At 71.0% G+C, this 56108-nt stretch carries 53 protein-coding genes, 1 tRNA gene, 1 other RNA gene and 3 pseudogenes (2 of these 58 cut by a window edge); 20 read left to right on the top strand and 38 right to left on the bottom strand.

Annotation, left to right across the window (positions count from 1 at the left end; all coding sequences use genetic code 11):
* From ACTWO6_RS05520 to ACTWO6_RS05480, 9 genes are all read right to left on the bottom strand, one after another.
* On the bottom strand, positions 1 to 141 hold the 5' portion of the coding sequence (locus ACTWO6_RS05520; RefSeq protein ID WP_446218562.1) for an FUSC family protein. Its footprint begins 126 nt before the window's first position; 141 of the gene's 267 nt are visible here — the first part of the coding sequence; it begins with the start codon at positions 139 to 141; its stop codon lies off the left edge, out of view.
* 29 nt (positions 142 to 170) lie between these two features.
* The gene (locus ACTWO6_RS05515; protein ID WP_446218561.1) at positions 171 to 662 is read right to left on the bottom strand and encodes a hypothetical protein; all 492 of its coding nucleotides are present in this window, start codon (positions 660 to 662) and stop codon (positions 171 to 173) included.
* Between the two features lie 122 nt (positions 663 to 784).
* Positions 785 to 2737, bottom strand: a complete 1953-nt coding sequence (locus tag ACTWO6_RS05510; RefSeq protein WP_446218560.1) for a vWA domain-containing protein — start codon at positions 2735 to 2737, stop codon at positions 785 to 787.
* 2 nt (positions 2738 to 2739) lie between these two features.
* Positions 2740 to 4194, bottom strand: a complete 1455-nt coding sequence (locus ACTWO6_RS05505; RefSeq protein ID WP_446218559.1) for a magnesium chelatase — start codon at positions 4192 to 4194, stop codon at positions 2740 to 2742.
* Between the two features lie 47 nt (positions 4195 to 4241).
* On the bottom strand, positions 4242 to 5303 hold the full coding sequence (locus ACTWO6_RS05500) for a hypothetical protein (RefSeq protein ID WP_446218558.1): 1062 nt from the start codon (positions 5301 to 5303) through the stop codon (positions 4242 to 4244).
* A 94-nt stretch (positions 5304 to 5397) separates the two neighbouring features.
* Positions 5398 to 6048, bottom strand: coding sequence for a response regulator (locus tag ACTWO6_RS05495; RefSeq protein WP_446218557.1), 651 nt, complete (start codon positions 6046 to 6048; stop codon positions 5398 to 5400).
* Positions 6045 to 7328 (bottom strand): sensor histidine kinase, encoded by a 1284-nt coding sequence (locus ACTWO6_RS05490; protein ID WP_446218556.1) that lies wholly within the window; start codon positions 7326 to 7328, stop codon positions 6045 to 6047. The genes ACTWO6_RS05495 and ACTWO6_RS05490 overlap by 4 nt, the downstream gene beginning before the upstream one ends.
* A gap of 82 nt (positions 7329 to 7410) precedes the next feature.
* On the bottom strand, positions 7411 to 7908 hold the full coding sequence (locus tag ACTWO6_RS05485; RefSeq protein ID WP_446218555.1) for a hemerythrin domain-containing protein: 498 nt from the start codon (positions 7906 to 7908) through the stop codon (positions 7411 to 7413).
* 5 nt (positions 7909 to 7913) lie between these two features.
* Positions 7914 to 8882, bottom strand: coding sequence for an aldo/keto reductase (locus tag ACTWO6_RS05480; RefSeq protein ID WP_446218554.1), 969 nt, complete (start codon positions 8880 to 8882; stop codon positions 7914 to 7916).
* 106 nt (positions 8883 to 8988) lie between these two features.
* Here ACTWO6_RS05480 and mgrA point away from each other — a divergent pair, with 106 nt between their 5' ends.
* Entirely contained in the window at positions 8989 to 9984 is a 996-nt protein-coding gene (mgrA, locus tag ACTWO6_RS05475; protein WP_446218553.1) for an L-glyceraldehyde 3-phosphate reductase, read from the top strand.
* 134 nt (positions 9985 to 10118) lie between these two features.
* Here mgrA and ACTWO6_RS05470 read toward each other — a convergent pair whose 3' ends face one another.
* The gene (locus tag ACTWO6_RS05470; RefSeq protein WP_446218552.1) at positions 10119 to 11063 is read right to left on the bottom strand and encodes a lytic polysaccharide monooxygenase auxiliary activity family 9 protein; all 945 of its coding nucleotides are present in this window, start codon (positions 11061 to 11063) and stop codon (positions 10119 to 10121) included.
* A 141-nt stretch (positions 11064 to 11204) separates the two neighbouring features.
* Here ACTWO6_RS05470 and ACTWO6_RS05465 point away from each other — a divergent pair, with 141 nt between their 5' ends.
* Entirely contained in the window at positions 11205 to 12410 is a 1206-nt protein-coding gene (locus tag ACTWO6_RS05465; protein ID WP_446218551.1) for a hypothetical protein, read from the top strand.
* A gap of 228 nt (positions 12411 to 12638) precedes the next feature.
* Positions 12639 to 14960, top strand: coding sequence for a DUF4153 domain-containing protein (locus tag ACTWO6_RS05460; protein WP_446218550.1), 2322 nt, complete (start codon positions 12639 to 12641; stop codon positions 14958 to 14960).
* A gap of 66 nt (positions 14961 to 15026) precedes the next feature.
* On the opposite strand, the gene ACTWO6_RS05455 is transcribed toward ACTWO6_RS05460, so the two are convergent.
* Entirely contained in the window at positions 15027 to 16850 is a 1824-nt protein-coding gene (locus tag ACTWO6_RS05455) for a glycoside hydrolase family 15 protein (RefSeq protein WP_446218548.1), read from the bottom strand.
* 382 nt (positions 16851 to 17232) lie between these two features.
* On the opposite strand from ACTWO6_RS05455, the gene msrB reads away from it, so the two are divergent.
* The 4 genes from msrB (at position 17233) to ACTWO6_RS05435 (ending at position 20670) form a co-directional block, all read left to right on the top strand.
* Complete coding sequence (gene msrB / locus ACTWO6_RS05450; protein ID WP_446218546.1) at positions 17233 to 17700, top strand: peptide-methionine (R)-S-oxide reductase MsrB; 468 nt, start codon at positions 17233 to 17235, stop codon at positions 17698 to 17700.
* Complete coding sequence (gene msrA, locus ACTWO6_RS05445) at positions 17697 to 18215, top strand: peptide-methionine (S)-S-oxide reductase MsrA (protein ID WP_446218544.1); 519 nt, start codon at positions 17697 to 17699, stop codon at positions 18213 to 18215. Before msrB ends, msrA begins: the two co-directional genes overlap by 4 nt.
* A 277-nt stretch (positions 18216 to 18492) precedes the next feature.
* A complete protein-coding gene (locus ACTWO6_RS05440; protein ID WP_446218543.1) occupies positions 18493 to 19716 on the top strand; it encodes an epoxide hydrolase family protein in 1224 nt (407 codons plus the stop codon).
* Entirely contained in the window at positions 19717 to 20670 is a 954-nt protein-coding gene (locus tag ACTWO6_RS05435; protein ID WP_446218542.1) for a redoxin domain-containing protein, read from the top strand.
* A 75-nt stretch (positions 20671 to 20745) separates the two neighbouring features.
* Here ACTWO6_RS05435 and ACTWO6_RS05430 read toward each other — a convergent pair whose 3' ends face one another.
* A complete protein-coding gene (locus tag ACTWO6_RS05430; RefSeq protein ID WP_446218541.1) occupies positions 20746 to 21087 on the bottom strand; it encodes a DUF1775 domain-containing protein in 342 nt (113 codons plus the stop codon).
* A gap of 211 nt (positions 21088 to 21298) precedes the next feature.
* On the opposite strand from ACTWO6_RS05430, the gene ACTWO6_RS05425 reads away from it, so the two are divergent.
* Both ACTWO6_RS05425 and ACTWO6_RS05420 read left to right on the top strand, forming a co-directional pair.
* Positions 21299 to 21916, top strand: coding sequence for a sigma-70 family RNA polymerase sigma factor (locus ACTWO6_RS05425; RefSeq protein WP_446218540.1), 618 nt, complete (start codon positions 21299 to 21301; stop codon positions 21914 to 21916).
* 75 nt (positions 21917 to 21991) lie between these two features.
* Positions 21992 to 22756, top strand: a complete 765-nt coding sequence (locus tag ACTWO6_RS05420; RefSeq protein WP_446218539.1) for a zf-HC2 domain-containing protein — start codon at positions 21992 to 21994, stop codon at positions 22754 to 22756.
* 426 nt (positions 22757 to 23182) lie between these two features.
* On the opposite strand, the gene ACTWO6_RS05415 is transcribed toward ACTWO6_RS05420, so the two are convergent.
* The 6 genes and pseudogenes from ACTWO6_RS05415 to ACTWO6_RS05390 all read right to left on the bottom strand — a co-directional run.
* Positions 23183 to 23602: a DUF2267 domain-containing protein gene (locus tag ACTWO6_RS05415; protein WP_446218538.1), complete on the bottom strand. Its 420-nt coding sequence runs from the start codon at positions 23600 to 23602 to the stop codon at positions 23183 to 23185.
* A 325-nt stretch (positions 23603 to 23927) separates the two neighbouring features.
* Positions 23928 to 24227: a hypothetical protein gene (locus ACTWO6_RS05410; RefSeq protein ID WP_446218537.1), complete on the bottom strand. Its 300-nt coding sequence runs from the start codon at positions 24225 to 24227 to the stop codon at positions 23928 to 23930.
* 135 nt (positions 24228 to 24362) lie between these two features.
* Positions 24363 to 25205, bottom strand: a complete 843-nt coding sequence (locus tag ACTWO6_RS05405) for an enoyl-CoA hydratase/isomerase family protein (protein ID WP_446218536.1) — start codon at positions 25203 to 25205, stop codon at positions 24363 to 24365.
* Positions 25206 to 25288: 83 nt separating this feature from the next.
* The gene (locus tag ACTWO6_RS05400; protein WP_446218535.1) at positions 25289 to 25456 is read right to left on the bottom strand and encodes a hypothetical protein; all 168 of its coding nucleotides are present in this window, start codon (positions 25454 to 25456) and stop codon (positions 25289 to 25291) included.
* A 192-nt stretch (positions 25457 to 25648) separates the two neighbouring features.
* Positions 25649 to 27481, bottom strand: coding sequence for a glycoside hydrolase family 15 protein (locus tag ACTWO6_RS05395; RefSeq protein ID WP_446218534.1), 1833 nt, complete (start codon positions 27479 to 27481; stop codon positions 25649 to 25651).
* Positions 27482 to 27685: 204 nt separating this feature from the next.
* Positions 27686 to 27775: pseudogene (locus ACTWO6_RS05390) on the bottom strand (transposase); the annotation flags it as partial.
* A 182-nt stretch (positions 27776 to 27957) separates the two neighbouring features.
* Between ACTWO6_RS05390 and ACTWO6_RS05385 the strand changes: the two are divergent.
* Complete coding sequence (locus tag ACTWO6_RS05385; protein WP_446218532.1) at positions 27958 to 28566, top strand: DJ-1/PfpI family protein; 609 nt, start codon at positions 27958 to 27960, stop codon at positions 28564 to 28566.
* A 307-nt stretch (positions 28567 to 28873) separates the two neighbouring features.
* On the opposite strand, the gene ACTWO6_RS05380 is transcribed toward ACTWO6_RS05385, so the two are convergent.
* The 3 genes from ACTWO6_RS05380 to ACTWO6_RS05370 form a co-directional block, all read right to left on the bottom strand.
* On the bottom strand, positions 28874 to 29065 hold the full coding sequence (locus tag ACTWO6_RS05380) for a hypothetical protein (RefSeq protein ID WP_446218531.1): 192 nt from the start codon (positions 29063 to 29065) through the stop codon (positions 28874 to 28876).
* On the bottom strand, positions 29062 to 29304 hold the full coding sequence (locus tag ACTWO6_RS05375; protein WP_446218530.1) for a pyridoxamine 5'-phosphate oxidase family protein: 243 nt from the start codon (positions 29302 to 29304) through the stop codon (positions 29062 to 29064). The genes ACTWO6_RS05380 and ACTWO6_RS05375 overlap by 4 nt, the downstream gene beginning before the upstream one ends.
* A gap of 467 nt (positions 29305 to 29771) precedes the next feature.
* Positions 29772 to 31604 (bottom strand): glycoside hydrolase family 15 protein, encoded by a 1833-nt coding sequence (locus tag ACTWO6_RS05370; RefSeq protein WP_446218529.1) that lies wholly within the window; start codon positions 31602 to 31604, stop codon positions 29772 to 29774.
* 434 nt (positions 31605 to 32038) lie between these two features.
* Between ACTWO6_RS05370 and ACTWO6_RS05365 the strand changes: the two are divergent.
* A pseudogene (locus ACTWO6_RS05365) lies at positions 32039 to 32481 on the top strand (DUF6924 domain-containing protein).
* 9 nt (positions 32482 to 32490) lie between these two features.
* Here ACTWO6_RS05365 and ACTWO6_RS05360 read toward each other — a convergent pair.
* Positions 32491 to 32577, bottom strand: a pseudogene (locus ACTWO6_RS05360) (IS21-like element helper ATPase IstB); the annotation flags it as partial.
* Positions 32578 to 32863: 286 nt separating this feature from the next.
* On the bottom strand, positions 32864 to 34063 hold the full coding sequence (locus ACTWO6_RS05355) for a low temperature requirement protein A (RefSeq protein WP_446218528.1): 1200 nt from the start codon (positions 34061 to 34063) through the stop codon (positions 32864 to 32866).
* Between the two features lie 202 nt (positions 34064 to 34265).
* Here ACTWO6_RS05355 and ACTWO6_RS05350 point away from each other — a divergent pair, with 202 nt between their 5' ends.
* Entirely contained in the window at positions 34266 to 34517 is a 252-nt protein-coding gene (locus ACTWO6_RS05350; protein ID WP_446218527.1) for a hypothetical protein, read from the top strand.
* A gap of 41 nt (positions 34518 to 34558) precedes the next feature.
* Here ACTWO6_RS05350 and ACTWO6_RS05345 read toward each other — a convergent pair whose 3' ends face one another.
* Positions 34559 to 34834, bottom strand: a complete 276-nt coding sequence (locus ACTWO6_RS05345; RefSeq protein ID WP_446218526.1) for a hypothetical protein — start codon at positions 34832 to 34834, stop codon at positions 34559 to 34561.
* Positions 34835 to 35401: 567 nt separating this feature from the next.
* On the opposite strand from ACTWO6_RS05345, the gene ACTWO6_RS05340 reads away from it, so the two are divergent.
* Positions 35402 to 35524, top strand: coding sequence for a hypothetical protein (locus ACTWO6_RS05340; RefSeq protein ID WP_446218525.1), 123 nt, complete (start codon positions 35402 to 35404; stop codon positions 35522 to 35524).
* Between the two features lie 85 nt (positions 35525 to 35609).
* Here the strand turns inward: ACTWO6_RS05340 and ACTWO6_RS05335 are convergent.
* A tRNA-Ala gene (locus ACTWO6_RS05335) sits at positions 35610 to 35682 on the bottom strand.
* An 89-nt stretch (positions 35683 to 35771) separates the two neighbouring features.
* A complete protein-coding gene (locus ACTWO6_RS05330) occupies positions 35772 to 36368 on the bottom strand; it encodes a YqgE/AlgH family protein (protein WP_446218524.1) in 597 nt (198 codons plus the stop codon).
* A 142-nt stretch (positions 36369 to 36510) separates the two neighbouring features.
* Here ACTWO6_RS05330 and ACTWO6_RS05325 point away from each other — a divergent pair, with 142 nt between their 5' ends.
* Both ACTWO6_RS05325 and mdlC read left to right on the top strand, forming a co-directional pair.
* Entirely contained in the window at positions 36511 to 37314 is an 804-nt protein-coding gene (locus ACTWO6_RS05325; RefSeq protein ID WP_446220564.1) for an S-methyl-5'-thioadenosine phosphorylase, read from the top strand.
* 127 nt (positions 37315 to 37441) lie between these two features.
* Positions 37442 to 39037, top strand: coding sequence for a benzoylformate decarboxylase (mdlC, locus tag ACTWO6_RS05320; RefSeq protein WP_446218523.1), 1596 nt, complete (start codon positions 37442 to 37444; stop codon positions 39035 to 39037).
* Positions 39038 to 39059: 22 nt separating this feature from the next.
* Here the strand turns inward: mdlC and ACTWO6_RS05315 are convergent, their stop codons facing one another.
* The 10 genes from ACTWO6_RS05315 to pruA form a co-directional block, all read right to left on the bottom strand.
* Positions 39060 to 40028 carry a hypothetical protein gene (locus tag ACTWO6_RS05315; protein ID WP_446218522.1) on the bottom strand — a complete coding sequence of 323 codons (969 nt, stop codon included), beginning with the start codon at positions 40026 to 40028 and terminating at the stop codon, positions 39060 to 39062.
* A gap of 116 nt (positions 40029 to 40144) precedes the next feature.
* On the bottom strand, positions 40145 to 40615 hold the full coding sequence (locus ACTWO6_RS05310) for a hypothetical protein (protein WP_446218521.1): 471 nt from the start codon (positions 40613 to 40615) through the stop codon (positions 40145 to 40147).
* 118 nt (positions 40616 to 40733) lie between these two features.
* Positions 40734 to 41393 carry a hypothetical protein gene (locus tag ACTWO6_RS05305; protein ID WP_446218520.1) on the bottom strand — a complete coding sequence of 220 codons (660 nt, stop codon included), beginning with the start codon at positions 41391 to 41393 and terminating at the stop codon, positions 40734 to 40736.
* 105 nt (positions 41394 to 41498) lie between these two features.
* Positions 41499 to 41874: a transfer-messenger RNA gene (gene ssrA / locus ACTWO6_RS05300) on the bottom strand.
* 104 nt (positions 41875 to 41978) lie between these two features.
* A complete protein-coding gene (smpB, locus tag ACTWO6_RS05295; protein ID WP_088964850.1) occupies positions 41979 to 42458 on the bottom strand; it encodes an SsrA-binding protein SmpB in 480 nt (159 codons plus the stop codon).
* Positions 42459 to 42592: 134 nt separating this feature from the next.
* A complete protein-coding gene (ftsX, locus tag ACTWO6_RS05290) occupies positions 42593 to 43468 on the bottom strand; it encodes a permease-like cell division protein FtsX (protein WP_446218519.1) in 876 nt (291 codons plus the stop codon).
* A gap of 71 nt (positions 43469 to 43539) precedes the next feature.
* Positions 43540 to 44220 (bottom strand): cell division ATP-binding protein FtsE, encoded by a 681-nt coding sequence (ftsE, locus tag ACTWO6_RS05285; RefSeq protein ID WP_109802316.1) that lies wholly within the window; start codon positions 44218 to 44220, stop codon positions 43540 to 43542.
* A gap of 118 nt (positions 44221 to 44338) precedes the next feature.
* Positions 44339 to 45460 carry a peptide chain release factor 2 gene (gene prfB / locus ACTWO6_RS05280; protein WP_446218518.1) on the bottom strand — a complete coding sequence of 374 codons (1122 nt, stop codon included), beginning with the start codon at positions 45458 to 45460 and terminating at the stop codon, positions 44339 to 44341.
* A 65-nt stretch (positions 45461 to 45525) separates the two neighbouring features.
* Entirely contained in the window at positions 45526 to 46041 is a 516-nt protein-coding gene (locus ACTWO6_RS05275; protein ID WP_130331976.1) for a PadR family transcriptional regulator, read from the bottom strand.
* A 191-nt stretch (positions 46042 to 46232) separates the two neighbouring features.
* Complete coding sequence (gene pruA, locus ACTWO6_RS05270) at positions 46233 to 47861, bottom strand: L-glutamate gamma-semialdehyde dehydrogenase (RefSeq protein ID WP_446218517.1); 1629 nt, start codon at positions 47859 to 47861, stop codon at positions 46233 to 46235.
* 491 nt (positions 47862 to 48352) lie between these two features.
* On the opposite strand from pruA, the gene ACTWO6_RS05265 reads away from it, so the two are divergent.
* Positions 48353 to 49378 carry a hypothetical protein gene (locus tag ACTWO6_RS05265; RefSeq protein WP_446218516.1) on the top strand — a complete coding sequence of 342 codons (1026 nt, stop codon included), beginning with the start codon at positions 48353 to 48355 and terminating at the stop codon, positions 49376 to 49378.
* Positions 49379 to 49413: 35 nt separating this feature from the next.
* Here ACTWO6_RS05265 and ACTWO6_RS05260 read toward each other — a convergent pair whose 3' ends face one another.
* Positions 49414 to 49923: a DUF6912 family protein gene (locus ACTWO6_RS05260; protein ID WP_130331970.1), complete on the bottom strand. Its 510-nt coding sequence runs from the start codon at positions 49921 to 49923 to the stop codon at positions 49414 to 49416.
* A gap of 215 nt (positions 49924 to 50138) precedes the next feature.
* On the opposite strand from ACTWO6_RS05260, the gene ACTWO6_RS05255 reads away from it, so the two are divergent.
* Together ACTWO6_RS05255 and ACTWO6_RS05250 are read left to right on the top strand one after the other, a co-directional pair.
* Positions 50139 to 50366: a helix-turn-helix transcriptional regulator gene (locus ACTWO6_RS05255; RefSeq protein ID WP_446218515.1), complete on the top strand. Its 228-nt coding sequence runs from the start codon at positions 50139 to 50141 to the stop codon at positions 50364 to 50366.
* Positions 50367 to 50453: 87 nt separating this feature from the next.
* Positions 50454 to 51050, top strand: a complete 597-nt coding sequence (locus ACTWO6_RS05250; protein ID WP_446218514.1) for an Rv3235 family protein — start codon at positions 50454 to 50456, stop codon at positions 51048 to 51050.
* Between the two features lie 133 nt (positions 51051 to 51183).
* On the opposite strand, the gene secA is transcribed toward ACTWO6_RS05250, so the two are convergent.
* Positions 51184 to 54105, bottom strand: a complete 2922-nt coding sequence (gene secA, locus ACTWO6_RS05245) for a preprotein translocase subunit SecA (protein ID WP_446218513.1) — start codon at positions 54103 to 54105, stop codon at positions 51184 to 51186.
* A 161-nt stretch (positions 54106 to 54266) separates the two neighbouring features.
* Here secA and ACTWO6_RS05240 point away from each other — a divergent pair, with 161 nt between their 5' ends.
* Both ACTWO6_RS05240 and ACTWO6_RS05235 read left to right on the top strand, forming a co-directional pair.
* A complete protein-coding gene (locus tag ACTWO6_RS05240) occupies positions 54267 to 55433 on the top strand; it encodes a GNAT family N-acetyltransferase (protein WP_446218512.1) in 1167 nt (388 codons plus the stop codon).
* A protein-coding gene (locus ACTWO6_RS05235) for a GNAT family N-acetyltransferase (protein WP_446218511.1) crosses the window boundary here: on the top strand, positions 55430 to 56108 show its 5' portion. The gene runs 437 nt beyond the window's last position; the window shows 679 of its 1116 coding nt (coding positions 1-679); it begins with the start codon at positions 55430 to 55432; its stop codon lies beyond the right edge, outside the window. The genes ACTWO6_RS05240 and ACTWO6_RS05235 overlap by 4 nt, the downstream gene beginning before the upstream one ends.

Here is a 56108-nt window from a genome sequence, read left to right as displayed (position 1 = left end):
GTGGCCGAAGAGCGACTGGGAGATCCACCACGCGACGCCGGCCATCAGCGCGCCTTGGACGATCAGCGGCGCGGCCACCCGGATCCGGTGCCGCAGCCGGCCGGGTCCGGTGGTGTCGAACGCCGACCGGCGGACCGACATCCAACGGGAGGCTTCACCAGGCCGGGCGGCTACGACCCGGCCACGGGTGCGCGGGCCGCGCCGTCCCGCAGCACCCGGAGCTGGGCCAGATGCATCGGCAGGTGGACGCGGGTGTGCAGGTCGAGGGTGCGTCCCCAGGGCAGGTGTTGGTCGACCCTCAGGTCGAAGCCCTCGCGCAGGTGGGTCTCGACCGGGGTCTCGGCGGCCGGGCCTAGCCGCTCGATCAGCACGCAGAGCTTCTGGCTGGTGGCCCGGAGCAGGCTGGCCACCCCGTCCAGCCCACCGCACTCGGAGACCAGCGCGTCGAGCTGCGGGCGGTGGATCGTCTCCAGGTCGTAGTAGGCGAACGGCGACCCGGCGAGCACCGCCTCGGTCGCCTCGCTCAGCAGCTCGTCGTTGGCGGCCAGGTGCGCCACGATCTGCTCCGCGCTCAGCTCCCCCTCGGCCGGCGCCCCGAACCCGCCCGCGTCCACCTCCGCGAGCACCTCGTCGTAGACCCGCCGCAACCCCCCGCTCTCCATCCCCGCAGTCAACCCCGCCCCCACCCATCGATCAGGGAGTTATGGGGCCCGTTTCACCCGGATGAGGGGATTCGCCCACGACCACAACTCCATGATCGACGGGGCGAGGGGGCGGGAAGGGGTCAGCGGCGGCCGTGGCGGGCGCGGAGGTAGTCGCTGACGACGTACTCGCCCAGGTCGTCCAGGTCCGGGGTGAACATGCGGCCCTTGGAGCGGCGGGCCACGGCGTCGACGAAGCGGCGCAGGCCCGGGTCGTCGCCGAGCATGAAGAGGTTGATTGTGGCGCCGTAGCGGGTGAGCTTGTCCACCTCGCGGACCGTGGCCTCGATCGTCTCCGGCAGCGGCGGCCAGTGGAAGTAGGCCTCGCCGTCCTCCGGGTCGAGGTGGGCGGTGGGTTCGCCGTCGGTGACCACGAGCACCACCGGTTCCGCGCCCGGGTGGCGGCGCAGGTGCCGGCCGGCCAGCCGCAACGCGTGCTGCAGGTTGGTGCCCTGCTCCATGTCCGGTTCCACCGCCGCCAGCTCCTGCTGGGTCAGCGGCAGCGCCTCCCGGCCGAAGCCGATGATCTGCAGCGCGTCCTGCGGGAACCGGGTCGCCACCAGGTGCGACAGCGCGAGGGCGGTCTGCTTCATCGGCCCCCACCGCCCCTGCGAGATCATCGAGTACGACAGGTCCACGCAGAGCGCCACCGCCGCCGACGCCCGCCGCTCGGTCTCCACCACCTCGAAGTCGGAGACGTCGAGCTGCACCGGGACCGTGGGCCCGGCCCGGCGTACCGCGCGGGTGAGGGTGCGCACCACGTCGAGGGGCTGCTCGTCGCCGTACTCCCACTGCCGGGACGCCCCGCTGACCTCGCCGGCGGCGCCCGCCGAGCGGAGGTCGTGCTGACCGCGCGGCCCGGCGGTCAGGTCGGCGAAGACCCGGCGCAGCGCGGTGCCGGCGAGCCGGCGCAGCGCCTTCGGGCTCAGGGTCAGGCCGTCCGCGTCCCGGCTCACCCAGCCCTGCCGGCGCAGCTCCCGCTCCAGCTCCCGCAGCCGGCGTACGTCGTCGGCGGCGTCCCGGCCCAGCGTCCGGGCCACCGCGTCGACGTCGACGTCGTCCAGGGTGGCGCCCGCGTGCTCCTGGTCGAGGGAGTCCAGCAGCTCGTCCAGCTCGGCGATCTCGCCGAGCGCCCCGGTCGCCTCGCCGTAGCCGAGCGGCTGGTCACCGCGGACCCGCTCACCGCGCTGCCAGTTCAGGTCGGGGCGCAGCGCCCGGAGGTGGGCGTCGAGCGCGGACAGCTCGCCGGCCAACTGCTCGCCGAGCGACTGGCGCATCAGCCCGGCAAGCTCCTCCCGCTGCCGGTCGGACAGCGACCGCATCAGCCGCTCCCCGGCCGCCGCCCGGCGGGCCAGCACGTCGACCAGCTCGTCGACGTCCTTCGGCTGCTCCGGGAAGAACTCGCCGTGCCGGCGCATGAACTCGGCGAACGCGTCGGTGGTGTCCTCGGCGCGGGCGTGCCGCCCCAGCAGGTCGTTGAGGTCCCGCATCATCTCGCCGAGCTGTCGCTGGGCGGCCGGGTCGGCGGCCGCCCGGGCGGCGTCCCGCAGCCCGGCGAAGCGCTGTTCCAGCACCTCGCCGCGGAGCCCGTCGAGGATCCGCTGGTACGTCTGCCGGGCCTCGTCGCTGGCCCACTGGTAGCCGGAGAGCTCCTCCACCGCGCGGGCGGTGGAGCGCGGCAGGTTGTCCAGCACCGCCTCGGCGAAGCGGGCGTCGTCGCCGTCGCGGCCGCGCAGCTCGTCCCGCTCGGCGGCGAGGGCCTGGTCGAGCAGGGCCCGGGCGCGGGTGACCGCCCCGTCCAGGTCGCCCCGGCGCAGCGCGTCGCGGCGCAGCCGCCGGGCCCGGGCGGCCAGGTCGTCCAGGCCGCCCCGCCCCTGCGGGCCGCGGCGCAGCAGGTCGCGCAGCGCCTCCCGGAGGCTGCCGCCGTTCAGCACCTCCGCGCCGACCGCGTCCACGGCGGCGCGCACGTCGTACGGCGGGGCGAGCGGGTCGGGCCCGCCCCGCCACTGGCCGTACCGGAACCGGTTGCCGGCCATGGTCAGCCCCGGCCGCCGTAGACGGTCCGACCCGACTCGGTGACGTCCTTGCCGAGCCGGCGGGTCAGGTGCAGCCCTTCCAGGACGAACTCGACCCCGGCGGCGGCCTGCTCCGGAGTCGGCGCGTCGCCCAGCCCCAGTCGGTCCAGCGCCTTGGCCAGCCCCGGCACGGTGCCGACCTGGCGCAGCAGCTCGGCCGAGGAGACCAGCTCCCCGGTCTCGATCACCTCGTCCTCGGCGACCAGCGCGGTGAACCCGGACAGGTCCAGCCCGGCCAGCCGGGCCCGGAACGTCTCGGCGGTGGCGGTACGGAGCAGGTGGGCCAGCACCTCGATCTCCCGCCCCTCCTCGCCGCTCTCGAACTCGACCTTGCCGCGCAGCGTGGAGGTGACGGAGACCGCGTCGCCGACCCGGGCGACCGGTGCCTCGGGGCGTACCCCCTCGGGAGCGGGACCGGCGGCGAGCAGGCCGGCGCGGCGCAGCGCGGCGGCGGCGACCGTCTCGGCGGCGGCGATCGCGAAGCGGGCGGAAACGCCGGAGCGCGGGTCCACCGACGGCGACTCGCGGACCGCGCGGGCGAACCGGGCCAGCACCTCCAGCACGTGCTCCGGCACGTCGGCGACCAGGTCGGCCTCCTGCCGGATCAGGGCCAGCTCCAGCTCCAGGTCGACCGGGTAGTGGGTGCGGATCTCCGCGCCAAAGCGGTCCTTCAGCGGGGTGATGATCCGGCCCCGGTTGGTGTAGTCCTCCGGGTTGGCGCTGGCCACCAGGAGCAGGTCCAGCGGCAGCCGCAGCTGGTAGCCGCGGACCTGGATGTCCCGCTCCTCCAGCACGTTGAGCAGCGCCACCTGGATGCGTTCGGCCAGGTCGGGCAGCTCGTTGACCGCGAAGATGCCCCGGTTGGTCCGGGGCACCAGCCCGAAGTGGATCGTCTCGGGGTCGCCGAGGGTGCGCCCCTGGGCGATCCGGATCGGGTCGACGTCGCCGATCAGGTCGCCGACGCTGGTGTCCGGGGTGGCCAGCTTCTCGCCGTACCGCATCGAGCGGTGCAGCCAACCGACCGGCAGGTCGTCGCCGGCCTCGGCGACCAGCGTGCGGGAGGCCGGGGTGAGCGGGTGCAGGGGGTGCTCGTTGAGCACCGAGCCGGGGATGACGGGGGTCCACTCGTCGAGCAGCGCGCCGAGCGAGCGGATCAGCCGGGTCTTGCCCTGGCCGCGCTCGCCGAGCAGCACCATGTCGTGGCCGGCGAGCAGGGCCCGCTCGACCTCGGGCAGGACGGTGTCCTCGTACCCGACGATGCCGGGGAAGCGGTCCTCGCCGGAGCGCATCCGGGCGAGGAGGTTGTCGCGGATCTCCTGCTTGACCGTGCGGTAGTAGTGGCCGGACGCCCGCAGTTCACCGAGCGTGCCGGGCAGGTCGGCGGGCGGGACCGGGGAAACCTGGTTTGGCGCAGTCACCCGAGCAACGCTATCTCAGGATTTCGCCCGTTCCCGCCGATCACCGTTCAGCCCCGACCGCAGCGCCGGCAGGCGCCCCGGCGGCGCAGGTGATAGGCGTAGGTGGCGGCGGCGAGCGCCGGCCCCCAGAACGGCCAGAGCAGCATAGGGGCGCTGGCCATGCTGAAGCCGCCGGTCAGCCGCCAGAAGCCCGGGAGGGTCAGCAGCCCCAGGGTGGCCGCGGTCACCGCCAGCGAGACCAGCGCGGCCGGGACCACGGCGAGCGGCACCGGCACCGGACGGCCGGCCAGCCCGACCAGCCAGCGCGGGAACCGCTCACCCCACTGCCGCACCAGCCCGAGGGTGAGGACCGCGCCGACCACGGCGAACGCGCCGAGACCGGCGCCGGCCCAGACCTGTCCGCTCTCCTGCATCTCGTCGAGGAAGCTGCGGGAGATGCCGAGCGGGATGCCGGCCGCCCAGGCGAACCGGGTGAGCGCGTACAGGGTGGGGATGGCCGCGGCGACGTACGCCGCCCACCGACCCCACCGGGCCGCGGCGGCGGGGGTGGTCCAGCCGTGGTCGGCGCCGTCCCGGCCGCAGCCGGGGCAGGCCCCGGCGGTACGCCGCTGCCAGCCCAGCACCGCCAGGGCCAGCAGCACCCCGCCGGCCATGGCGGCGGCCCTGGCGAACAGCGCCCAGGTGAAGACGTCGGCGTAGTCGACCGGCGGCCAGCCGAACGGCGCCCCGAGGAGGAGCATCGGCGCGTAGCCGAGGATGATCAGCACCCGCGCGTCCGGCACGACCACGGCCAGGACGAAGGCGACCGTCCAGCCGTAGCCGAGCAGCAGGGCCCGCAGCGGCCGGGACGGGTGCGCCGCCGGCTCGTTCATGGCGAGCGCGGCGACCGCCGCGGTCAGCAGCAGCGCCGCGAAGAGCGGCGGCCCGACCGGAACGGGGATCAGCCGCAGCAGGTTGGCGTCGCCGTCCGGGGCGTCGACGCCGAACGGGTAGCCGGTGCCGGTGACCGTGGCGACCAGGGCGAGGACTCCCCAGAGCCCGAGCCAGCCGGCGGCGAGCGGCGCGGCCCGCCCGGCGCGGTGGGTGGGAGCGATGGTTGTCGTCGTCATGGCTCCAGCCTCGGCGGGCCCGCGCCGCGAACCCTCCCGTGCGACGGTGAACCTGCTCCCCCGGCCGGGGGACGGCTCAACCCGCCCGGGCCGCTCAGCCGGAGGGGACGACGAAACCGGACTCGTACGCGGCGATGACCGCCTGGGTGCGGTCCCGGACGCCGAGCTTGGCCAGCACGTTACCGACGTGCGTCTTCACCGTCTCGGCCCCGACCACCAGGTGCGCGGCGATCTCGGTGTTGGACAGGCCGGTGGCCATCAGCCGGAGCACCTCCGCCTCCCGCTCGGTGAGCCGGGCGGAGCGCAGCCCGTCGCCGCCCCGCCCGCCGTACGCGCCGACTAGCTGCCGGATCGCCGCCGGGAAGAGCAGCGACTCACCGGCCGCCACCACCCGGATCGCCTCCACCACCTCGGTCGGGCGGGCCCGCTTGAGCAGGAAGCCACTGGCCCCGGCGCGCAGCGCGTCGTAGACGTACTCGTCGTTGGCGAAGGTGGTGATCACCAGGACCCGGGGCGGGTCGGCCGAGGTGGCGAGCAGCTGCCGGGTGGCCTGGATGCCGTCGATGGCCGGCATCCGGACGTCCATCAGCACCACCCGCGGGCGCAGCTTCGCCACCAGCGGCGGCACCTCGGCGCCGTCGGCGCCCTCCCCGACCACCCGCAGGTCGGGCTGGGCGTCGATGATCGCTCGCAGCCCGACCCGGATCAGCTCGTCGTCGTCGACGATCAGGACGTCCGTGGTCATCGCGGTTCGCCCCTCGGTGTCGGCAGCTGGACCCGGACCAGCCACCGTCCGTCCGCCGGCCCGGCGGTGATCCGGCCGCCGAGCAGCAGCACCCGTTCCCGCATGCCGTCCAGGCCGCGCCCGCCGCCGTGGGACGCGGCGAGGCCACGTCCGTCGCGTGGCGGCCCGGTCGCGCCGGCGAGGCTATTGACCAGCTCGATCTCCAGACCGTCCGGGGGTACGTCGACCCGCAGCGTCACCGGGCCACGGCCGTACCGGGCGGCGTTGGTCAGCCCCTCCTGGACGATCCGGTACCCCTCCCGGGACACCGCCGCCGGCAGGTCGGCGAGCGCCCCGCTGACCCGCGCGTGGACCGCCAGCCCGGTGGCCCGCGTGTCGGCGACCAGCCGGTCCAGCTCGGTCAGGGTGCGCTGCGGCGCGGTGCCGGCCGGTACCCGCGCCCCTGCCTCGGTCTCCCGGAGCAGCCCGAGCACGTGGTCCAGGTCGTCCATCGCGTGCCGGCTGGTCTCCTCGATCGCGGTGAGCGCCCGGCGGGCGAACTCCGGGTCGACGTCGAGCAGCTCCCGGGCGGCGCCGGCCTGGAGCGTCGCCACTGTCAGGGCGTGCCCGACGGAGTCGTGCAGTTCCCGGGCGAGCCGGTTCCGCTCGGCCAGTCGGGTGGCCCTGGCCTCCAGGGCGGCGAGCCGCTCCCCCTGGGACGGGCCGAGCAGCACCGGCGCCATCGACGCGGCGAGCGCGCCCAGCCCGGCGACGGCGTACCCGAGCCCGACCAGCAGCACCACCCCGGTCAGGGTCATCCAGCGCGGGTCCTGACCGGCCAGCGGACCGAGCCCGTCGACGTCCGCCGCCCCGACGTCGAGGCCGAACTGCTGGGCGATGAAGACCAGCGCCATGGGGAACGCGCTGATCGCCGCGAAGAGCACCAGGCCTCCGGTGACCAGGTGCAGGGCGATCCAGAGCGCGGAACGCAGCCGGGTCTCCCGGTCGATCCGCCAGCCCGCCGCCGGCTCCGGCAGGTCGACCGCGAGCAGCGCCCGGGCGGCGGCGATCTCCAGCGCCCGGCTGCCGGCCAGGAAGACCGGCACGGCCGCGAGCACCGCGCCCACCAGCAGCAACCCCGCACCCGCCGGGCGGGGTACGTCGTCGTTGGCCAGCAACTGGGCGAAGGCCGCAGCGAGCAGCGCGTACGGCAGCACGAGCACCCCGCCGAGCAGCAGGAACACGGCCCGTCGCCACGTGCTGCCGCGAACCAGCGGCCCCAGCACCTCCCGGGGAGTCACCGGGCCATTCTCCCGCCGACGGGCGCCCGCCGGCTCCCCCACATCGGGGAGATCGCCGCCCACCGGGGCGTCCGGGGAGCGCTCAGTGGTGCTCGTCGACGTACTTCTCCGGGTCCTTGTCCTGGAAGCGCAGGTTGCGGCCGTTCTTGTGCTCGCCGTAGAACTTCAGCCAGCGCGACCCCAGCTCCGCCCGCAGCTCGGCGCTGGCGTGCCGGCGGAAGTCGGGCAGCGCCTCGTCCTCCTCCTCGGACAGGTGCTCGCTGTTCTCCCGGCGGGCCGTCCACACCGCCGCCCACCACTCGTCCGAGCCGACCGGGTGCAGCTTCGACTCGGCGATCGCGTCCCGGATCTTGTTGTGGTCGCCGATCGCGTCGGAGGTCTCGTCCTCGCCGTCGTCGCCGTGCTTGACCAGGTGCGGGTAGAGGATCATCTCCTCCGCCTCGGCGTGGATGTCCAGGTGCAGCGCGAGCGCGTCCCAGACCGCGAGCAGCTCGGCGTCGTCCCGGGCGTCGTCGAGCCGGGCGAAGCCGCGCCGGAAGGCGGCGTGGTCGTCGAGGATGAGGGCGGTGATGTCGTCCATCGTGGTCACCTTCCGGTACGGGCGCGGACCAGCTTCGGCACCGCGGCCAGCCCGGTGATCGGGCGGAACTGTCGGGCCTCGGTGGCCAGGGCGGCGTACTCGTCGTCGGTCAGGTCGATCTCGGCGGCGGCCGCGTTGCGTTCCATCTGCTCCACGCCGGACGCGCCGGGGATGGCCACCACGTTGGGGTGACGCAGCAGGTAGGCCAGGGCGATCTGGCTGGGGGTGGCGTCGTGGGCGTCGGCGACCTCGCGCAGCGTGGCGATCAGCGCGGCACCGCGCTCCAGGTTCTCCGGCAGGAAGTACGCGTTGGCCCGGCGTATCGCCCCGCTCGGCGGATTCTTCGCGTCGTACCGGCCGGAGAGGAAGCCCTGCCCCAGCGGGCTGTACGCGATGACGATCCGGCCGGCCTGCTCCGCGTACGGGATCAGGTCCTCCTCGGGGCCGCGGTCGACCATGCTGTAGCGGACCTGGTTGCTCAGCACCCGGCGGCCCAGCGCGGCCTCGGCGAACCGCCAGCGGCGCAGGTTGTAGTTGCTGACCCCGACCTCGCCGACCAGCCCGACGTCCTGCAGGGCGCGCATGCCGCGCATGGTGGTGGTGTCGGCGACCACCGGGTTGGGCTGGTGCACCTGGTAGAGGTCGATGCTGCCGACCCCGAGCCGGGCGGCGGAGGCGACCGCGCGCTGCTGGACCACCGCGGCGATCGGCAGCACCGGGAAGATCTTGCTGGCCACCACGACCTTGGCCCGGTCGTCGCCGAGCGCCGCGCCGAGGATCCGCTCGCTGCGGCCGAACCCGTACAGCTCGGCGGTGTCGAAGAGGGTGACGCCCAGCTCCAGCGCCCGCCGGACGATCTCCGCCGCCCGGCGCTCGAAGTCGGGGCCGTAGCCCCACTCCTTCGACCCGAACTGCCAGGTGCCGAGGCCGATCTTCGAGATCGGCTTGGGCGTGTCGAGCTGGACGAAGCGCATGGCCTCGAAGCTACCCCGCAGGGCGGGTCGGCACGCCCGTTCCGCGACCGGTCCCCGCCTCCGCCACGACCTCTGAGCGCCGCACCGTGCGGGCGGGACTAGGGTCGTGATCGTGACCTACCTTGCCGCCGATGAGCGCTACGACACGATGACCTACCGGCGGAGCGGGCGCAGCGGGCTCCGGCTGCCCGCCATCTCGCTCGGGCTGTGGCACAACTTCGGGCCGGACCGGCCGTTCGAGCGGCAGCGGGACATCGTCCGGCGCGCCTTCGACCTCGGCATCACCCACTTCGACCTGGCCAACAACTACGGCCCGCCGCCCGGCTCGGCGGAGGAGAACTTCGGCCGGCTGCTCGCCACCGACCTCAAGCCGTACCGGGACGAGCTGGTCGTCTCCAGCAAGGCCGGATATCTGATGTGGCCCGGCCCGTACGGCGAGTGGGGCTCCCGCAAGTACCTGATCTCCTCGCTGGACCAGTCGCTGCGCCGGATGGGCCTCGACTACGTCGACGTCTTCTACTCCCACCGGTTCGACCCGGACACTCCGCTGGAGGAGACGATGGGCGCGCTCGACGCCATCGTCCGCTCCGGCAAGGCGCTCTACGTCGGTATCTCCAACTACAACTCCGAGCAGACCGCCCGGGCCGCGGCGGTCCTGCGCGACCTGGGTACGCCCCTGCTGATCAACCAGCCGTCGTACTCGATGCTCAACCGCTGGACGGAGGACGACGGCCTGCTCGACACGCTGGAGAAGGTCGGCGCCGGCTGCATCGCGTACAGCCCGCTCGCGCAGGGCCTGCTCACCGACCGCTACCTGGGCGGCATCCCCGAGGACTCCCGGGTCCGCACCAGCGTCTTCCTCAACGAGAGCGACCTCAGCGCGGAGAAGATGGCCACCATCCGGTCGCTCGCCGCGATCGCCGAGCGGCGCGGCCAGTCGCTGGCCCAGCTGGCGCTGGCCTGGGCGCTGCGCGACCCGCGGATGACCAGCCTGATCATCGGCGCGAGCAGCGTGGCCCAGTTGGAGGGGAACGTGGCCGCGCTGGACAACCTCGACTTCACCGCCGAGGAGCTGGCCGAGATCGACCACCACCTGGGCTGACCCGCGCTCACCTGCCCTTCCTCGACCGGGATCTGGTGCGCCAACGGTGGACGGGTCTTTGCGCGGTGCTGCACGACGCCGAGGGCGACCCGGCCGAGCTGCACTTCTGGGGCTTCTCCGGGGACTGACCGGGCTCACCAGATCCGGCGGCGGCCGGCGCGGTGGTTGCGTACCCCGCAGGGACGGCCGACCGGCACGCTGCCGGCCCGGCGCAGCCGGATCCCGACGGTGGCGGCCAGCAGCGCGGTGACCGCGGCGGCGGCCCCGACCACCAGCGGCCAGCGGACACCGCCGAGGTCGGTCACCGAGGCCACCGGCACCCCGGCCTCCGCTGCCGGGACGCCGGCCGCGCCGCTTGGCGTGGCGGCCGGCGGGACGGTACGCGGGGCGGCCCGCTTCGTGGCGGCGGCGGCCGGGCTGGCCGACGGGCCGCCACGGGCACCGGACGCGGCGCCGGAGGACGACCGGAACACCACGTCGGAGCAGGAGTAGTAGGTGTCCTGGGTGTCGGAGTTCTGCCAGATGATGTAGATCAGGTGCCGGCCGCTGCGGTCCGCGGGCAGCCGCCCCGGCATCTGGTACGCGCCGGCCCGCAGCGGCGGGTCGGTGACCGTCAGGAACGGCCGCGGGTCGAGGTCGGCCCAGGTCAGCCGTCGGCTCGGGTCGTAGGAGGCGGTGGTGGCGTAGAGCCGGAACGTGCCCCGGTGCGGGATCGTGGTCCGGTACCGGAACGTGTACCGGCCACCGGAGGTCAGCGTCGTCGCCGGCCAGTCGGTGCGTGGCAGGTCCAGCCCCCGGTACGCGGAGAGCCCGCCGCTGCACAGCTCGCCGTCGGGGATCCGCTCCCGGTCCCGGCCGTCGATCCGGGCGACCCGGATGTTGTCCCACTCCCGCACCGCGGCACCGGCCGCGATCGCCGCGCGGCAGGCCGGCGTCGCCGCGTGACCGCCCTCCGGGCCGCAGGCCGCCGCCCGGCTGAGCGGATTGGTCGGTGCGCCGTGCGCGGCGGCGGGCGCGGCGGTGAGCAGCAGCGTCGCGGCGGCGGCCGCGACGGCGGCGAGGATTCGGCATACGGCCATGTGATCGACCTCCGCCCACTGGTACGGGCACGCGAGGTCAACAGTTCGACGGGGCGACGAGCGGTCCGGGCAGCGGTACATTTCCCTGACTGGATACGTTCGGAAGTCCTCGTCGTCGAGGGCTGGGCAGAGGAGATGCCGATGTCCCGCTTCGCCCGCACCCGACTCCTGCCCGCTCTTCTGCTCGGCCTCGTCTCTTTCGTCGTCCCCGCCGCCCCGGCCCACGCGGCGGAGCGGGTGGACCTGTTCGTCTCGGACGTCAGCGACAGTCCCGATCCGGTGCTCGCCGGCTCGAACGTCTCCTACACGGTCGCCGTGGGAAACCGTGGCCCCGGTACGGCGACCGGCACGCGGCTGACCGCCCCGCTGCCCGCCGGGGTGTCCTTCCGGCCGCTGGACTGGGACGACCGGTGCGGCGCGACGACGACCCTGGTGACCTGCGACCTGGCGACGTTGGGTGCGAGCGGGATGGTGTCCCCGTTGATCATCCAGGTCACGCCGACCGTGGCCGGCACGCTCTCGATGACCTTCACGGTGTCCGCCGCGGAACCCGACAGGGACCCGTCCGACAACGCCCGGACGGCGACCACGACGGTGACGGCGCCGACCGAGGCCGACGTCGCGCTCCAGCTGAACGGGCCGTACGGTCCCGTCCACGCGGGGACGTTGTTCTTCATCTCCGCGACGATGTCCAACGCGGGTCCGGCCACCGCGACCGGCGTGACCGCACGGCTGCGGATTCCGGCCGGCCTCTCGATCCACTCCAGCGCGTCCTGCGTCCCGGACGGGGCCGACCCCGTCTGCACCCTCGGACCGACGGAGCTGCCCCCGTCGACGGGGGCCGTCGCGCCGATCGGGGTGACCGCGTCCGCGCCGGGGACCTGGACGATCTCCGGCTTGATCAGCGCGGACCAGCCGGACCCGCAACCGACGAACAACGCCGCGGCCGTCACGGTCACCGTCCTGCCCGCCGCGGACCTGGCCGTGACGATCGGCGAATCCGCCGACCCGACCCCGCCCGGCCGGCCGCTCACCTACACGCTGACCGTCACCAACCACGGCCCGTCGCCGTCCGCCGCCCACCTCGTCCACGAGTGGTCGACGACAGTGCCCGGTGGGCTCACGCTGCTCTCCGTCGACGCCTCGCAGGGCGGCTGCGGCTCGCCCGGCGCCGGCCAGGTGGAATGCGACCTCGGCACGCTCGCCGGCGGAGCGAGCGCGACCGTGGCGGTCGACCTGCGGCCCCATGGCCCGGGCACGGTGACCAACCAGGCCCGGGTGACCGGCAGCGAATACGACCCGGACCGGACGAACGACGTGGCCGGCGAGACCACCGTCGTGGGCTGAGCGATCCGACCGAGTGCTCGGAGCAGCTCGGCATGCCCGGCCCCGACCCGCAACATCGCCGCCACCACGATCGCCGACCTCAACGCCGTCGAGCGCCACGGCGCGGACGGCGTCACCGCCCCGGATCTGCTGACCGGTCGGACCACGCAGGACGGTCCGCTCACGGGGCGGCGGGCGGGGCGGGCTTGCACCTACAGTGACGGCACCCTGTGATCCAAGGAGCGTGCCGTGCCCGAGCCGTCATCGGCGCCAGATTCTCCCCGGACCGCCGCGGCGGCCGGGCCTTCGGAGGGCGGCGTCCCCGCCGACGCCACGCCCTACCTGCTCGTCATGCCCACCACCGACGGGGCGCCGCCGGGGCTGGTGTGGCCCGGCCAGGAGGGCCAGCCGGCCTGGGCGATCCCGGTCACCGTCCCGGCCGGCACCAACGGATACGCCGTTTTTCTGCCGCTGGTGCCGGCCCCCGCGGCCGAGGGGCCGGCCGCCCCGGTCCCCGTCGCCCAGCAGGCCGCGGCGGGCGCTCCGGCCCGGGTGATCCCCGCGCAGATCGTGACGCCCGGTGCGACCCAGGTCGCCGCGCCGGCGCCGGTCGGGCCGGAGGCGTCCGTGCCTGCGGGCGTCGCCGAAGCCGACCGCCCGACCCCTGGTGCCCCGGCAGCGGGCGCGGACGGCTCGGCCGAGCAGACCGGCACGAACGGCCCGGAAACGGCCACGGCCGAGGGCTCCTCGCCCGCCACCGGCGCGTCTGCGCAGCCCACCGCCGTCAGCGCGGCGGCGGGCTCGGGCGACGCGGACCCCTCCGCGCCCGCACCGACATCTCCCGGTTCGACGCAGCCCGCGACGCCGACGGCCGCCGGCGCGACGCCGTCCGGGCCCGCGCCGACCGTGCCGCAGCAGCGTCCCGTCCCGGGCGGGGCCGCGCCGCAGCCGCACGCCGTCCCCGGGGCCCCGATGCCGCCGTACGGCGCGCAGCCGGCGCCGCCCTGGGCGACCTTCCCGCCGCAGCCGGGCGCGGCCTGGACGCCCCGCCCGTCGACGCCCCGGACCTCGTTCCTCGGCGCCCGGTGGCCGGGGCCGAAGCCGGCCACCGGCCGGGCCACCCCGCTCGCGGTGGTCGCCGGCGCGCTCGGGATCGCGTTCTTCGTTCCGCTGAGCCGGACGGGCATCGGCTGGTTCCTCGGCTGGCTCGTGCTGACCGTCGGCGTGGTCGCCGCGGTCCGGCGGGGCACCGCCGAGCTGCCCCGCACCGAACGTCTGATCCGTGGCGGCTGGGCGGTGGCGGCCCTGGCGCTGCTCTCCGTCCTCGCCTTCCGCAACGCCTGGTGGCTGGTGACGTTCTGCGTCCTCGGCGCGCTCGCCTGCGCGACGCTGGCCATCGTGGGCGGCCGGCTGGTCCGCTCGATCCTGTTCAGCCTGGTGGCCGCGCCGTTCGCGGCGCTCCGCGGCCTGCCCTGGGTACGCCGGCACATCACGGCCTCCCCGGACACGGGCATGGTCCGCCGGGTCGCCGGTTCGGTCGTCGCGACCGCGGTGGTGCTGCTGGTCTTCGGCACCCTGCTCTCCTCGGCCGACGCGGCCTTCTCCGAGGTCCTCGGCGCGATCGTCCCGGAGATCAACATCGGTACGGTGTTCCGCTGGATCTTCCTGGCCGGGCTGGGCGCGCTGATCGCGGTCGCCGCCGTCTACACGCTGGCCGCCCCGCCGGACCTCTCCACCGTGGACAAGCCGAGCAGCCGCAACCTCGGCCTGCTGGAGTGGGGCCCGGCCATCGGCGCGTTGACGCTGCTCTTCGCCGGCTTCGTCGTCGTGCAGTTCACCGTGCTCTTCGGCGGCCAACGGCACGTCCAGAAGGTCGCCGGCCTCAGCTACTCCGAGTACGCCCGAAGCGGCTTCTGGCAGCTGCTCTTCGTCACCCTGCTGACCCTGGCGGTGCTCGGTGCGGTGAGCCGCTGGGCCAGCCGGGAGCGCAAGGCCGAGCGCACCGCGCTGCGCGTCCTGCTCGGCCTGCTCAGCGCGCTCAGCGTGGTGATCGTGGTGTCGGCGCTGTCGCGCATGTACACATACCAGAAGGTCTACAGCTTCACCGGCGAGCGGATCTTCGTGATGGCGTTCGAGCTGCTGCTCGGGGCGGTCTTCCTGATGATCCTGGCCGCCGGGATCCGCTGGCGAGGCCGGTGGATCCCCGGCGCGACCGTGGGGCTGGCCGTGGTGATGCTGCTCAGCCTGGCCGTGCTCAACCCGGAGGACTACGCCGCCCAGCGCAACATCGCCCGGTACAAGCAGACCGGCAAGATCGACGCCTGGTACCTGCGGGCGCTCTCCGCCGACGCCACGCCGGCCCTGACGAAGCTCCCCGACCCGGTACGTCGGTGCACGCTGAGCTGGGTCGACGACGACCTGGCCGAGCCCGACCCCTGGTACGCCTGGAACCTGGGCCGGTACCGGGCCCGTCAGGCCCTCGACCGGATCGGGAAGGACGCCGTCGGCGGGCCGCGGGACTGCCGGGCGGCGGATCAGTTCGACCTGCCCAAGAGCCGCCGTACGCGCTGACGCCCGTCGGGCGGGGACGAGGAACGCCCTGGACCGGGATCAGCTCCCGATCCAGGGCGTTTCGCGTCAGGGGCGGTCGTCGAGGAGTCGGTCGAGGTTGACGGCGGTGCTGATCAGCGAGAGGTGGCTGAACGCCTGCGGAAAGTTGCCGACCTGCTCGCCGGTGGGCGCGATCTCCTCCGAGTAGAGGCCGAGGTCGCTGCTGTACGTGAGCATCTTCTCGAAGATCAGTCGGGCTTCGTCGAGCCGACCGGAGTGCGCGAGCGCCCGGACGTACCAGAACGTGCACATGCTGAAGGTGCCCTCGCTGCCGCGCAGGCCGTCGGGTGAGGCGGCCGGCTCGTACCGGTAGACGAGGCTGTCGGAGACGAGCTCGGCGTCCATGGCCCGCAGGGTCGACTGCCACATCGGGTCGGCCGGCGACACGAATCCGACGCCGGGCATGGTGAGCAGCGCCGCGTCCAGGACGTCGGTCGCGTAGTGCTGCACGAAGGCACCGCGTCCGGGGTGGAAGCCGCGCGCCATGATCTGTTCGAAGATGTCGTTGCGGGCGTTCGCCCAGCGGGTGGTGTCGGCCGGCCGGCCATGGCGGTGGGCGAGACGGATGACGCGGTCGAGTGCCACCCAGGACATCAGTCGCCCATAGGTGAAGTCCTGCCGGCCGGCGCGGGTCTCCCAGATCCCGTCCTCGGGTTGGTCCCAGTGGTCGCAGAGCCAGTCAGTCTGTCGCCGCACGTTCAGCCACCCCTGGTATGAGCCCTGAAACCCGTGGCAGTCCGCGAGGTACAGCGCGGTCATCGCCTCACCGTAGATGTCGAGTTGCAGTTGGTCGGCCGCGCCGTTGCCCACGCGCACCGGGCTGGATCCGCGGTATCCCTCGAAGTGGTCGAGCACCTCCTCGGTGAGATCGGGTGAGCCGTCGACCCGGTACATGACCTGGAGCGGCACGCCGGCAGCCGCCGAGTCGCGGATGCGGTCGTTGAGCCACGCCAGATAGCGGCCGGCCTCGTCCGTAAAGCCCAGTCCGAGCAGCGCGTGCACGGAGAAGGACGCGTCCCGGATCCAGGTGTAGCGGTAGTCCCAGTTGCGCTCGCCGCCGATCTGCTCGGGCAGTCCGGCGGTGGGGGCGGCGATCAGCGCGCCGGTCGGGGCGTACGTCATCAGCTTGAGCGTCATCGCGGACCGCTCGACCATCTCCCGCCACCGACCGGCGTAGTGGGAGCGGTCGAGCCAACGCCGCCAGAAGTCGCTGGTCTGCTCGAGCATCTCGCACACCTCACCCGAACTGAGCACGCGTGGCGGGTCAGGCGACGCTGTTTCCAGCACGACGCCACCGATTTCGCCCTCTCGGAACGTGCCGATCGCAGACACGCCCTCGCTGGTACGCCGGATGTAGTCGACCCCGATCTCGACGTCGCGGACGTGGTTCAGGGTGAGGGTGAGGCTGGGAGTGCGGTAGACGACGCCGTCCGGATACTCCTCGAGTTCGTGCGGATCGCGCCCGTAGTTGAACCGCGGTTGGCACTCGACGCGGAACCGCATCGTGCCGCGGACGATCCGGATCACGCGGACCAAGCGGTGCCGGTCTGTGGCGCAATCTCCCGCAACGGGCATGAAATCCACGAGTTCACCCACGCCGTCCGCGCTGAGAAAGCGGGTAATCAGGATAGGCGTTCCAGGCACATACAGCTGTTTGCTCCGGTAGTCGACCCCGACGGGCGAAACCTGGAAGTACCCACCCTTGTGCCGATCGAGCAGGCCACCGAAGATGCTCGGCGAGTCGAAGCGGGGAGCGCAGAACCAGTCCAACGTCCCGTCGCTGCTCACCAGCGCCGCGGTCTGCAGGTCGCCGATCAAGCCGTGGCCCTCCACGGCAGGGTACGAATCCACCAGACCTCCCCGCCTTCGCCGCACCGACTGCGGCGACTACCCGCAGGCAGGCGGGGCACACCATCTGCTGCAGGCCTGCCTCGAAAGCAGCGTCCCAGTGTGTTGCTCGCCGCTCTCCCGCATCCGGGCATCCATGCAGACGACGCTGCGGCTTTCCGGCTTCAACTTCGGCGGCTGCACTACCGCTTCGCGACCTGCTGGCGATACTGGCCGCCCGCGACGCGCCTCCCCGGTCACTCAAGCCGGCCGGTGCCGGTGCGACGAGCAGCCTTCATCGGGATCGTGGTTAGTCAAACCGCAGGTGGGGTACGCATTCGGGACGCGTGTGAAGGCCCGTTGAGCACAGCCTTTCTTGCCGACGACCTACCCGAGAGGAACAACGGTGTCACACGAGTATCACAAAAAACCCGAGGCAATTTCTCGGCTGTCGCCGGAGCAGTACCGAGTCACTCAGGAAGCTGGGACAGAGCCATCCTTCGACAATGCCTATTGGGACAACAAGGAGCCGGGCATCTACGTCGACATCGTGTCCGGCGAACCGCTGTTCGCTTCCGTCAACAAGTATGACAGCGGTACCGGCTGGCCGACTTTTACCATGCCGATCGAACCGAAGAACGTGGTCGAAGTCCGAGACTCGAGCCTCGGCGTGATCCGCACCGAGGTCCGGTCGGCGCACGGGGACAGTCACCTCGGCCATGTGTTTGACGATGGTCCCGCGGAAACTGGCGGGTTGCGCTACTGCATGAACTCGGCCGCATTTCGGTTCATTCGGCGCGACGACCTCGAGCATGAAGGCTATGGCGAGTATCGCAAGTTGTTTGAGCACCCAGACGGGGGAGCGAAGCGATGACCGACACGACTGAGAAGGCGATCCTGGCTGGCGGCTGCTTTTGGGGAATGCAAGACCTCATCCGGAAACGCGCCGGCGTGCTCACCACCAGGGTCGGATACACCGGCGGGGACGTGCCGAACGCGACTTACCAAAACCATGGTTCCCACGCCGAGGCGATCGAGATCGTTTTCGACCCCGAGAAACTGTCCTACCGAGACCTTCTCGAGTTCTTCTTCCAAGTCCACGACCCGACAACGAAGAATCGTCAAGGCAACGATGTAGGGACCAGCTACCGGTCAGCCATCTTCTACAGCAACGACCAGCAGCGGCACGTCGCAGAAGAGACGATCGCCGACGTCGACGCCTCTGGCCTGTGGCCCGGCAAGGTGGTCACCGAGGTCAGCCCTGCTGGACCCTTCTGGGAGGCCGAGCCTGAACACCAGGACTATCTGGAGCGGTATCCCGCGGGTTACACGTGCCACTACGTCCGGCCGGACTGGAAGCTTCCCCGTCGCGGGGAGAACGCCAGTTAGTGCTCCAGCCCGGGAGGGTGCCTGTCTCACCAACTCAGTGACCCACGGGCACGCCAGGTGTGGGCGCCGGGCCAGGTGGTGTTCGGGCCCATGACTCGCGCGGGCCCGGCCCGTCGTGGAAGGCCGTGCGGGATTGCTCGTTTGGCCCGCGACCCGGGGAACGGCCTCCTACGCTCGGACAGATGGGGTGGCGTGCCTCTGCCGACCTGGCTCAAGTCCGGGCAGCACCCTGACCCCGCTCGATCTCCCATGAGCTCGAACCCGAACGGAGACCCACGTGGCTGTCAAGACGGAAGCGCCACCGCGCGCCACAGAGATCCGACCGTTCACGGTAGAGATCCCCGAGGCGGACCTCAAGGCGCTCCGTGCGCGCATCGCGGCCACGCGCTGGCCGGAAAAGGAGACCGTTGCAGATCAGTCGCAGGGCGTGCCGCTCGAGACGATCCAGGCACTCGCGCGCTACTGGGAGAAGGAATACGACTGGCGCAAGGTCGAGGCGCGGCTGAACGCCCTACCGAATTTCGTCACCGAGATCGACGGGCTCGACATCCACTTCATCCACGTCCGATCGAAGCATGACGACGCGCTGCCGCTCATCGTCACGCACGGGTGGCCGGGCTCGGTCATCGAGCAGCTGAAGATCGTCGGTCCGCTCACCGACCCGACGGCGCATGGCGCGGACGCGTCGGACGCCTTCCATCTGGTGATTCCGTCGATGCCCGGCTACGGTTTTTCGGGCAAGCCGACCCAGCCCGGCTGGGGCCCCGAGCGCATCGCACGCGCCTGGATCGAGCTGATGAAGCGCCTCGGCTACACGCGATTCGTCGCCCAGGGCGGCGACTGGGGCGCACTGATCACCGACGTCATGGGTTTGCAGGCGCCTCCGGAACTGATCGGCATTCACACCAACATGCCGGGCATCTTTCCGCCCGAGATCGACGCGCTGTTCCAGTCCGACATCACCGGGATAAACAAGGCACTAGGCAAGCTGCCCTCCAATCTCTCAGAAGAAGAAAAGCGCGCCTGCGAGCAGTTGGACTTCTTCTGGAAGCATGCCGCCTACGCCCTCATGATGGGGCGCCCCGAGACGCTGACCGGACTCGCGGACTCGCCCATCGCTCTGGCGAGCTACATGCTCGACCATGACGCCGCCAGCCTGGAGCTGATCTGCCGGACCTTCGCCGGACAACCCGTCGGCCTTACGCGTGACGATGTCCTCGACAACGTCACGCTCTTCTGGCTGACGAACACGGGGGTTTCTGCATCGCGTCTCTACGCGGAAAACAAGCTCTCCTTCTTCGCCGCCAAGGGCGTCTCCATCCCGGTTGCCGTGAGCGTCTTTCCTGACGAGCTCTATCAGGCACCGAAGAGTTGGGCAGAGCAGGCGTATCCCAATCTCATCCACTACAACAGGCTCGACAAGGGCGGGCACTTCGCGGCCTGGGAACAGCCGCAACTCCTGTCCGAAGAGGTTCGTGCCGGCTTCCGGTCGCTTCGCTAGATGACCGTCCTCGAACGTCTACACATGCCCTCGCTCGGCGGGGCGACCGAGTGGCTCAACTCCGAGCCACTCGGCCCCGCCGAGTTGCGCCGTCACGTCGTCCTCGTGAACTTCTGGACGCTGACGTGTATCAACTGGCTGCGCCAGGAGCCGTACGTCCGTGCGTGGTCGCAGGCCTACCGCAACGACGGGTTGGTCGTCATCGGAGTCCACACGCCGGAGTTCTCGTTCGAGCACGAGATCGACCGGGTGCGACCGGCGATCACGGCGCGAGGGATCGACTACCCGGTCGCGGTCGACAACGACTACGAAATCTGGAGCGCCTTCGACAACCACTACTGGCCGGCGCTCTACTTCGTCGACGCGGACGGAATCATTCGCGACCACCACTTCGGCGAAGGACGCTACGAGCAATCGGAGCGCGTCATCCAGCGGCTGCTCGGCATCGAGCGCGAGCTCGTCCCCGTCGAAGGGCTCGGTGTGGAGGCCGAGGCCGACTGGGACCACCTGCGTACGCCCGAGACGTATCTCGGCTACGGGCGCAGCGAGCACTTCGCGTCACCGGACGACGCCGCGTTCGACGAACGCCGCGCCTACGAGCTCCCCGAGAGCCTGCGCTTCAACCACTGGGCGCTCGCCGGCGAGTGGACGATTGGGTCGGAGAGTGTCGTGCTCGACCAGGCCGGCGGGAGCATCGCCTACCGGTTCCACGCGCGCGACGCGCATCTCGTGCTGTCTCCCGGAGCGCGGGAGCCCATCCCTTTCCGCGTGCTCCTCGACGGCGAAGCTCCGGGCCCGTCACACGGCGTCGACGTCGACGAAAATGGGAACGGCCTGCTCCGGGACGGCCGCCTGTACCAGCTCGTGCGCGAGCAAGACGCGGTCCGCGAACGGACCCTGGAGATTACGTTCCTCGAGCCCGGCGCCGAGGCGTACGTATTTACGTTCGGGTAGCCAGAGCTGGCGACATCCCTGCGGTCCGTCAGGATGCACCGCCGTGGCTACTCGACTCGGCCTTACCCGATCTGGTTAGCGAGCCTGTGCGGCGCGGCGGTAAGCGAGCAGACCGGCGACGAGGCCGGCGAGGCCGAGCAGGATGCCGGCGATGCCGTAGGCAGTGCCGTTGTTGCTGTCCTTGACGCTGTCGTTGCTCGTGGCGGCTAGGGCCACGGGGGCGGCGGCGGGCGTGGCGGCGTCCTTCTTCGCCAGCTTCAGCACGGGCGCGGGGTGCTCGGGCTCAGCGCCGCTGGTCGGCTCCTCGATCCACCGCACCACATCGCCGTCGGAGTAGGTCTGCAGGGCCTCCCCGAGGGTGATGGCGGCGACAGTAGCGGCGATGGTGGCCGCTCGCGTGAGCAGGGGCCGGTTCATGCCAGGGCGTCCTCATTTTCTCGATCTAGGCGCCGGGCGCCTCCGGCACCTTCTGTTAGTCGTCCGTCACTCGCGGGTAGTTCCCGACGTCCTTCAACCGGGTCTCATACTCCCCGCAGACGAATCGATCAAGGGAGCACACAGGCCCCCTTCGCGCGCACTACTGTGACAAAAGTCAACATCGTTCTACTACGCCTTGTCGTAATGGAGAATGGTGGCCGGCGGCGGACAGCATCGGGTATCGCCCGGGCAGGCGACCGGACCGGAGGTTGTGGTGGCGACAGGCGAGGACGAGCAGGTCACGGCGTGGGCACTGGCTGCGGGCCGCGGGGACCAGCAGGCATTGGCGGCCTTCGTGCGGACGACCCAGCACCAGACCTGGCGGTTCCTGCACCACCTGCTCGGTTCGTCAGACACCGATGATCTGGTGCAGGAGACCTACCTGCGCGCGCTGCGCAGTCTGCCGCGGTTCGAGGGTCGGTCATCGGCGCGGACGTGGTTGTTCGGCATCGCCCGGCGGGTGGCCGCTGACCACCTGCGCGCGACCGCGACGCGTCCCCGAACGACCCCGCTCGACGAATGGGAGCCGCCAGCCGGTGGTGGGCGGTTCGAGGACGAGGTGGTGCTGGGCCGGTTGCTGCTGGGTCTGTCGCCGGAGCGGCGGGAGGCGTTCATCGCCACGCAGGTTCTGGGGCTGTCGTACGCGGAGGCAGCGCAGGTGTGCGGGTGCCCGGTCGGGACGATTCGTTCCCGGGTCGCCCGGGCCCGCGACGACCTGGTCGTCGCGGTTGAGGGCCAGTTCGACCGGCGGGCAGGCCGTGCCGGCTGAGGGCCGCAGGTAGGAGAGTTCGACCCATCTGGCGGCGCCGGGAACCGACTAGGGGCGGCAAACGACTATCGGTATATGCGGTGTGAGCAGTGGCGGGAGATCCTGTCGGCCCAACTCGACGGCGAGGAGACGCCGGCGGAGCGGGCCGGGGCCGAAGAGCACCTGGACTCGTGTGAGAACTGCCAAAGGTGGTTCGATGCGGCGGCCGCGGTGACCCGGCGGACCCGTACGCAGGTCGTGACGTCGCTGCCCGATCTGACCAATGCGATCCTCGCCGCCGCACCGCCGCCGGCCCGCCGGTCGCGATGGCGGCCCACCGCGGCGTGGCGCGGTCGGCTGGTGGCCGGGCTCCGTGGTGTGCTGGCCCTGCTCGGCGCGGTGCAACTGGTGCTTGGCCTCGCTCAGGTCGGCACGGGAGCGATCACGGGTCACCTGCACGCCGGACAGCACCTGTGGCACGAGTCCGCGGCGTGGAACGTGGCGGTCGGTGCAGGCTTCCTGCTCGTGGCGCTGCGGCGGACCCCGCCGGCCGGTCTGCTGCCAATGCTCAGCGTCTTCGTTGCGACCCTGGTGCTGCTGTCGGTGAACGACCTGATCACGGCGCAGGTCGCGATGACCCGGCTGGTCAGTCACGGGTTCCTGCTGGGTGGCTACCTGATCACCGTGTTGCTGTCCCGCCCCGGCCTGCGGCCCGGCGGCCCACCACCGCAACAGGGTCAGCCGCAGCCGTCCCGGTGGCGGGCCCAACTCGAGGACACCGAGCAGCCATCGGTCCCGCTGCGGCTGCTGCCGCAGCAGCAGCCATACTCAGCGCAAGCTGTACACCGTCGCGCCGCGTGACACCCACGGCCCCGCTCCTTCATGGATGACAGGTCAGTCCCAGGACCTGCGTGACACTCCGCGCCTGTAGAACCGGCCCGACCTCTACCGTCGGCAGGGCGGGTGAACAGGAACGACAAGGGGCGTCCGTCATGTCTGACGGACGCCCTGGTCATTAAGGGTGGAGCCGAGGGGACTCGAACCCCTGACCTCCACACTGCCAGGGGGATCTCCCGAACCCCCTGACCTGGCGTGGCGCTGACCTGCGGCCAGCCATCCACTCTCTCCGTCAGTCCCCGTCAATCCCCCCACATGACCTGTCGACCTGGCACAGATCTGGCACGTCCTACGGGTCGCGCGGGGCACCAGCGACCTCTTCGGTATGAAGGAACGATCATGCGGCTGTGGCCTGCCACAACACTTGTTCGGAGCTGGGGCAAGCCGCCGCTATGCGCCGCGCGGCCTGACCTCGACCCCCGCGCCGGCCTGAATGATCTCCCAGAACTCCTTCGGGAGCTGCGAAACCAGGTCCTCCAACTCGTCCTTGCTCACGGCCTCACCGATGGTGCTGAGCACGGCCCGCATACCTGCGTCGGCCATCGCCACATCGACCCCGGCGCGTCTCGCCACCCGCTCGACAAACTGGTCCAGCTCGAACGGCTCGGCGTTCTGCGACCCGATAGCGGTGGTGGTCTTGTGCAGATGCTGCCGTAGCTCTCTCGGAAGCTGCCCGGCGATGTTGCTCGCTTGACCGGCGGTGACCCGGTCGGTCAACGTTTCCAATGTCGCGCGGCTGACTGCTTCGGCCTTCTCCGACGGCACCCCGGCACGCCTTGCCACAACCTCAACGAATTCGCCGTAGTTCACCTCGAAGCCTCCTCTCCGACGAGACCGTCTACCCGCGCCCCTCACGGTGAAACGGCCTCCTCGCCCGGACGGACGACTCCTCGACGAAACGACCCTTCGCCTTGCGGGGCGTGCGGCCAGACGCCGCTTCGCGCATAGCCCCGCCCAGAACTTGGCGCCCTCGGTGGCCTGCACGGCATCATCCCCCTTTCCCACGCGGGCACGCCGGGCGGGCGTCTGGCCTGGTGGAGGTGTGAACCCCGGGAGACGTGCGGCTGCGTCGGTCACCTCGGATCATCGGCCGTGAGCGGGTCGCGTTGTCTGCCCTCATCTCGGCACGTTGCTGTCACCGTTGCTGTCGATTACCGCTGCTTCGCCACCGCCTCCACAACCGGTACCCCACGATCACATTGCCGACGCCGAGCAGCGCTAGGACGCCAACCGTCAGCCAGAACCCGACGGCCGGTACGGCGGACATGGCCTCGTCGTAGGGCGGCGGATCAAAGCGACGCAGTACGCCCCGCAGGCCGAGCGCAAGCGCCCCCGCCGCGGCGAACGCCGCTACCGCCGACACCACCAGGCGGGACCTGACACTGGCCAGGATCCTGGCAAGCACGCCGGCCACGACACCCAGCGCGGCGACCATGAAGAGCGGTTGCCCGGAGTCACGTAAACACGTGTCCGTTTACCGCATCCCGCCGAGCCACTAGTACCACATCCGCTGGCCTCCGGTCACTGGACGGTAGCGCCCAAACCGCTGCGCGCCATCCAAAGGCAGCGCTCACCCGGCGGCCGGCAGATCGGCGATCCGTGTGCCGAGATCAAGCTCCAGCGGGCCCCGGGTCTGAAAGCCCCGGCCGAACAACTCCTTCGACCGGTCCTGCACCTCCGGGGCGGCGACCAACTCCTGGAACCGGCGGCCGTCGGCGCGTACGGCCTCGGCCGGCGGCAGCGTCAGCTCGTTGATCGCCCGCTTCGTGGTCTGAATCGCCGCCGAAGGAAAGGACGCGATCCGTCGGGCCAGCGTGGCCACGAACTCATCGAGCTCGGCGTCCGGCAGCGCCCGGTTGATCCACCCATACCGCTCCGCGAGATCGGCGTCCGCGTCCTGCGCGCCGAGGATCATCTCCATGGCCCGTCCTCGGCCGAGCAGGCGCGCCAGGTGCTGTACGCCACCAGCCCCGGGTGCCACACCGAAACCGCACTCGGGCTGGCCGAGCAACGCGTTCTCCCGCGCTGCGAAGCGCATGTCGCAGGCGAGCGCGAACTCGCTGCCCGCTCCCCGAGCCCGTCCGCGCAGCTTCGCGATCGTGACGACCGGCACCTCGCTCAGCTTGCGTAGCACCATCCCGAGAAAGGCGTCCTGCGGACCCCCGCCCGCCTTGGCCGCCTCGGCCGAGTACTCGGCGACCTTGGTTAGATCCACGTGAGAGATGAAAAAGTCCGGGTCGGCGCTGTCGAAGACGACTACCCGTACCTCGGTGGTCCTGGTCAGTCGGTCAAGCAGGGTGACCAGGTCCCGTACCAACTCCGGGCCGATCATGTTGATCGGCGGCGCGTCCAGCGTCACCGTCAGGACGCCGCCGGTCAGCTCCGTACGCAGGGTCTCGAACGAGGCGTTCACCTGCCTGCTCCTCTCCGTCGCGCGACCGGGGCCGCGGGCAGCGGCGGTGGGATCCGCGGGGCGACCAGCGCCGGGGCCCCGCGTCACCCGACGGATCGGCGCCCGATGGTCGCTGTCGATCGTACGGACTGGCTCCGTCCGGTCGTGGCGCTTCGCGCGACGAACAGCGATCCCGCCTCCCCGAATGCCTCGGGGATCGAGGCGTTCATGAACAGCCCGAACAGCATCGAGATCAGCAGCATCCCCCGCACGGGTGCTCGTCTGGCGTCGGTCAGGGTGACGGCCCACCGTGGTGAAGGCCCAAGCCTGGAAGACCGCGAGGTAAAGGACCACGGTCTCGGCGAGGCCTGTCCCGGTGAGGTGCTCCAGCAGGTAGTGCGACCTCGTACTGTCGCGAGTCCGGGCCAGCGAACCGCTCCCACTCAGCACCATCGCGCGACTTCTCAGGGGCGGGCGTCGAGCAGTCGGTCGAGGTCCACGGCCGTGCCGATCAGGGAGAGGTGGCTGAACGCCTGCGGGAAGTTGCCGGCCTGCTCACCGGTGGGTGCGATCTCCTCTGAGTAGAGGCCGAGTGGACTGCTGTAGGTGAGCATCTTCTCCAAGGTCAGCGTGGCGTCGTCGAGCCGTCCGGACTCGGCGAGGGCCCGGACGTACCAAAAGGTGCACATGGTGAAGGTGCTCTCCTGGCCGGGAAGGCCGTCGGGCGAGGCGGCCGGGTCGTACCGGTAGACCAGGCTGTCGGACACGAGCTCCGCGTCCATCGCCCGCAGCGTCGACTGCCACATCGGATCCATTGACGAGACTAATCCGACGCCGGGCATGGCGAGCAGCGACGCGTCCAGGACGTCGGTCGCGTAGTGCTGGACGAAGGCACCGCGTCCGGGGTGGAAGCCACGGGCCATGATCTGTTCGTAGATCTGGTTTCGGGTACGCACCCACCGGTCGGTGTCGGCCGGTCGTCCGCGTCGGTGCGCGAGGCGGACAGCCCGGTCGAGAGCCACCCACGACATCAGACGCCCGTAGGTGAAGTCCTGGCGGCCGCCACGGGTTTCCCAGATCCCGTCTTCGGGCTGGTCCCAGTGCTCGCAGACCCAGTCCACCAGTCGCACGGTGTTCAGCCACAACTCGTGAGAGGCCTGCAGACCATGGCTGTCGGCCTCGTGGAGGCCGTTGAGTACCTCGCCGTAGATGTCGAGTTGCAGCTGGTTCGCGGCACCATTGCCGACCCGCACGGGCGCTGATCCGCGGTAACCCTCGAAGTGGTCGAGCATCTCCTCGGAGAGATCGGGTGAGCCGTCGACGCGGTACATGATCTGCAGCGGCACCTCCCGGTCCCTGGCCTCCCGGACCCGGTCGTCGACCCAGTGCATGTGCCGCCACGTTTCGTCGGTGAAGCCCAGCTTGAGCAGGGTGTGTACGGCGATTGACGCGTCGCGGATCCAGGTGTAGCGGTAGTCCCAGTTGCGCTGGCCACCGATCTGCTCGGGCAGCCCGGCGGTGGGGGCGGCGATGAGCGCGCCGGTCGGCGCGTACGTCATGAGCTTGAGCGTCATCGCCGACCGCTCGACCATCTCCCGCCAGCGGCCGGTGTAGCGGGAGCGGTCGAGCCAGCGCCGCCAGAAGTCGCGGGTCTGCTCCAGCAGCTCCTGCACCTCGCCCGGGGTGTAGAAGCGCGGCCGGTCAGGCGACACTCCTGTCTCCAGAACGACACCCCCGGACTCGCCCTCGCGCAGCGTGGCGAGTCTCCATATGCCGCCCTCGTTACGCCGGACTCCCTGCTCGCCCGGCCGGGTTTCGGGAAATCGAATGAGGCTCGTGGCAAGGGAGAGCGCAGGGCTGCGGAACACCTGCCCCTCGGGGTACACGTCGAGCTCGTGCGGATCCCGTCCATAGTTGAAGCGGGGTTCGCAGTCGATCCGGAACCGCATCGTGCCTCGGACCATCCGCAGCATCCGCACCAGGCGGTGACGGTCGGTAGGCTGATCCCCCGCGACGGGCATGAAATCCACCAGCTCACCCACGCCGTCCGCGCTGAGAAAGCGGGTGATCAGGATCGGCGTGCCGGGCAGGTACAACTGCTTACTCACATAGTCGACGCCCTCGGGTGAGACCTTGAAGTGCCCACCCTTGTGCCGATCGAGCAGACCGCCGAACAGGCTCGGCGAGTCGAACCGAGGGGCGCAGAACCAGTCCACCGTCCCGTCCATCGCCACCAGCGCCGCGGTCTGCAGATCACCGATCAAGCCGTGGGCCTCCACCGCAGGGTACGAGTCCACCCAGCCCTCCCCACCTCATCTCACCATTACCAGACTACCCTTTACCGGGGCGAAACGCCTATAACTGCTTGTAACCCACAAAAGCTCACCCCTCACCTTGTTCCTCGACGTCGCCTGGCGATGCCAAAGGGCTGCTCCCGATGCCGCACATGGACACAGTTCTTCGGCCGGTCATCGCCGGCGAAGAGGCTCATTACCGCGAGGTAGACATTTGAGCGCGGCGGCCTCATTCGGGAAGTGGCCGCGGGACCGGACGGCGCGGCGGATGCTTGCGTTGACGCTTTCGATGGCGTTGGCGACCTTCTCGTCCCGGATCTTCGCGCCCACCGCTGTGCCTGATGATGAGTACGGCACCCAGGCTCGGAGCTCGAAACGCAGAGCGCCGGTAGGCATGCCGCCAGCCGCTGATTGGCTCTCGCCCCGAAACGGCGCGCCAGGGAGACTGCGGATGTGATGCCGTACTTGGGGGAGTTGTGATGCAGGTAGCCGTGGTCACCTTCGACGGGTTCAACGAGCTCGACAGCTTCATCGCTTCCGCGCTGATCAACCGGTGCCGTAAGGACGGCTTGGAGGCCTTCATTACGACGCCGACGCCGGTGGTCACGTCGATGAACGGCGTCGAGGTGACCGGGCAGCGCCCGATGGAGTTCGTGACCGAAGCCGACGTCGTGCTGATCGGTAGCGGGGTGAAGGCGCGAGACGTGGTCGCCGACGACCGGCTGATCTCCAGGCTGCTGCTCGACCCGTCGCGACAGCTGATCGGTGCGCAGTGCTCCGGCGCGCTGGTGCTCGCCCGGCTCGGGTTGCTGGATGGCATGCCGGCTTGCACGGACATGAAGAGCCGGCCCTTTGTCGAAGCCTGCGACGTCACCGTGCTGGACGCGCCGTTCCACGCCGAGGGGAACATCGCTACGGCGGGCGGTTGCCTGGCGTCCCAGTATCTCGCCACGTGGGTGATCACCCGAATACTCGGGGAGGACGCCGCGCGCGACGTCATCGACTACGTGGCTCCGGTCGGCGAAAATCAGGAGACCGTCGAGCGCGCCGTGCGTGCCGTCCACGCGGGCGAGGTTGCACTGCGCTGACGCCCCGCGATCGGCCTTTCGAGGCCGCCTGCAGTCATGGCGACGACTCCTGAGCGCATTGAGGGCGTGGCATTGTCTGAGGTACGCGCGAGCATGTTGCGGTGCTCTCGCCTGGCTGGGCCCGCGCGGCTCTCTCGCAGCCTGTCTTCACGGGCATCTCCCGTCGACACCTGAGACGGCTTGAGAGCCTGGTCCGGGGATGGAGGGGCGCCCCGCCTGTTGCGAGGCCACGCCGCCTGCTGTCGTGACGTGTCGACCACAGACGGCACGTTCGATGCTTCCTCGCTGCTTCCGCGCTGGCGGTCGATCAGTCGGAGATGCCGGTGTGCCCGACGACCTTCTCCACGGTCAGGCGCACCAGCAGCTCGCCCGGCACAGCGTTGCGCGCCCCGTATGCCTCTGCCAGGTCCGGCCCCATGTAGCGCTCGGCGATCCGGATCGCCCACCGCCGCATCTCGGCCAGGTCCTCGGTGATCGTCGCGCGCCCACGCAGCGTCACGAACGCGTACGGCGGGTTTTCTCGTCGTCGACGCACAACACGGCCCTGCCGTCGCGGGCGAGGTTGCGGCCCTTCACCGAGGTCTTGCCGGTGTTGAACAGCACGTCGCCGCCGTCGAGTACGAACCACACTGGGACGACGTGCGGCGAGCCGTCGGCCCGTGTCGTCGCGAGCTTGCCGGTACGGGTGCCGTACGAGACGAACTGCTGCCACTGCCCATCGATCATCGACTTGGCCATGCGGACCATTATGGTGCCGTCCGGCGTCGCAACCATCGCGGACTGCTGCGGCCTGACGCCTCGCTTACAAGGCGCTTTCGGCAAAGGTCGTAGCGTCCGCTGACGTCCACGGGGGTTCGGCTCCGAGGCGACACCCGTCCGCACTCGTCCGGCCTCGGCCGCCACCGTTGATGTCAACGACTGATGTCAGGTCGCCGCTGCTGCCGGCTCCCTGCCCGCCGAGGAGTGACCCCCGTCGGGGGGAGCCCTGTCCTGGTCGTCGAACACTGTCGATGGGTGTCATCCTGTCTGCCTGCGCGCCGGCTGCCTTGCCGCTTCTTATGGCCTTCACCCGTCGCGTTGTAACGCGTTCGCTGACGTTCTGCTGACCGCGTACAGCTTTGATGAGGCTCGGCCTGTGGGTGGTCGCCGCGGTGCGCGAACCGTCCTTCCAGTTCGACCCCCGGCGGGTTATCGCTTTCGTTCGCTCAGGGGCGGGCGTCGAGTAGTTGATCAAGGATGGTCGCGGTGGTGATCAGTGAGAGGTGGCTGAACGCTTGCGGGAAGTTGCCGATCTGCTCGCCGCTGGGTGCGATCTCTTCGGAGTAGAGGCCGAGGGGGCTGCTGTAGGTGAGCATCTTCTCGAAGGTCAGCCTCGCGTCGTCGAGCCGTCCGGACTGCGCGAGGGCCCGTACGTACCAGAACGTGCACATGCTGAAGGTGCCCTCGTTGCCAGGCAGGCCGTCGGGTGAGGCGGCCGGGTCGTACCGGTAGACCAGGCTGCCGGAGACGAGTTTTGCGTCCATGGCCCGCAGCGTCGACTGCCACATCGGGTCCGTTGGCGACACGAATCCGAGGTAGGGCATGACGAGCAGTGACGCGTCGAGGACGTCGGACGTGTAGTGCTGCACGAAGGCACCGCGTTCGGTGTGGAAGCCACGCGCCATGATCTGGTCGTAGATCTGGTTTCGGGTACTCACCCACCGGTTGGTGTCGCCGGGTCGTCCGTGTCGGTGAGCGAGGCGGACAGCTCGGTCGAGGGCTACCCAGGACATCAGGCGCCCGTAGGTGAAGTCCTGCCGGCCGCCGCGGGTTTCCCAGATCCCGTCTTCGGGCTGGTCCCAGTTGTCGCACAGCCAGTCCATCATTCCTGCCGTGTTCCTCCACCCCTGGTGGGTGGTCTGCAGACCGTGACTGTCGGCGACGTGGAGGGCGTCGAGTGCCGCGCCGTAGATGTCGAGTTGCAGTTGGTTGGCGGCGCCGTTGCCGATGCGCACGGGTGCTGATCCGCGGTAGCCCTCGAGGTGGTCGAGTGTCTCCTCGGTGATATCTGGTGAGCCGTCGACGCGGTACATGATCTGCAGCGGCACCTCCCGCTCCTTGGCCTCCCGGATCCGGTAGTCGACCCAGTGCATGTACTGCCACGCTTCGTCGGTGAAGCCCAGGGCGAGCAGCGCGCGCACCGAAATTGCCGCGTCGCGGATCCAGGTGTAGCGGTAGTCCCAGTTGCGTTCCCCGCCGATCTGCTCGGGCAGTCCGGCGGTGGGGGCAGCGACCAGCGCGCCGGTCGGTGCGTACGTCATGAGTTTGAGCGTGATCGCGGAGCGCTCGACCATTTCCCGCCAGCGGCCGGTGTAGCGGGAGCGGTCGAGCCAGCGCCGCCAGAAGTCGCGGGTCTGCTCCAGCAGCTCCTGCACCTCGCCCGGGGTGTAGAAGCGCGGCCGGTCAGGCGACACTCCTGTCTCCAGAACGACACCCCCGGACTCGCCCTCGCGCAGCGTGGCGAGTCTCCATATGCCGCCCTCCTTAGGCCGGACTCCCTGCTCGCCCGGCCGGGTTTCGGGATATCGAATGAGGCTCGTGGCAAGGGAGAGCGCAGGGCTGCGGAATACGTGCCCCTCGGGGTAGGTGTCGATCTCGTGCGGATCCCGCCCGTAGTTGAAGCGGGGTTGGCAGTCGATCCGGAATCGCATCGTGCCTCGGACCATCCGCAGCATCCGCACCAGGAGGTGGCGGTCGGTAGGCTGATCCCCCGCGACGGGCATGAAATCCACCAGCTCACCCACGCCGTCCGCGCTGAGAAAGCGGGTGATCAGGATCGGCGTGCCGGGCAGGTACAACTGCTTACTCACATAGTCGACTCCCTCGGGTGAGACCTTGAAGTGCCCACCCTTGTGCCGATCGAGCAGGCCACCGAACACGCTCGGCGAGTCGAACCGAGGGGCGCAGAACCAGTCCACCGTCCCGTCCATCGCCACCAGCGCCGCCGTCTGCAGGTCACCGATCAAGCCATGTGACTCCACAGCAGGGTACGAATCCACCAGCCCTCCCGCCCTCAATCACACCGAATGCGGGCGGATACCCCTGAACGGGCGGGACACACCCCGTGGCTCGTAACTTCACGCACGTAACGGCCTGACCGGTTACCGGCGGGAAAGCGCAGATGACCCCCCGTCGGGGGGATGCGGACCGGAGTTGTCGGCTGCTGCGGACCCGTATCGGATCATGCCCGGAGAGCAGTTGAGCGTCGTCGTCGTTCGGCGTTCGGCACCGACCCGGATCAGACGTCGCGCTGCCTTCTCGCTGCCCCGCTGCTGCCCCGTGCCTCGCTTACAAGCTCTGCGCGCCCCGTCCGGGGGCGTCCGTCTGGCTCCCTGACGTCGGGCGATCGTCCGCCGGGCGCTGGTCCTGGCCGTCCTCGTCGCTGCGCGTTGCTGTCACGGTTGCTGTCGACGACACAGTGCAAGGTGTAGACATGAGCTCTCTGCCCCAACCCGACGACCTGACGACGCTGGTCATGCGCACCGATTTCAACGACGACGCGGCCTGGAACGCGCTGAAGACGGCCGTTGACAGCGAAGACACCTACCCCAGTGCCACCTACGTCAGTGACCCGCCTACGCCGGTGTGACTATCCAGGCGCTGGCTGACGTCGATGCTGCCGCGAACGACGACGACAGGCTGACCTACCTGTTCCTCGCCGACACGACCACCATGGTTGACGACGAACACCCACTGCTCGCCGTCGACCTGTAGAACGAGCCTGGTCGTACGTTCCGGCTACCACCCCGGTCGTACGCCGACGTCTCTGCCAATCTGACCATCGCGAACATCGACTTCGCCGACTTCGCCGATGCCACCGACGGATCTGGCACATTCCGCGGCTTCGGTAGGGAATCATCGGATGCCGGCACGTAGGTAGCCCGTGGTCACACCGAAGGTGAGCCGGTCGACGATCGCAGCGCAGAGGCGTGGGTCGGTGAAGGTCTTGGTCCATCCGGATAGTGATTCGTTCCCGCGGCCCTAGGGCGCAGCACTATCCAGTCGCGATATCGGTCAAGTCTTCCCGGCACGGCGGCACCACATGCGCCAACCAGCCCGCTTGGTCTCGACACACCCGCTTGGTCTCGACACACCTGAAGGGAACCAATGGAAGATCAGTACCAGGTGGTGCTCGACGGCCTGGAGACGGCCCGAGCGGCCCGGACACGGCCCAGACGGTCCCCTACGACGACCAAGAAGTGCCATCGCCGGCATGTCGGCCGGCCATCAAGTTTCAGAAGGTGCTCGGCGGTCCTGGTCAGGTGTTGCTGGGGCGGTGGGGACCTGGTGGGGAGATCGGCCAGGGGTGTCGTCGTACACCAATGGTGTCGACGATGGCGATGCCGGTGAGGACCGTGCCGGTAGCGATGGCGTTGACGAGCGGTGGCAAGTGCAGCATCGGCGGCAGGAGGCAGGCGAGCGCGACCAGCCCGATGAAAAAGTTTCCGTAGAGGCGGCCGTACACCAGATACCGCAGGAGGGTCCGACCGGCGAGGAACAGCGCGGTACCGCCGAGGACGGTGACGGTCACGGCCGCGCGGGGATGGCCGAGCGGGTCGTCGATGACCAGTTCGTTGCCGACCGAGGTGACGACGAGGCCGGCGATCATGACCAGGTGGGTGTAGGACACCAGGGTGCCGAGACGGTCGGGGTTGGCCGAGGCCTGGATGGCTGGCCCGAAGTCTTCGCCGGCGCGGAAAAGGTAGACCCGCCAGATCAATGCCGTGATGACGAATGTCACCACGAACGCCACGGTCTGCTCGGTAGCAAAGCCGCGACCGGTGAGGCTCGATCCGATGGCCAGAACGACTTCGCCGAGGCCGATGATGAACAGTGACCGGTGACGGTCGGCCAGGTACTCGCCGCCGGCCGGCACCTGCGCACCGGCCAGGCGCCTGAGTCCTGGCAGGGGGTAGTTGAACCACCGTGCGACGTAGCTGACGGCAACCGCGAGCGTCCACAGCGCCGTTCGTGCTGTGCCTGAGGCGACCGCCCCGGCCAGCCAGGGCACCGCGGTGGCGGCGTGCCAGATCACCGCCCGTGCGGCAACATGTTGCAGCTCCTGGCCCCGCAACAGGAGCGCGAGGAACAGACTGCGGCCGATCTGGATGGCAAGGTAGGTGACTGCGAAGATCAGGCCGGTCTTGCCGAACGCTTCGGGGACCGCCGCGGAGAGCACCAGGGCACCCAGCATGGTGGCGAGGACCAGCACTTGGATCGGTGGCCGCCGCGGGTTCAACTGTCCGGTCGCCCGCGCGGTGAGGGACCACACCTCTCCGATGGCCAGCAGCAGCACCAGTGCCTGGAACGCGCCGGACCAGGTCAGGTTGTTGAGCAGCTGCTGGGCGAGCGCGCGGAGCGCGAAGACGAACACGACATCGAAGAACAGCTCCAGTAATGACGCTCGCGCGACGTCCTCGAGCTTGCGAAACACTCCGCTTGTGCCACTCGTCGTCACCGGCCTGTCCGTTCCTTCCGGTCTTAGGGCGGTATTAGAGTATCCCTCACCTTTCGCCCATACGCCCAAGTTCTGCGCTCTTCTCAAGATCGTCTAGCCGGTACTGTCACGGATCATGTGACGTCGATCCGTCACCGATCAACTGAAGCCCGGCATGCTGGCAGCCAGTCGGTCGAACGTGTGTTCGACTAAGCTGCACCGGGTGGAGGTACATGGTCGCTGGTGGAACCAGTCGTGGGGTCGCATGGCCCGGCGCGACAGCTGGCTGCTGACGGACGGTCGGCTCTGGCGGGTCCGTGGCCGCCTCGGCGGTGACGGAGGGCAGGAGATGTCCTACGACTTCACCGACGAAGCCTCCGCTCGAACGATGATCGACCGAATGATGAAGACCTCCGCCGGTACCTGGCGGGATCTCACAGAGGCGGTCCGGCATGAGTCCAACCGTCGGCAGTAAGTAGTGCAGATTGACCATCTGCGGTTGGCTCCAGCAGGTGGTCAATCGGAACCGTAACCGGGATGCCAGGATTCTGCGCGGATGGCGTCCAGGTGCCCGTCGGCCACTCGGCGAAGCAGCGTGAAGGTGTCGTGTCGGGAAACGTCAGTGCGGTGGAACGCTTCTCCTCCCGGTTCGGTGTTCTCCAGAACTACCAGCCCACGGGCACCGGCAAACACGCCGATTGCCCAACCCGACGACCTCTCGGACAGCCAGATGTCACCGTGCTCGGCGTCGTCCTCATCATGGTCCGGCTCCAGGAGCGCTTCGATGATCATCTCGTCCGATCCCTCGTCCGTGTTCTCAGAGTTGCCATAGCGATGCAGTAGCGAGTACCTCACAGCGCGGTCCACTCTTCATTCGTTCCTACGGAACCCGTCTGGGTTGTCCACCCGCCATTCGGTGCTGTACCGGCCTTGGTCAACGGCAGGTGTCTGCCCGGACATGCGTACCGCACCACGGCGGTAGGTCGGCTGCCCACACCCGCCAGCCGCCGGCGTCTCGCCGCGTCTCGAACCGCCACGGGTGGTCTGTTCCGCTGAGGCTGGTCGGTCCGTTCCACCAGATCGCGCGGACGTGCGCGGTTACCGTCGCGCGGCTGTCGCCCTGGTCCTCGACGTCGATCGGTCCGACCGTCTCTAGCTTCGACGGCACGTTGGCGCGCTCCATCTCGGTACCGGCGCCACTGCCGCAGCAGTTCCTCATGCCGCTCGTTGACCAGAACCCGCGACAGCCCCAGCTCCTCGCCGCTGCTCATCCGGAGCACATACACGTTGACCGCAGCGTCCGGCGTCGCCTCACCTCGCTCTGCCTCGGCTTGCCAGGGCGTGCCCGCCCGGGTTCTCATGGAACTCCTCGGTCACTCCCAGATCGGCCTCACCATGAACATCTACAGTCACGTCATGCCCACTCAGCTCGTCCAGGCTGCCGACGCGATGGAGAACGTGCTGTGGGGCGAGGGGAAGTAACTGTGGCTACTCGCTTGGCTACTTCCGCCGTCAGGAACGACAAAGGGCGTCCGTCATGTCTGACGAACGCCCTGGTCGTGAAGGGTGGAGCCGAGGGGACTCGAACCCCTGACCCCCACACTGCCAGTGTGGTGCGCTACCAGCTGCGCCACGGCCCCTTGTTGTCGTCCCGGTCGCCCGGGCACGCAGAGAACTATACACACGCCGGTCGGCATGGTCATCTCGCGGGGGTCCCCCGGCGTGGGGCTCAGTTGAGGGCCACGTCCGGCGGGAAGTGGGCCACCGCCGCCATCATGCCGCCCTGCCGGCGCAGCACCATTGGCCAGAGGTCGTCCGGCCGGTCGACGAAGGCGTCGCCGGGCAGCGCGTCGAGCACGAACCAGGACCCGTCCTCGATCTCCCGCTCCAGCTGGCCCGCGCCCCAGCCCGAGTAGCCGGCGAAGACCCGGACGCCGCCGACGGCGTCCCGCAGCCGCTCCGGGTCCACCGAGAGGTCGATGGTGCCCACCGCGCCGGAGACCCGGTGGAAGCCCTTCACCGGCTTGATCGGGTGCCGCATCCGGGCCAGGCAGATGGCCGAGTCCGGCTGCACCGGGCCGCCCTCGAAGAGCACCGCGGGGTGGCGGGCCAGGTCGCTCCAATCCCCGAGGACATCGGCGACCGGCACCTCGGTGGCGCGGTTGAGCACCACGCCGAGGGCGCCGCCGGGCTCGTGGGCGACCAGCAGCACGACCGTACGGTCGAAGTTCGGGTCCTTCAGCGCCGGAGTCGCGACCAGCAGCCGTCCGGTCATCGACTCCATGGCCCGACCACCGATCGCCTGCCCCTCCTGCATGTCGGACATTCGTCACCCGCACGCCGGGACAGGGGACCCGGCGCCGTGGACCATCCGCGCTGTCAACGCCATGCCTGGCACCATAGCCTGCGCCCCGCACGCTGGCTAAGGTCTGACGGGCGGGTGATCGAACATGATTGAGGGAGTTTCGATGGGGCCGACGGCCGAGCTGGCGGTGATCGGCGGGTCGGGGCTCTACGCCTTGCTCGACGCCGCCACCGAACACGTGCTGGAGACGCCGTACGGGGCTCCGTCGGACGCGATCACCATCGCCGAGGTGGGCGGTCGCCGGGTGGCGTTCCTGCCCCGGCACGGACGCGACCACCGCTACCCACCGCACCTGATCCCCTACCGGGCCAACCTCTGGGCGCTGCGTTCCCTCGGGGTACGCCAGGTGCTCGCCCCCTGCGCGGTCGGCGGCCTGCGGCCGGAGCTCGGCCCGGGCACCTTCGTGGTACCGGACCAGCTCATCGACCGGACCAGCGGGCGCGCCCAGACCTACTACGACCGGGGTGCGGTGCACGTCTCGTTCGCCGACCCGTACTGCCCCACCGGACGTCGCACCCTGCTGGTCGCGGCGGCGGGCCGGGACGTGCCGGCGGTCGACGGGGGGACGGTGGTGGTGGTCGAGGGGCCGCGCTTCTCCACCCGGGCCGAGTCCCGCTGGTTCGCCGCGATCGGCGGGTCGGTGGTCAACATGACCGGCCATCCGGAGGCGGTGCTCGCCCGCGAGCTGGCCCTCTGCTACACCTCGATCGCGCTCGTCACCGACTTGGACGCGGGTGTGGAGAGCGGAGAGTCGGTCACCCAGGAGGAGGTGTTCCGGGTCTTCGCGGAGAACACCGACCGGCTGCGCGGGGTGCTGCTGGACGCGGTGGCCGCGCTGCCCGCCGAGCGGGACTGCCCCTGCGGCCACGCGCTGGACGGGATCAAGCTGCCGTTCCCGCTGCCCTGACGGCCGGTGCCCCCGCGAGACCTAGGAAGTGCCCGAAAAGCCCGGCCCGCCCCGATAGATTCGGCTGGTCGGGGGACTGATCACGAGCCGTCTCCGGCGCCGCAACAACAGACGGAGGCAGCCGGCGATGGCAACGGTTCGCGACACCACGTACGGCCTGCTGCGCGAGCTGGACCTGACCATCATCTTCGGCAACCCCGGCTCCACCGAGGAGCCCTTCCTGCAGGGCTTCCCGGCCGACTTCCGCTACGTGCACGCCCTGCACGAGGCGTCGGCGATGGCCATGGCCGACGGGTACGCGCAGGCCACCGGGAGGCCCGCCCACGTCAACCTGCACACCGCCCCGGGCACCGGCAACGGCATGGGCAACCTGGTCACCGCCTGGCACAACAAAACCCCGCTCATCGTCACGGCCGGCCAGCAGAACCGGGAGATGCTGCTGATCGAACCCCGGCTGGCCAGCCGCCGGGCGGCGGAGCTCACCCAGCCGTACGTGAAGTGGAGCTACGAGCCGGTCCGGGCGCAGGACATCCCGGCGGCGTTCATGCGGGCGTACGCGACGGCGGTGCAGCCCCCGGCCGGGCCGGTCTTCCTCTCGCTGCCGCTGGACGACTGGGACCGGCCGGCGGACCCGTCGCCGCAGGTGCGGGAGGTGGCCACCCGGTACGCGCCGGACCCGGTGCGGCTGCGCGACTTCGCCGCCGTGCTGGCGGCCAGCCGCTCCCCGGTGCTCGTGCTCGGCGCGGCGGTGGACCGGGCCGGTGCCTGGCCGGCGGCGGTCGCCCTGGCCGAGCGGCTGGCCGCGCCGGTCTGGTCCGCCCCGGCGCCGGAGCGGGCCGTCTTCCCCGAGGACCATCCGCACTTCCGGGGCGTGCTTCCGTACGCGATCGGGCCGCTGGCGGAGGCGCTGCGCGGCCACGACACGGTGCTGGTGCTCGGCGCGCCGGTGTTCCGCTACTACCCGCACGTGCCGGGCGACTACCTGCCGGCCGGCGCGCGGCTGCTGCACGTCACCGACGACCCGGACGAGTCGGCCCGGGCCCCGGTCGGCGAGAGCGCGCTCGGCGACGCCGGGCTGACCCTCGCGGGCCTGCTGGACCTGCTGCCGGCGACGGACCGCCCCGCCCCGGCCGCCCGCCCCGAGCCGGAACCGCCCGCGGAGTCGAGCCCGCCGAGCGCGGACGCCCTCTTCGCCGCGCTGGCCCGGCACTGGCCGGCCGACGGGGTGCTGGTGCAGGAGTCCCCGTCCAACCTCGCCGCGCTGCGCCGCCGGCTGCGGATCACCCGACCCGGGTCGTACTTCACGATGGCCAGCGGTGGGCTGGGGTTCGGGCTGCCGGCGGCGGTGGGGATCGCGCTGGCGGAGCGGGACACCGGGCGCGGCCGGCCGGTGGTGGCGGTGATCGGCGACGGTTCGTTCCACTACTCGGTGCAGGCGCTCTGGACCGCCGCCCAGCTGCGACTGCCGCTGCCCGTCGTGGTCCCGGTCAACCACCAGTACGCGATCCTCAAAGCGTTCGCCGAGCTGAAGCACACGCCCGGGGTGCCCGCGCTCGACCTGCCCGGGCTGGACGTCGCCGCCGTCGCGCGCGGCTACGGCTGCGCGGCGGAGGTGGTGGACCGGCTCGACCAGCTCGGCGACGCCCTGGGCGCGGCCCTCGCCGCCGACCGGCCGACGGTGCTGCCGGTGCCGATCAGCCTCGACGTCCCGCGCATCCTGTAGCCGTCGCCCGCCCTGAGGCGGGTCAGCGCGGGCCGACCACCAGCGGCGCACCGGTGAGCACGTCGAGCACCGGTCGTACGCCCAGCGGGGCCCGCAGCGTGACGGTGACCGGATGGATGAGCAGCTGGTCGGTGCAGCCGCCGGTCGAGCGGGTGACGCCCCCGCCGACCACCACCACGTCGTCGCGCTCCAGCACCAGCGGGGTGATGCCGGTGTCGCAGGCGCCGACCCCGAGCCGGTAGGTCAGCCGGGCGCCCTCGGCGGGCGCCGCCAGGTCCTGCGCACCGACCACGCCGTCGGGCGCCGGCCGGGTCGGCGCCACCCCCTCCGGTACGGCGGCGACTGCGCTCGCTGCGACGGCGAGCCGGGCCACCGGGACCTTCAGCTCCGTCACGGTGAAGAGCCAGGCGGGCACGTCGGCGACGCCCCGGCTGGTCCGGACGGGTGCGGTGCCCAGCCGTAGGGCGGTCACGGTCAGCGGGATGCAGGCGCGCGGATCGGCGGGGCTGCTGACCGGGCCGTCCGGCCCGGGTTCGATCGTCGGGCCGTCCTTGGGCCGCCCGGGTTCCTTCGGCCGACCGTCGCAGGCCGGCGGATCGCCCTGGTCCAGCCGGGCGTACGCCTCGGCGGCGCTGACCAGCGGCACCCGCAGGGTCCCGTCCGGGAACCGGACGGTGCCGTCGTCCGGCTTCGCGCTGGGCAGCGCGATCTGGTCGCGGTACCAGCCCGCCCGGAACGCCGCCTCGGTGTCGGGGCCGAAGCCGGGGTCGCCGGTCAGCACCGTGGCGTCCTGCAGCGGTACATAGCCGGTACGCCACGCCGGGCCGGGGCGCCAGGCCTCAGCCACCTCGACGGCCCGCTGGTCGAACGCCTCCCAGCGGTGGTCGGGGCTGCCGGCGGAGGGCCCGCCGGCCGCCGGGCCGGAGCCGGCCGGGGCGCAGCCGGCGGCGACCAGGAGGGGCAGCCCCAGCAGGGCGATCGCGCGACGCATGCCTCTTGGACGCCGCGCCCGCCCCACCGGTTCCCGCCCACGTCCCCGGGCATCGGCGGCCGGGCCGCCGGCCCGGACATGCCCGGCCCGGACCAGGCGCAGCGAGGGACCCGCGCTCAGGTCTCCCCGCCCAGGTCGGCCTCGTACGCCTCCCAGAGCAGGTCGGCGCCGCGCTGCCGGTGCCGGTGCAGCGCCCGCAGGAGCTGCCCCGCCCGCCCGCACAGCTCCTCGTCCGGCACGCCGGGCAGCTCGGCGACGTGCTGGAGGGCGGTGATCGCCGTGGCGATGGCGGCGTGCTCCCGGGTGAGCAGGCGGACTCCCCGGTCCAGGCGCGGGGCGTGGTGCAGCAGCTCCGCGTAGAAGCCGGTGGGTCCCTCGGTGACCCGGACGTGCTCGGCGAAGCCCTGCCGGACCGGGTCGAGGCGGGTGATCAGCCGCTGCCGCCAGCGGGGTTCTCCGGCCGGCGCGGCGAGCGCCCGGGCGAGGGCGTGGATGTCGCCGAGGTGGGTGGGCCGGTGCTGGCGCGCGGCGGGCGGACGGGCCGCCGCGACGACGGTGGACGGCTGCTGGATCGGACCGGTGACCATGGGCACCTCCCGCACTGCTGCGCTACCGCGTACAGCGATGGTGGACCCGGCCGACGGCCCTGTCCAGGGCCCTCGAACGCCTCATCTGCCCCATTCGCCCCACCGGCCCCAGAAGTGCTCACAGGCCCAGCGGGTTGCCCGCCATGGTGCGGAGCTGGCCGGCGAGGACGTGCGCGTCGGCGTCCCGGCCGCCGGTCGGACGCCCCGCGGTGATCGCGTCGGCGAGCGCCCGCAGCTCGTGCGGTGAGAGCGTGGCCAATCCCATGCCCTGCAGCGGGATGGTGACCCGGCGGCCGGTCCCCCGGTCCCGGGCGACCACGGTGGGCACGCGGACCACCGACTCGTCCCGGATTCGTTGGGCGACGGCCCCGGCGGTGACCTCGGCGGTGGCCAGGTCGACGGTGCGGGTGCCCAGGGCGCCGCGGACCGAGGCCCGGGTCCCCTCCAGCCAGGCGGCGGTGCGCAGCACCCGCAGCACGAGGTAGAGCCCGAGCAGCACGAACGGGACGCCGCAGAGGCCGATGAGCCGGCCGGGTCCCGTCGTTTCGGTGCCGCCGGAGAGGTCCGGCGGGAGCATGCCGGGCGGCAGGTCCCGCGCCTCGTCGTACGACGGGAGCGGGTCGCCGAAGCCGGTGAGCCGGCCGAGCAGCCGGTCGGCGAGCACGGGCAGCAGCACGAAGACCGTGCCGAAGCCGGCGAAGAGGACGCCCACCACCGCCGCGAACACGCGTTGCCCAGGCGCGGCGCCCACCGACAGGCGGAGCTTCTCGTTCGTCACAGGCGGCAGCCTAGGCCGGCCGGGCAACGGGGGTGGACCGCCGGGGGTGGGGTCCGGAGACGACTGTGCGCCCCGGTCCAGGTGGACCGGGGCGCACAGTTCAGGTGGTGGAGGTGCCGGGAATCGAACCCGGGTCCTTCGCCGGTTTGTCAGGGCTTCTCCGAGCGCAGCTCGCTGTGCCTCTACTCGGCCCCACCGCTCACGCGAGCAAGTTGGTGTGACGGGCCCAGTCGCTGATTAATCTCGCCGCACGGACCCCGCGACCGGGTCCGGTTGGCCAGCCTTCTAGCTGATGCCGGCTAACTGGGTCGAAGGCGCTCCCAGGCCGACAGACTCACTACTCGCCTCAGGCGGCGAGAGCGAAGTCAGCGCGATTGTTCTTGGCGCTTATTGGTTTCCGACGAACGATTCTCGAGACGACGTCGGCTTCCTCGGCTCGCTTCCCCTGCCGCAACGTACGAAGTCGAAACCAGTCACCCCCTCGTGAGGCCACCTTCGTGGTGGCACTGACAAGCGTAACGCCTGCCGCAACGGGTTTCATCCCGAGCCCCGGGCCGGCGTGCCGACCGGGACAGAGCGGACAAATCAGTCATCCATTCCCTTGCCGCGCCGACCGGCCACCCGGGCGATCTCCCGGTCCGCGTCCCGCTTGGCGAGGTCCTGCCGCTTGTCGTACGACTTCTTACCCTTGGCCAGGGCGATCTCCACCTTGGCCCAGCCGTCCGAGAAGTAGACCTGCAACGGCACCATGGTCAGGCCGCCCTCGCGGGTCTTGCCGATCAGCCGGTCGATCTCCAGCCGGTTGAGCAGCAGCTTGCGGGTACGCCGGGGCTCGTGGTTGGTCCAGGTGCCCTGGGTGTACTCCGGGATGTGCATGCCGTGCAGGTAGAGCTCGCCGTTGCGCTCCTGGGCGAACGCGTCGACCAGCGACGCCCGCCCGGCCCGCAGCGACTTGACCTCGGTGCCGGTCAACGCCATGCCCGCCTCGTACGTGTCGAGGATGGCGTAGTCGTGCCGCGCCTTCTTGTTGGAGGCGACCACCTTGCGACCCTTTTCCCGTGGCATCGGCGCCACCCCCTTCCGAATGACCCACGACCGGTGGCCGGCCGCGGGGCGGAGATCATGCTACCCGAATGACAAGGACCCTCCCGCGCCGTTTATTCCAGGCGCGGGAGGGTCCTCGGAGAGCCGGTGTGCGACTAGACGCGCAGGTAGAACCGGAGCGTGACCCAGGCGGTGATGGCGCTGACCAGACCACCGACGCCCGCCATCAGCGGGAACATCAGGAGGATGTCCCCCCAGGAGACCGGCGTGATCAGGCCCTCGAGGGCCTGCATCGACCCGCCGCTGGCGAAGACCTTCAGGGCGGCCAGCGCGACCAGGCCGAGGATCGAACCGATCAGGCCGGCGACCACGGCCTCCAGTACGAACGGCGCCTGGATGAACCAGTTGGAGGCGCCGACCAGCTTCATGACCGCGACCTCACGCCGCTTGCTGTAGGCGGCCACCTGGATGGTGTTGGCCACCAGGAGCAGCGCGGCGATCGCCATCACGATCGCGATGGCCAGCGCGAAGTTCTGGATCCCGGTGAGGACGCCGAAGACCTTGTCGAGCAGCTTGCTCTGGTCGACGATCTCGTCGACCCCCTCGGCGCCCTTGTACTGGTCGTAGATGTTCTTGTACTGCTCGGGGTTGACCAGCTTGAGCCGGAACGACTCGGGCAACTGGTCCGCCTTGACCGCGTTCACCAGGTCCGGAGCGTCGGCGTACATCTGCTGGAAGCGCTTGTACGCCTCGTCCTTGTTGACGTACGTGACCTCCTTCACCAGGGGGTCGCTCTTCAGCTTGGCGTCGAGATCGTTGCGCTGCTGCTCGTTGACGTCGGTCTTCAGGAAGATCGAGACCTCGATGTTCTCGTAGTAGAGGTCCTTCATGTCGCCGACCTTCTGGAACAGCAGACCGCTGCCGCCCAGCATGAACAGTGACACCGCCAGCGTGATGATCATGGCGATGGTCATTGTGACGTTGCGCCACAGTCCGACCAGTACCTCGGACAGGACGTATTTCACGCGCATCGGGAATTCCTCCGGCTCTCCGGCATGAGGTGTTCGTCGTCAGGGTCTACGGCTCGCGGCCGAGCGTCGGCTCAGCCGTAGACGCCGCGGGCCTGGTCGCGCACGATGCGGCCGCTCTCGATCTCGACGACGCGGCGGCGCATCTGGTTCACGATGTTGGAGTCGTGCGTGACCATCACGACGGTGGTGCCGGTGCGGTTGATCCGGTCCAGCAGGCGCATGATCTCGATCGAGGTGTCCGGGTCCAGGTTTCCGGTCGGCTCGTCCGCCAGCAGGATCAGCGGACGGTTCACGAACGCCCGGGCGACGGCGACCCGCTGCTGCTCACCACCGGAGAGCTCGTGCGGGTAACGGTGCTCCTTGCCACCGAGCCCGACCAGCTCCAGCACCTCCGGCACGACCCGGCGGGCGACCGCCTTGGTCTTGCCGATCACCTCGAGGGCGAACGCCACGTTCTCGTAGGCGGTGCGGTTGGGCAGCAGCCGGAAGTCCTGGAAGACGCAGCCGATGGAACGCCGGAAGTGGGGTCGCTTCCAGGATCGCATCGAGGTGACGTCCTTGCCGTTCACGACGACGCGACCCTTGTTGGGGCTGACCTCGTGCAGCAGCATCTTGATGATCGTGGACTTGCCGGAGCCCGATGGACCGATGAAGAAGACGAACTCGCCCTTCTCGATCGAGACGGACACGTTGTCGAGCGAAGGCCGGGACGCCTTCGGGTACGTCTTCGTCACTTGCTCAAGCTGAATCACGGGTGGTGAGTCTACGCGGTGTAATCGGAGAGCCAAGCCCCACGCCCCCCAGGAGCGGGGCGCGTCATCTATTTACTGCACAACGTGGAGATCGATGACGCGCTCCGCCCTCGGCTGATCACACAGCGTCGCCGGCCATCTGCTGCTGCTTGCGCCAGCGAATGCCCGCCTCGATGAAGCTGTCCAGCTCGCCGTCGAAGACCGCGGTCGGATTGCCCGTCTCCTGCTCAGTACGCAGATCCTTCACCATCTGATAAGGGTGCAGGACGTACGAGCGCATCTGGTCGCCCCAGGAGCTGGTGCTCCCGGTCTTCAGGCCGGCCAGCTTCTCCTCCTCCTCCTGCCGCTTGCGCTCCAGCAGCCGGGACTGGAGCACCCGCAGCGCGGAGGCCTTGTTCTGCAGCTGGGACTTCTCGTTCTGGCAGGTCACCACGATGCCGGTGGGGATGTGGGTGAGCCGCACCGCGGAGTCGGTGGTGTTGACGCTCTGCCCGCCCGGGCCGGAGGAGCGGTAGACGTCCACCCGCACCTCGTTCTCCGGAATGTCGATGTGGTCGGTCTGCTCGGTGACCGGGAGCACCTCCACCCCGGCGAAGCTGGTCTGCCGGCGACCCTGGTTGTCGAAGGGGCTGATCCGGACCAGCCGGTGGGTGCCCGACTCGACGCTGAGCGTGCCGTAGGCGTAGGGCACCTTCACCGTGAAGGTGGCGGACTTGAGCCCGGCCTCCTCGGCGTACGAGGTCTCGTAGACCTCGGTCGGGTAGCCGTGCCGCTCGGCCCAGCGCAGGTACATCCGGAGCAGCATCTCGGCGAAGTCCGCCGCGTCCACGCCACCGGCGCCGGCCCGGATGGCGACCAGCGCCTCCCGCGAGTCGTACTCGCCGGAGAGCAGGGTGCGGACCTCCATCTCCTGGATGGCCTTGGTCAGCCCGGTGATCTCGCTCTCGACCTCGGAGAGCACCCCCGGGTCGGACTCCGCCTCGGCCAGCTCCAGCAGCACGCCGGCGTCGTCGAGCCGGGAGCGGAGGCTGCCCAGCTTGCTGATCTCGCCGTTGACGTACGACAGCTGCGAGGTCACGTGCTGGGCCTTGGCCTGGTCGTCCCAGAGGTCCGGCGCGGACGCCTGCTCCTCGAGCCGGGCCTTCTGCTCGTGCAGCCGGTCCAGGTTGAGGACGGCCTCGATGTTGCGGAGGGTGGCGTCGAGTTCCTTGAGCTGTTCGGCGTAATCGGCAGCGGTCACGACAGACAAGCGTACTTGGCTCCCGGCGGTCCGTTCACCTCAGCCGCCCGACCCGCCGGGGCAGGTCAGCCGACCGGGGCGCTCTTGAGCCAGGACAGTGCGGCCTTGTGGTAGGCGACGGCGAACTCCAGCGCGCTGGCATCGTAGGTGTCGCCCTCCTTCTTGGCGTTCTTCACCTGTTCCCGGACCGCCGCGAGGGCCTCGGTGTGATACTCGTTCGCCGACGCGTACAGGTTCTTCAGCTGGCTCGCCGAGTGCAGGTTGCCGAAGGCGATCCGCAGCGCGATCGGGTTGCGGATGGTGTCCCGTCCCGGGTTCTCCGCGAGCCAGCGGGAAAATGTCCGTTTCCCGGCCGCGGTGATCGCGTACGGCTGACTCATCCGCGGCCCGGGCTTGCCGAGCCGCACGAAACCCCGCTCGGCCAGCACCGGCAACTCGCGGTAGACCTGACTGCGGGTCATCGACCAGTACGGCGCCAACCGCCGTTCAGCGGCGGCCATCAGCTGGCCGCCTGTCATCGGGCCCTCGTGCAGCAGGCCGAGCAGGGCTGCCGCCGTGGGGTTGACTCCGGATTCCGCCATGCCCTCTAAGCTGCCACTTTGCCGACCCGGCGTCCAGGATTTGCCGTTTTCGCCACCCGATGGGACTTCCAATGTGCACTGTCGGCGGACGACAGTCCGCCGAGGACCATCGATACCCTCCACCGGACGTCGTCCCGGGGCCGGCCGAGCCGCCGGTGACGCTCCGCGCGCCACCGGCGGCCGTCGCCGGTTCAGCCCATGTGCGGGTACGTGTGGTCGGTCGGCGGGACGAACGTCTCCTTGATCGTCCGCGGCGACGTCCAGCGCACCAGGTTGTGCCAGGAGCCGGCCTTGTCGTTGGTGCCGCTGGCCCGGGCGCCGCCGAAGGGCTGCTGCCCGACCACCGCGCCGGTCGGCTTGTCGTTGATGTAGAAGTTGCCGGCCGCGTACCGCATCTTCTCGGCCACGGCGTCGACCACCCGGCGGTCGGTCGCGAAGATCGACCCGGTCAGGGCGTACGGCGCGATCGACTCGGCCTGGGCGACCGCGTCGTCGAAGCGGGCGTCGTCGAAGACGTGCACGCCGAGGATCGGCCCGAAGTACTCCGTGGTGAAGGTCTCGTGCGCGGCGTCGGAGCACTCGAAGAGCGTCGGCCGGACGAAGTACCCGACCGAGTCGTCGGCGGTGCCGCCGGCCAGGATCCGGCAGCTGGGGTCGTCGGAGATCAGCTCCAGCGCGGCGGTGTGCCGGCTGAACGCCTTGTCGTCGATGACCGCGCCGCCGAAGTTGCGGAAGTCGGTGACGTCGCCGTAGGTCAGCGAGTCGGCGGTGGCGGCCAGCCGGTCGCGCAGCCCACCTTCCCAGAGCGACCGCGGGATGTACGCCCGCGAGGCGGCCGAGCACTTCTGGCCCTGGTACTCGTAGGCACCGCGGATCAGCGCGGTGTGCAGGGCGTCCACGTCGGCGCTGGTGTGCGCGACCACGAAGTCCTTGCCGCCGGTCTCGCCGACCAGGCGCGGGTAGCCCCGGTAGCCGGCGATGTTCTCGCCGACGGTCTTCCAGAGGTGCTGGAAGACCTTGGTGGAGCCGGTGAAGTGGATGCCGGCCAGGTCCGGGTCGGCCAGCACGACATCGGAGACCTCCTCGCCGCGCCCGGTGACCATGTTGATCACGCCCGGGGGCAGGCCGGCCGCCTCGAAGAGCCGCATGGTGAAGTGCGCCGCGAACTGCTGGGTCGGGCCCGGCTTCCAGACCACGGTGTTGCCGAGCAGGGCCGGCGCCGAGGGCAGGTTGCCGGCGATCGCGGTGAAGTTGAACGGGGTGACCGCGTAGACGAAGCCCTCCAGCGGGCGGTGGTCGAAGCGGTTCCACACCCCCGGCGAGGACATCGGCTGCTCCTCCAGCAGCTTCCGGGCGAAGTGCACGTTGAACCGGAGGAAGTCGATGAACTCACAGGCCGCGTCGATCTCGGCCTGGACGGCGGTCTTGGACTGGCCGAGCATGGTGGCCGCGTTCAGGGTGTCCCGCCAGGGGCCGGCGAGCAGCTCGGCGGCGCGCAGGAAGATCGCAGCCCGCTCCTCGAACGGCAGCGCGCGCCACATCGGGGCGGCGTCCTTGGCGGCCTTGACCGCGGCGCGGGCGTCGTCGTGGGTGGCGTGGCCGGTGACGCCGAGCACGTGCGCGTGCTTGTGCGGCTGGACCACCTTGATCGACTCGCCGCCGGCCATCCGCTGCTCGCCGGCGATGGTCATCGGCAGGTCGATCCGCTCGGCGGCCAGCTCGGTGAGCTGCCGCTGAAGCCGCTCCCGGTCGGCGCTGCCCGGCTCGTAGGTGCGTACCGGCTCGTTGCGCGGCTCGGGTACGGAGAACACGGCGTCCATCACAGGCTCCTGTGCGATCTCGACGGCGGTGGCGAAACCGGACCCGCGGGCACCGACCGGACGGCCGGACGCCGGGCACCGCGCGGTGGACCGGTCGCGGCGGCGGGACCTGCGCCGATTCTTCCATGCGACCCCCCTCGGGCCACCCCACCCCGGCTTCCGTCGCCCGCGTCGGCCATTCCTCCCGCCGATCATCAGGACGGACCACCGCACACCGGACCGTAGGCAGGAACGGACGCAGAGCCCGCGAACCGTCGGCGAGCAGCACAACTCTCCTGCGATCCTTCGGCACCCGCCGGGGGGCACCGGAAGCTCTACCGGCCCGCCGTCGCCCGACCCCGTCGCGACCGGCCGCGTCGCCGGAGGCCACCGGGACGGCGCGCCCAGGGCGGAGGCGGGCGCGGAGGAGGGCGCGCGGCGGCGCGTACCCTGGATGGCCGGTGACCTGTCCGGCCGTCGCGGCCGATCCGGCGTCCGTCGAAGGGGAGACGATGAGCAACCAGCCCGGCAGCTCCACGGCCGCGGAACCGGACCAGCCCACGGCAGCCCCGGCCCCGGTCGACCTGCCCGGCGCGGCGCCGGAGGGCACCGGAAGGGTCACCTTCGCCCCGGGCGCCGTGGTGCTCGCGCTGGTGGCCGTCGGCTGGCTGGCGGCGATGCTCTGGTCGACCCGGGCCGCGATCCACTCGGCCGAGGCCGGCGTCACCGCGATCAGCCTCTCCGCGTACGCGCTGCCCGGCGTCATCTCGGCGGCGCTGGTCGCCGGCGCCGCGGTCGCCCTGGCGGTGACCAACCCGCTCACCCGGCGCACCGAGCGCGCCACCCTGCGCTTCCTCGCCGCCGTCGGCACCGGCCTGCTGGTCGGGCTGGCCGCCGCGCTGGCGATCAACCTGACCTACGCCGACAACGCGACCACCAACACGATCGCCGGTACCACCGCGGCGGCGGCCATCATCGGCGGCGCGGTGGCCGGCGCCCGCAACGCCCGGGTGGTCGGCGCGATCGCGGCCGCCGCGCTGACCGTGCTGGTCTTCGTGGTGGCGTTCAGCCGCGCCCGGGACCCGCTCTCCGACCTGTTCGGCGCGGGCGACACCCAGGAGTCGGTGCTCAGCGCCGCGAAGTGGGTCTCCCGGACGGAGTCCCTGCTGGCCGGACTGCTCGCCGGACTCGTCGCCTTCGGCTACCTGACCTGGTCGCGCCGCCGGGCCCGGCGGGACCCCGCCGCGCCGCAGCCGCGCTGGCCGGCCTACCTGCTCGCCGGGGCGGGACCGGGCCTGCTCCTGCTGCTCACCGAGGTGATCATCCGGGTCGGCGGCCGGACGCTGCTCGACCTGGCCGCCGCGCTCAGCGACGCTGACGAGGTCGCACAGACCTCGCTCGGCACCTCGCGGGTGGACAACGGCATCTGGGTGCTCTTCGTCGGGGCGCTGACCACGCTCGTCGCCTTCGGCCGCACCCTCGGCCCGGCGGGCGGCGTGGACGAGGCGGAGCCGGCCGAGGACGAGCCGGCCCGCTGAGGTCCCGCGGCCCCGTCGCCGGGCCGGGCCGGCGGTCAGGAGACGGCGCGGAGCAGCAGGTCCAGCTCGGTCACGTCGTACCACTCCAGCTCGTGGTCCTCCGCGCCGTCGACGGTGAACTGGGCGTCCGGGTCGCCGGCCTGCGCCTCGGCGACCACCTCGGCGGCGGCGGCCACGTCCTCCACCGCCTCCGCGCCGTCGACGTGGATCGCGGCGACCGCGGTCACCGGCACCGGCCCGGTCAGCCGGACGAGGCTGGACCCGAGCTCCCCGTCGACCCGACCGACCGACGCGGCCGGCACGTCCACCGAGACCACCACCCGCCGGCGGGGCGCGGCCGGGTCGGCCCGGAGCAGGAGCAGCGCGTCCTGGGCGGCCCGGGTGAAGGCGACGTACTCCAGCTCCTCCTCGTCACCCTCGGCGTACCACTCGCGCAGCAGGGGGGTGACCGCGTGTGCCTCGCCATCGGCGAGCCCCTGCTCGCGCAGCCGCGACAGCATCGGGACGGTCGCCGGCACGTACACCCGGACAAGCTCGTCGGTCACGGTGTCTCCCCTGCTCAGGCCCGGGTCGGCGGACGCCGGCCCCGGGCGCCGATCATGCCGTACGCCGTGACCGTCATACACCCTGCACCCGCCCGGGAGAAGTTTCCCGCCGGTGTGTCCCGTCGGCCGGTGCCGGACGCGGCGGAGACGCGGCTGGGTATGCGACGCCACTGATGGCAAACTGAGGCAAACGACGTCAACCCCGGGAGTTCGCCGTGGAGCCGAGGTTCCTGCTCCTGTCCGACGTGGCCGCGGAGCTCAACGTCTCGGACTCGCAGGTCTACCACATGGTGCGCAGCGGAGAGCTGCCTGCCATCAAGATCGGCGGCCGGGGGCAGTGGCGGGTCGAGCGCGCCCGGCTGGAGGAGTACATCGAGCAGAAGTACGCCGAGACCGCCGAATGGGTACGCGGAAACCCGCTCACCGACCGCGACGGCGAGTGACGCGGCATTGACGGCGAGCACTTCCCTGCCGGAAACTGAACCCTGTCGGAGGCAAACGAAGGTAAACGCAACGAACAGGGGTTGAGGATGGTCGACACCCGCCGCCCACCGGCACCGCGCCCGCCGGTCCGCCTCCGTCCCGCGCCACCGATCGACCCGCCCTGCGCCGACGAGGGCGAGCCCTGGTTCCGCCCCAGCGCGGATCAGCTCACCCTCGACCTCTTCGATCCGCGCCGGCGCGATCCCGGCCGCCCCACGGGCCGGCACGCCGACGTCCGCCCGACCCCCGCCGGGCCCGGTCGCCGGGCCGGCGCGCCACCGGCCGCCGCCCTGGTCACCGCCACGCCGGAGGCCACCCGGGCGGCACACCGGTTCGTCCGCACCTTCCTGGAGATCGTCAACGGCTACCGGCCGCCCGGCCAGCTCCGGCCGCTCAGCGACCCGGCCGTGGCGACGGAGGTCGCGGCCGAGCTCGCCCGCGCCGTCCACCGCGTCGGCCCGGTACGCCGCCGCGCGACCCGCCCGGTCCTCCGGCTCCGCCGGCTGCGCGTCTGCGAGCCGCGGGCCGGGGCGGTGGAGGCGGCCGCGGTGCTCGCCGGGGCCGGCGGCGCCAGCTGGGCGATCGCCCTCCGGCTGGAACACCGCCGCGGGAACTGGCTCTGCACCACCCTCCAGGTCCTCTGACCGGCCCGTCGTCGACCGTCACCGACCCTGTCGCACCGTGATCAGCCGGCCGACGAGCGCCGGGGACCGGAGGCGGAGACGCGGACGGGCCCCGACCGTTCCCGGTCGGGGCCCGTCGTCGCTGCGGGGTTGCTCAGGCGCCGCTGTTCGGTGCGCCGTGGCAGCGCTTGTACTTGCGGCCGGAGCCGCACGGGCAGGGCGCGTTGCGGGACGGGCCGCCCTCACCGCCGTCCACCTGACCGGGCGTCGCCCGACGCGCGGTGCTCGCCGCGACGGACTGGCCGCTCATGCCGGCCGCCGCCGGGCGACGCGGCGAGGACGGGTTGGCCGGGGCGGCCGGCCGGGCCGTCTTCTCCGGGCGGCCCAGGCCGAGGGCCGGCGCCTGCTCCTCGGACCGCTCGACGGCCACCGCGCCGGCGCCCGCCTCACCGTCGATGGTGGGCGCGGAGTACTGCAGGCCCTGCTGCTGCGGGGCGCGGCCGAGGCCCTTGGCGCGGATCTCCACCGGCTTCTCCAGCAGCTGCACCTCCTCGGCCTCCGGCTCGGGCTCCTCAACCTGAACCTCCAGGTTGTAGAGGAAGCCGACCGTCTCCTCCTTGATGCCGTCCATCATGGTGGCGAACATGTCGAAGCCCTCGCGCTGGTACTCGATGACCGGGTCGCGCTGGGCGTACGCCCGCAGGCTGATGCCCTCCTGCAGGTAGTCCATCTCGTAGAGGTGCTCACGCCACTTGCGGTCGATGACCTGCAGCAGCACCATCCGCTCGAGCTGGCGTACCGCCTCCTCGCCGAGCGTCTCCTCGCGCCGGTCGTACGCGGCGTCCGCGTCCTCCTTGAGCCGGGCGAGCAGGAAGTCCTGGTCGAGGCCGGCGCGGGAGCCCACCTCGTCCTCCAGCTCCTCGACGGTGATCCCGACCGGGTAGAGCTGCTTGAGGCTGGACCAGAGCTGGTCCAGGTCCCAGTCCTCGGCGTAGCCGTCGCTGGTGGCGCCCACGACGTACGCGGTGACCACGTCGTCGATCATGTTGCGGACCTGCTCGGAGAGGTCCTCGCCGTTGAGCACCCGGAGCCGCTCGGCGTAGATCACCTGGCGCTGCTTGTTGAGCACCTCGTCGTACTTGAGGACGTTCTTCCGGATCTCGGCGTTCTGGCCCTCGATCTGGGCCTGCGCGCTCTTGATCTGGCGGGTGACCATCTTCGACTCGATCGGCACGTCCTCCGGGATGTTGAAGCGCTCCATCACCGCCTCGACCGCGCCGGCCCGGAAGCGCTTCATCAGCTCGTCCTGAAGGGAGAGGTAGAAGCGGGACTCGCCCGGGTCACCCTGGCGGCCGGCCCGGCCGCGCAGCTGGTTGTCGATGCGCCGGGACTCGTGCCGCTCGGTGCCCAGCACGTAGAGGCCACCGGCGTCGGCGACCTCCTCCGCCTCGACGTCGCAGGCCTCCTTCCACTTGGGCAGGACCTCCTCCATCGCCTTGGCGTACTCGTCGGACTGCTCGACCGGGTCGAGGCCGCGCTGGCGCAGCTCGTTGGCGGCAAGGAACTCGGGGTTGCCGCCGAGCAGGATGTCCGTACCCCGGCCGGCCATGTTGGTGGCGACGGTGACCGCGCCCTTGCGCCCGGCCTGGGCGACGATCTCCGCCTCCTTGGCGTGGAACTTGGCGTTCAGCACGGAGTGCGGGATGCCCCGGCGGCGCAGCAGCGTGGAGAGGATCTCCGAGTTCTCCACCGAGACGGTGCCGACCAGCACCGGCTGACCGGCCTGGTGCCGCTCGGCGATGTCCTCGATGACGGCGTTGAACTTGGCCTTCTCGGTCTTGTAGATGACGTCGGCCCGGTCGAGCCGGACCATCGGCCGGTGCGTCGGAATGGTCACCACGCCGACCTTGTAGACCTTGTTGAACTCGCTCGCCTCGGTCTGGGCGGTACCGGTCATGCCGGAGAGCTTCTCGTAGAGGCGGAAGTAGTTCTGGAGGGTGATGGTGGCCAGGGTCTGGTTCTCCTGCTTGATCTCCACCCCCTCCTTGGCCTCGATCGCCTGGTGCATGCCCTCGTTGTAGCGGCGGCCGTGCAGGATGCGGCCGGTGAACTCGTCGACGATCAGGACCTCACCTTCGCTGAGGATGTAGTCCTTGTCGCGCTTGTAGAGCTCCTTGGCCTTGATCGCGTTGTTCAGGTAGCCGACCAGGGGGGTGTTCACCGACTCGTAGAGGTTGTCGATGCCGAGCCGGTCCTCGACCTTGGCCACCCCGCGCTCGGTGATGGCGATGGTCCGCTTGGCGTAGTCGACCTCGTAGTCGCCCTCACCGTCGGTGCCGGGCTGGAGCCGGGCCACCACGCCGGCGAACTCCTGGTACCAGCGGGCCGAGTGCTCGGCCGGGCCGGAGATGATCAGCGGCGTCCGGGCCTCGTCGATGAGGATCGAGTCGACCTCGTCGACCACGGCGAAGTTGTGGCCGCGCTGCACCAGCTCGTCCTTCGACCAGGCCATGTTGTCGCGCAGGTAGTCGAAGCCGAACTCGTTGTTGGTGCCGTAGGTGATGTCGCACTCGTACGCCGCGCGGTGCTCGCTGGCCGGCCGGTTCGGCAGGACGACACCCACGGTGAGGCCGAGGAACTCGTGCACCCGGCCCATCCAGGCGGCGTCGCGCTGGGCGAGGTAGTCGTTCACCGTGACCACGTGCACGCCCTTGCCGGAGAGCGCGTTGAGGTAGACCGCCATGACCGAGGTCAGGGTCTTGCCCTCACCGGTCTTCATCTCGGCGATGTTGCCGAAGTGCAGCGCCGCGCCGCCCATCACCTGGACGTCGTACGGCCGCTGGCCGAGCACCCGGGCGGCCGCCTCGCGCACCGTGGCGAAGGCCTCGGGCAGCAGGTCGTCGAGGGTCTCACCGTCGGCGAGCCGCTCGCGGTACTGCTCGGTCAGGCCGCGCAGCTCGTCGTCGGTGAGGTTGACGTAGTCGTCCTCGATCGAGTTGACGGCGGCGGCGATGGCCTTGAGCCGGCGCACCATACGGCCCTCGCCAGCGCTAAGGACCTTTTCCAGAATCGACACGGATCAACGCTCCCCTAGACAGTCTCGAACCATCGTAGGCGCTCCGCCGCGGCGATGGTCACTGGTGGCGGCGGTCCGGGGCAGCGAAACCGACATAACGCGCGGCCCACGCCCTGACCGGCGGTTTATCGGGTTACGCCCAGCGCGAACGATCCGGCACGATGGCTCGGGTGGAGCCTGTGGAGATCACCGAGGATGGCCTGCTGCTGCGACCCTGGCGGGCGGAGGACGCCGACGCGGTGCACCGCGCCTGCCAGGATCCGGACATCCAGCGCTGGACCACCGTACCCCGCCCGTACCTGCCCGAACACGCCCTCGGGTTCGTCACCGAGATCAGCGGCAGGGCCTGGGCGGACGGCACCGGGGCACCGTTCGCGGTCTGCGACGCGGCGACCGGCGAGCTGCTCGCCTCCTGCGGCCTGGTCTCCATCGACCGGGGCCTGGACTCCGCCGAGGTCGGCTACTGGACCGCGCCCTGGGCGCGCGGCCGGGGGGTCGCGGTGCGGGCCACCCGGGCGGTCGCCCGCTGGGCGTTCGACGCGCTGAAGCTGCGCCGGATCATCTGGCAGGCCGAGGTCGGCAACCACGCCTCCCGGTTGGTGGCGCTCCGGGCCGGCTTCCGGGTCGAGGGCGAACTGCGGCTGGCCCATCCGGCGGTCGACGGTCGCCGGGGGGCCTGGGTCGGCTCGCTCTTCCCGGACGAACTGGCCGCGCCGGGCGAGCCCACGCCGGCCGGCGCGGACACCCTCCCCGCCCGCCGGGCCGCCGTCTTCGGCCGGCCGCAGCCGGTCCTCTTCGCCACCGTCGGCGCCAGCGAGCTGCGGCTGCGCCCGATGGAGGAGCGCGATCTCGACGCCGTCATCACGACCTGCCGGGACGAGGAGACCATCCGCTGGACCACAGTCCCCCACCCGTACGAGCGCTCGCACGCCGAGGGCTTCATGCGGGACTTCGCCGAGGCCGCCTGGGCCCGGGGCACCGGCGCCTACTACGCCATCGCCGACGGCGACGACCGGTACGTCGGATCGGTGGACCTGCGGATCTCGCCCACCGACCCGCTGAACGGGGACGTCGGCTTCATGACCGCCCCGCACGCCCGGGGCCGCGGCTACATGCCCGCCGCGGTGGGCGCCCTGACCGCGTGGGGCTTCACCACGCTGGGCCTGGCCCGCATCGAGTGGCGGGCGCTGGCCGGCAACACCGCCTCCCGCCGGGTCGCCGAGAAGGCCGGCTTCGCCTTCGAAGGCACCGCCCGTGGCCTGCTGGCCAGCCGGGACGGCCGGGGCGACGCCTGGGTCGCCGCCCTGCTCGCCGAGGACCTCATGTGACGCCCGAGGTGATCGAGGCTCACGGGGTCCGGCTGCGGCTGTTCCGCCTCGACGACGCGGCGGACACCGCGGCCGCCTGCGCCGACCCGCTGACCCAGCGGTTCATCTCCGGCATGCCCGACCCGTACACCGAGGAGACCGCCCGCTGGTGGATCACCGAGGGTGCACCCGCGGCCTGGGCCAGCGGCGGCAGCGCGTACGCGATCGCGGATCCGGCCACGGACCGGCTGCTCGGCGGCGTCGGACTGAGTCAGGTGGTGCCCTACCGCGCGCAGGCGGAGATCGGCTACTGGGTGGCGCCGTGGGCGCGGGGCCGCGGGGTGGCGAGCGCCGCCACCCGCGCTCTCGCCGGGCACGCCTTCGCCACCGGGACCGCCCGGCTGGAGGTGCTCACCCACCCGGAGAACACGGCCAGCCAGCGGGTCGCGCTGGCCGCCGGCTTCCGGCACGAGGGGGTACGCCGCTCCGCGACCCCGGTCCGCGGCGGTGGCTGGCACGACCTGATCGCCTGGGTACGCCTCGCCGACGACCCGCCCGGGGCGGCCGCCCGGCTCCTGCCCGACCTGCCCGACGGCCGGCTCACCGACGGCGTGGTGACCCTGCGCCGGCTGGGCCCGGACGACGTGGCGGCGATGTACCGGCTGCACACCCGGCCCGAGGTGGTGGCGAACCGGG

The organism is Micromonospora sp. IBHARD004 (assembly GCF_052814115.1).
The sequence above is the reverse complement of the archived record's forward strand: the minus strand, read 5'-3'. Positions and strand labels throughout refer to the sequence as shown.

Excerpts from the sequence above, each read along its gene's own strand:
- ACTWO6_RS05500 (WP_446218558.1), bottom strand. The coding sequence starts at position 5,303 with ATGACGACGACAACCATCGCTCCCACCCACCGCGCCGGGCGGGCCGCG.
- mdlC (WP_446218523.1), top strand. The coding sequence starts at position 37,442 with ATGGCAACGGTTCGCGACACCACGTACGGCCTGCTGCGCGAGCTGGAC.
- ACTWO6_RS05265 (WP_446218516.1), top strand. The coding sequence starts at position 48,353 with ATGAGCAACCAGCCCGGCAGCTCCACGGCCGCGGAACCGGACCAGCCC.
- ACTWO6_RS05250 (WP_446218514.1), top strand. The coding sequence starts at position 50,454 with ATGGTCGACACCCGCCGCCCACCGGCACCGCGCCCGCCGGTCCGCCTC.
- pruA (WP_446218517.1), bottom strand. The coding sequence starts at position 47,861 with ATGGACGCCGTGTTCTCCGTACCCGAGCCGCGCAACGAGCCGGTACGC.
- ACTWO6_RS05430 (WP_446218541.1), bottom strand. The coding sequence starts at position 21,087 with ATGAACCGGCCCCTGCTCACGCGAGCGGCCACCATCGCCGCTACTGTC.
- ACTWO6_RS05275 (WP_130331976.1), bottom strand. The coding sequence starts at position 46,041 with ATGGCGGAATCCGGAGTCAACCCCACGGCGGCAGCCCTGCTCGGCCTG.
- ACTWO6_RS05510 (WP_446218560.1), bottom strand. The coding sequence starts at position 2,737 with ATGGCCGGCAACCGGTTCCGGTACGGCCAGTGGCGGGGCGGGCCCGAC.
- ACTWO6_RS05495 (WP_446218557.1), bottom strand. The coding sequence starts at position 6,048 with ATGACCACGGACGTCCTGATCGTCGACGACGACGAGCTGATCCGGGTC.
- ACTWO6_RS05485 (WP_446218555.1), bottom strand. The coding sequence starts at position 7,908 with ATGGACGACATCACCGCCCTCATCCTCGACGACCACGCCGCCTTCCGG.
- ACTWO6_RS05480 (WP_446218554.1), bottom strand. The coding sequence starts at position 8,882 with ATGCGCTTCGTCCAGCTCGACACGCCCAAGCCGATCTCGAAGATCGGC.
- msrA (WP_446218544.1), top strand. The coding sequence starts at position 17,697 with ATGACCGACACGACTGAGAAGGCGATCCTGGCTGGCGGCTGCTTTTGG.
- ACTWO6_RS05325 (WP_446220564.1), top strand. The coding sequence starts at position 36,511 with ATGGGGCCGACGGCCGAGCTGGCGGTGATCGGCGGGTCGGGGCTCTAC.
- ACTWO6_RS05345 (WP_446218526.1), bottom strand. The coding sequence starts at position 34,834 with ATGATCATCGAAGCGCTCCTGGAGCCGGACCATGATGAGGACGACGCC.
- ACTWO6_RS05240 (WP_446218512.1), top strand. The coding sequence starts at position 54,267 with ATGGCTCGGGTGGAGCCTGTGGAGATCACCGAGGATGGCCTGCTGCTG.
- ACTWO6_RS05330 (WP_446218524.1), bottom strand. The coding sequence starts at position 36,368 with ATGTCCGACATGCAGGAGGGGCAGGCGATCGGTGGTCGGGCCATGGAG.
- ACTWO6_RS05340 (WP_446218525.1), top strand. The coding sequence starts at position 35,402 with ATGGAACTCCTCGGTCACTCCCAGATCGGCCTCACCATGAACATCTAC.
- ACTWO6_RS05425 (WP_446218540.1), top strand. The coding sequence starts at position 21,299 with ATGGTGGCCGGCGGCGGACAGCATCGGGTATCGCCCGGGCAGGCGACC.
- ACTWO6_RS05420 (WP_446218539.1), top strand. The coding sequence starts at position 21,992 with ATGCGGTGTGAGCAGTGGCGGGAGATCCTGTCGGCCCAACTCGACGGC.
- ACTWO6_RS05465 (WP_446218551.1), top strand. The coding sequence starts at position 11,205 with ATGTCCCGCTTCGCCCGCACCCGACTCCTGCCCGCTCTTCTGCTCGGC.
- smpB (WP_088964850.1), bottom strand. The coding sequence starts at position 42,458 with ATGCCACGGGAAAAGGGTCGCAAGGTGGTCGCCTCCAACAAGAAGGCG.
- ACTWO6_RS05435 (WP_446218542.1), top strand. The coding sequence starts at position 19,717 with ATGACCGTCCTCGAACGTCTACACATGCCCTCGCTCGGCGGGGCGACC.
- ACTWO6_RS05410 (WP_446218537.1), bottom strand. The coding sequence starts at position 24,227 with ATGGTCGCCGCGCTGGGTGTCGTGGCCGGCGTGCTTGCCAGGATCCTG.
- ACTWO6_RS05470 (WP_446218552.1), bottom strand. The coding sequence starts at position 11,063 with ATGGCCGTATGCCGAATCCTCGCCGCCGTCGCGGCCGCCGCCGCGACG.
- ACTWO6_RS05315 (WP_446218522.1), bottom strand. The coding sequence starts at position 40,028 with ATGCGTCGCGCGATCGCCCTGCTGGGGCTGCCCCTCCTGGTCGCCGCC.
- ACTWO6_RS05375 (WP_446218530.1), bottom strand. The coding sequence starts at position 29,304 with ATGGCCAAGTCGATGATCGATGGGCAGTGGCAGCAGTTCGTCTCGTAC.
- ACTWO6_RS05310 (WP_446218521.1), bottom strand. The coding sequence starts at position 40,615 with ATGGTCACCGGTCCGATCCAGCAGCCGTCCACCGTCGTCGCGGCGGCC.
- ftsX (WP_446218519.1), bottom strand. The coding sequence starts at position 43,468 with ATGCGCGTGAAATACGTCCTGTCCGAGGTACTGGTCGGACTGTGGCGC.
- ACTWO6_RS05385 (WP_446218532.1), top strand. The coding sequence starts at position 27,958 with ATGCAGGTAGCCGTGGTCACCTTCGACGGGTTCAACGAGCTCGACAGC.
- ACTWO6_RS05515 (WP_446218561.1), bottom strand. The coding sequence starts at position 662 with ATGGAGAGCGGGGGGTTGCGGCGGGTCTACGACGAGGTGCTCGCGGAG.